At 48.2% G+C, this 57671-nt stretch carries 52 protein-coding genes, 1 pseudogene and 1 riboswitch (1 of these 54 running past the window's edge); of the genes and pseudogenes, 16 read left to right on the top strand and 37 right to left on the bottom strand.

All coding sequences use genetic code 11. The features are described 5' to 3' along the window. Positions 1–84, top strand: the 3' portion of a protein-coding gene (locus tag LKD70_RS04175) for a hypothetical protein (protein WP_227706784.1). The gene continues 165 nt to the left of window position 1, outside the view; only the last 84 of its 249 coding nucleotides appear in the window; the start codon falls outside the window, past its left edge; the stop codon is at positions 82–84. A 28-nt stretch (positions 85–112) separates the two neighbouring features. On the opposite strand, the gene LKD70_RS04170 is transcribed toward LKD70_RS04175, so the two are convergent. After that, entirely contained in the window at positions 113–712 is a 600-nt protein-coding gene (locus LKD70_RS04170; RefSeq protein ID WP_227706783.1) for a cytidylate kinase-like family protein, read from the bottom strand. A 62-nt stretch (positions 713–774) separates the two neighbouring features. Next, positions 775–2100, bottom strand: coding sequence for an MATE family efflux transporter (locus LKD70_RS04165; protein ID WP_227706782.1), 1326 nt, complete (start codon positions 2098–2100; stop codon positions 775–777). Between the two features lie 190 nt (positions 2101–2290). On the opposite strand from LKD70_RS04165, the gene LKD70_RS04160 reads away from it, so the two are divergent. The 4 genes from LKD70_RS04160 to LKD70_RS04145 all read left to right on the top strand — a co-directional run bounded on the left by LKD70_RS04160 (position 2291) and on the right by LKD70_RS04145 (position 6674). Beyond that, positions 2291–2446, top strand: a complete 156-nt coding sequence (locus LKD70_RS04160) for a hypothetical protein (protein ID WP_227706781.1) — start codon at positions 2291–2293, stop codon at positions 2444–2446. A 162-nt stretch (positions 2447–2608) separates the two neighbouring features. Beyond that, the gene (locus tag LKD70_RS04155; RefSeq protein ID WP_227706780.1) at positions 2609–3940 is read left to right on the top strand and encodes a 2-hydroxyacyl-CoA dehydratase subunit D; all 1332 of its coding nucleotides are present in this window, start codon (positions 2609–2611) and stop codon (positions 3938–3940) included. After that, positions 3934–5685, top strand: a complete 1752-nt coding sequence (locus LKD70_RS04150) for an acyl-CoA dehydratase activase (protein ID WP_227706779.1) — start codon at positions 3934–3936, stop codon at positions 5683–5685. The genes LKD70_RS04155 and LKD70_RS04150 overlap by 7 nt, the downstream gene beginning before the upstream one ends. 68 nt (positions 5686–5753) lie before the next feature. After that, positions 5754–6674 (top strand): TylF/MycF/NovP-related O-methyltransferase, encoded by a 921-nt coding sequence (locus tag LKD70_RS04145; RefSeq protein WP_227706778.1) that lies wholly within the window; start codon positions 5754–5756, stop codon positions 6672–6674. Here the strand turns inward: LKD70_RS04145 and LKD70_RS04140 are convergent. Both LKD70_RS04140 and LKD70_RS04135 read right to left on the bottom strand, forming a co-directional pair. Beyond that, complete coding sequence (locus LKD70_RS04140; RefSeq protein ID WP_227706777.1) at positions 6646–6846, bottom strand: helix-turn-helix domain-containing protein; 201 nt, start codon at positions 6844–6846, stop codon at positions 6646–6648. The two genes, LKD70_RS04145 and LKD70_RS04140, sit on opposite strands and share 29 nt — an antisense overlap. Before the next feature lie 69 nt (positions 6847–6915). Then, a complete protein-coding gene (locus LKD70_RS04135; RefSeq protein WP_227706776.1) occupies positions 6916–7479 on the bottom strand; it encodes a TetR/AcrR family transcriptional regulator in 564 nt (187 codons plus the stop codon). A gap of 196 nt (positions 7480–7675) precedes the next feature. Here LKD70_RS04135 and LKD70_RS04130 point away from each other — a divergent pair, with 196 nt between their 5' ends. After that, positions 7676–9571: a heavy metal translocating P-type ATPase gene (locus LKD70_RS04130; RefSeq protein ID WP_227706775.1), complete on the top strand. Its 1896-nt coding sequence runs from the start codon at positions 7676–7678 to the stop codon at positions 9569–9571. A 34-nt stretch (positions 9572–9605) separates the two neighbouring features. On the opposite strand, the gene LKD70_RS04125 is transcribed toward LKD70_RS04130, so the two are convergent. From LKD70_RS04125 to ytvI, 6 genes and pseudogenes are all read right to left on the bottom strand, one after another. Beyond that, complete coding sequence (locus LKD70_RS04125) at positions 9606–10235, bottom strand: TetR family transcriptional regulator (RefSeq protein ID WP_227706774.1); 630 nt, start codon at positions 10233–10235, stop codon at positions 9606–9608. Positions 10236–10242: 7 nt separating this feature from the next. After that, positions 10243–10710: a flavodoxin gene (locus tag LKD70_RS04120; RefSeq protein WP_227706773.1), complete on the bottom strand. Its 468-nt coding sequence runs from the start codon at positions 10708–10710 to the stop codon at positions 10243–10245. Further along, positions 10707–11522 (bottom strand): annotated as a pseudogene (locus tag LKD70_RS04115) (iron-containing alcohol dehydrogenase); the annotation flags it as partial. The gene LKD70_RS04120 and the pseudogene LKD70_RS04115, both read right to left, overlap by 4 nt. Next, positions 11459–11614: a hypothetical protein gene (locus LKD70_RS18715; protein WP_407690903.1), complete on the bottom strand. Its 156-nt coding sequence runs from the start codon at positions 11612–11614 to the stop codon at positions 11459–11461. The pseudogene LKD70_RS04115 and the gene LKD70_RS18715, both read right to left, overlap by 64 nt. Before the next feature lie 233 nt (positions 11615–11847). Further along, the gene (locus LKD70_RS04110) at positions 11848–12291 is read right to left on the bottom strand and encodes an Rrf2 family transcriptional regulator (protein WP_227706772.1); all 444 of its coding nucleotides are present in this window, start codon (positions 12289–12291) and stop codon (positions 11848–11850) included. A gap of 107 nt (positions 12292–12398) precedes the next feature. Then, positions 12399–13484 carry a sporulation integral membrane protein YtvI gene (gene ytvI, locus LKD70_RS04105; RefSeq protein WP_227706771.1) on the bottom strand — a complete coding sequence of 362 codons (1086 nt, stop codon included), beginning with the start codon at positions 13482–13484 and terminating at the stop codon, positions 12399–12401. A gap of 232 nt (positions 13485–13716) precedes the next feature. Here ytvI and LKD70_RS04100 point away from each other — a divergent pair, with 232 nt between their 5' ends. From LKD70_RS04100 to LKD70_RS04090, 3 genes are all read left to right on the top strand, one after another. Beyond that, on the top strand, positions 13717–14334 hold the full coding sequence (locus LKD70_RS04100; RefSeq protein WP_227706770.1) for a TetR/AcrR family transcriptional regulator: 618 nt from the start codon (positions 13717–13719) through the stop codon (positions 14332–14334). Positions 14335–14412: 78 nt separating this feature from the next. Further along, positions 14413–16194 carry an ABC transporter ATP-binding protein gene (locus LKD70_RS04095; protein ID WP_456115008.1) on the top strand — a complete coding sequence of 594 codons (1782 nt, stop codon included), beginning with the start codon at positions 14413–14415 and terminating at the stop codon, positions 16192–16194. Next, a complete protein-coding gene (locus tag LKD70_RS04090) occupies positions 16191–17939 on the top strand; it encodes an ABC transporter ATP-binding protein (protein ID WP_227706768.1) in 1749 nt (582 codons plus the stop codon). Before LKD70_RS04095 ends, LKD70_RS04090 begins: the two co-directional genes overlap by 4 nt. 9 nt (positions 17940–17948) lie before the next feature. Here LKD70_RS04090 and LKD70_RS04085 read toward each other — a convergent pair whose 3' ends face one another. Beyond that, positions 17949–19313 (bottom strand): MATE family efflux transporter, encoded by a 1365-nt coding sequence (locus LKD70_RS04085; RefSeq protein ID WP_407690902.1) that lies wholly within the window; start codon positions 19311–19313, stop codon positions 17949–17951. Positions 19314–19499: 186 nt separating this feature from the next. Here LKD70_RS04085 and LKD70_RS04080 point away from each other — a divergent pair, with 186 nt between their 5' ends. After that, complete coding sequence (locus tag LKD70_RS04080) at positions 19500–19880, top strand: GNAT family N-acetyltransferase (RefSeq protein ID WP_407690901.1); 381 nt, start codon at positions 19500–19502, stop codon at positions 19878–19880. A gap of 141 nt (positions 19881–20021) precedes the next feature. Here the strand turns inward: LKD70_RS04080 and LKD70_RS04075 are convergent, their stop codons facing one another. The 3 genes from LKD70_RS04075 to LKD70_RS04065 all read right to left on the bottom strand — a co-directional run bounded on the left by LKD70_RS04075 (position 20022) and on the right by LKD70_RS04065 (position 23959). Beyond that, on the bottom strand, positions 20022–21578 hold the full coding sequence (locus LKD70_RS04075; RefSeq protein ID WP_227706767.1) for an ABC-F family ATP-binding cassette domain-containing protein: 1557 nt from the start codon (positions 21576–21578) through the stop codon (positions 20022–20024). A 29-nt stretch (positions 21579–21607) separates the two neighbouring features. Beyond that, complete coding sequence (locus tag LKD70_RS04070) at positions 21608–22909, bottom strand: O-acetylhomoserine aminocarboxypropyltransferase/cysteine synthase family protein (protein ID WP_227706766.1); 1302 nt, start codon at positions 22907–22909, stop codon at positions 21608–21610. Positions 22910–23041: 132 nt separating this feature from the next. Then, positions 23042–23959, bottom strand: coding sequence for a LysR family transcriptional regulator (locus LKD70_RS04065; protein WP_227706765.1), 918 nt, complete (start codon positions 23957–23959; stop codon positions 23042–23044). Between the two features lie 377 nt (positions 23960–24336). Between LKD70_RS04065 and LKD70_RS04060 the strand changes: the two genes are divergently transcribed. Together LKD70_RS04060 and dapA are read left to right on the top strand one after the other, a co-directional pair. Further along, positions 24337–25323 carry a reverse transcriptase family protein gene (locus tag LKD70_RS04060; protein ID WP_227706764.1) on the top strand — a complete coding sequence of 329 codons (987 nt, stop codon included), beginning with the start codon at positions 24337–24339 and terminating at the stop codon, positions 25321–25323. A 41-nt stretch (positions 25324–25364) separates the two neighbouring features. Next, a riboswitch (Lysine riboswitch) is annotated at positions 25365–25536 on the top strand. 83 nt (positions 25537–25619) lie between these two features. Continuing rightward, entirely contained in the window at positions 25620–26504 is an 885-nt protein-coding gene (gene dapA, locus LKD70_RS04055) for a 4-hydroxy-tetrahydrodipicolinate synthase (RefSeq protein ID WP_227706763.1), read from the top strand. A 49-nt stretch (positions 26505–26553) separates the two neighbouring features. Here the strand turns inward: dapA and LKD70_RS04050 are convergent, their stop codons facing one another. Beyond that, on the bottom strand, positions 26554–26844 hold the full coding sequence (locus tag LKD70_RS04050) for a hypothetical protein (RefSeq protein ID WP_227706762.1): 291 nt from the start codon (positions 26842–26844) through the stop codon (positions 26554–26556). 79 nt (positions 26845–26923) lie between these two features. After that, positions 26924–27793 carry a DegV family protein gene (locus LKD70_RS04045; protein ID WP_227706761.1) on the bottom strand — a complete coding sequence of 290 codons (870 nt, stop codon included), beginning with the start codon at positions 27791–27793 and terminating at the stop codon, positions 26924–26926. A gap of 302 nt (positions 27794–28095) precedes the next feature. Here LKD70_RS04045 and LKD70_RS04040 point away from each other — a divergent pair, with 302 nt between their 5' ends. Both LKD70_RS04040 and LKD70_RS04035 read left to right on the top strand, forming a co-directional pair. Then, positions 28096–28974 (top strand): NAD(P)-binding domain-containing protein, encoded by an 879-nt coding sequence (locus LKD70_RS04040; protein ID WP_227706760.1) that lies wholly within the window; start codon positions 28096–28098, stop codon positions 28972–28974. A 50-nt stretch (positions 28975–29024) separates the two neighbouring features. Beyond that, entirely contained in the window at positions 29025–30449 is a 1425-nt protein-coding gene (locus LKD70_RS04035) for a four-carbon acid sugar kinase family protein (protein WP_227706759.1), read from the top strand. Positions 30450–30502: 53 nt separating this feature from the next. On the opposite strand, the gene LKD70_RS04030 is transcribed toward LKD70_RS04035, so the two are convergent. From LKD70_RS04030 to LKD70_RS04015, 4 genes are all read right to left on the bottom strand, one after another. Beyond that, positions 30503–31894: an APC family permease gene (locus tag LKD70_RS04030; protein ID WP_227706758.1), complete on the bottom strand. Its 1392-nt coding sequence runs from the start codon at positions 31892–31894 to the stop codon at positions 30503–30505. Positions 31895–31918: 24 nt separating this feature from the next. Next, entirely contained in the window at positions 31919–33316 is a 1398-nt protein-coding gene (locus LKD70_RS04025) for a C69 family dipeptidase (protein ID WP_227706757.1), read from the bottom strand. A 122-nt stretch (positions 33317–33438) separates the two neighbouring features. Further along, entirely contained in the window at positions 33439–34869 is a 1431-nt protein-coding gene (locus LKD70_RS04020; RefSeq protein WP_227706756.1) for a sodium:solute symporter family protein, read from the bottom strand. A gap of 14 nt (positions 34870–34883) precedes the next feature. Then, entirely contained in the window at positions 34884–36491 is a 1608-nt protein-coding gene (locus tag LKD70_RS04015) for an amidohydrolase (protein WP_227706755.1), read from the bottom strand. Between the two features lie 304 nt (positions 36492–36795). Here LKD70_RS04015 and LKD70_RS04010 point away from each other — a divergent pair, with 304 nt between their 5' ends. After that, positions 36796–37473 (top strand): GntR family transcriptional regulator, encoded by a 678-nt coding sequence (locus LKD70_RS04010; protein ID WP_227706754.1) that lies wholly within the window; start codon positions 36796–36798, stop codon positions 37471–37473. A gap of 93 nt (positions 37474–37566) precedes the next feature. Here LKD70_RS04010 and LKD70_RS04005 read toward each other — a convergent pair whose 3' ends face one another. The 10 genes from LKD70_RS04005 to LKD70_RS03960 form a co-directional block, all read right to left on the bottom strand. Continuing rightward, positions 37567–38496 carry an AEC family transporter gene (locus LKD70_RS04005; RefSeq protein ID WP_227706753.1) on the bottom strand — a complete coding sequence of 310 codons (930 nt, stop codon included), beginning with the start codon at positions 38494–38496 and terminating at the stop codon, positions 37567–37569. Between the two features lie 7 nt (positions 38497–38503). Continuing rightward, the gene (locus LKD70_RS04000; protein ID WP_227706752.1) at positions 38504–38869 is read right to left on the bottom strand and encodes a DUF1667 domain-containing protein; all 366 of its coding nucleotides are present in this window, start codon (positions 38867–38869) and stop codon (positions 38504–38506) included. After that, positions 38859–40097, bottom strand: a complete 1239-nt coding sequence (locus LKD70_RS03995; protein WP_227706751.1) for an NAD(P)/FAD-dependent oxidoreductase — start codon at positions 40095–40097, stop codon at positions 38859–38861. The genes LKD70_RS04000 and LKD70_RS03995 overlap by 11 nt, the downstream gene beginning before the upstream one ends. Positions 40098–40099: 2 nt before the next feature. Next, positions 40100–41635, bottom strand: a complete 1536-nt coding sequence (locus LKD70_RS03990) for an NAD(P)/FAD-dependent oxidoreductase (protein WP_227706750.1) — start codon at positions 41633–41635, stop codon at positions 40100–40102. A 27-nt stretch (positions 41636–41662) separates the two neighbouring features. Continuing rightward, positions 41663–42919, bottom strand: a complete 1257-nt coding sequence (locus LKD70_RS03985; RefSeq protein WP_227706749.1) for a lactate racemase domain-containing protein — start codon at positions 42917–42919, stop codon at positions 41663–41665. A gap of 1 nt (position 42920) precedes the next feature. Then, on the bottom strand, positions 42921–44027 hold the full coding sequence (locus tag LKD70_RS03980; protein WP_227706748.1) for a Gfo/Idh/MocA family protein: 1107 nt from the start codon (positions 44025–44027) through the stop codon (positions 42921–42923). Between the two features lie 23 nt (positions 44028–44050). After that, a complete protein-coding gene (locus LKD70_RS03975) occupies positions 44051–44875 on the bottom strand; it encodes a carbohydrate ABC transporter permease (protein ID WP_227706747.1) in 825 nt (274 codons plus the stop codon). Beyond that, a complete protein-coding gene (locus tag LKD70_RS03970) occupies positions 44865–45737 on the bottom strand; it encodes a carbohydrate ABC transporter permease (RefSeq protein ID WP_227706746.1) in 873 nt (290 codons plus the stop codon). The genes LKD70_RS03975 and LKD70_RS03970 overlap by 11 nt, the downstream gene beginning before the upstream one ends. A 75-nt stretch (positions 45738–45812) precedes the next feature. Continuing rightward, positions 45813–47147, bottom strand: coding sequence for an extracellular solute-binding protein (locus LKD70_RS03965; protein WP_227706745.1), 1335 nt, complete (start codon positions 47145–47147; stop codon positions 45813–45815). A 91-nt stretch (positions 47148–47238) separates the two neighbouring features. After that, on the bottom strand, positions 47239–48156 hold the full coding sequence (locus LKD70_RS03960) for a dihydrodipicolinate synthase family protein (protein ID WP_227706744.1): 918 nt from the start codon (positions 48154–48156) through the stop codon (positions 47239–47241). Between the two features lie 419 nt (positions 48157–48575). Here LKD70_RS03960 and LKD70_RS03955 point away from each other — a divergent pair, with 419 nt between their 5' ends. Then, complete coding sequence (locus LKD70_RS03955) at positions 48576–49352, top strand: IclR family transcriptional regulator (protein WP_227706743.1); 777 nt, start codon at positions 48576–48578, stop codon at positions 49350–49352. A 137-nt stretch (positions 49353–49489) separates the two neighbouring features. Here LKD70_RS03955 and LKD70_RS03950 read toward each other — a convergent pair whose 3' ends face one another. The 7 genes from LKD70_RS03950 to LKD70_RS03920 all read right to left on the bottom strand — a co-directional run bounded on the left by LKD70_RS03950 (position 49490) and on the right by LKD70_RS03920 (position 57508). Then, positions 49490–50077 (bottom strand): HipA domain-containing protein, encoded by a 588-nt coding sequence (locus LKD70_RS03950; protein WP_227706742.1) that lies wholly within the window; start codon positions 50075–50077, stop codon positions 49490–49492. Between the two features lie 397 nt (positions 50078–50474). Continuing rightward, complete coding sequence (locus LKD70_RS03945; RefSeq protein WP_227706741.1) at positions 50475–51104, bottom strand: precorrin-8X methylmutase; 630 nt, start codon at positions 51102–51104, stop codon at positions 50475–50477. Between the two features lie 53 nt (positions 51105–51157). Beyond that, positions 51158–52210: a bifunctional adenosylcobinamide kinase/adenosylcobinamide-phosphate guanylyltransferase gene (locus LKD70_RS03940; protein WP_227706740.1), complete on the bottom strand. Its 1053-nt coding sequence runs from the start codon at positions 52208–52210 to the stop codon at positions 51158–51160. A gap of 38 nt (positions 52211–52248) precedes the next feature. Further along, positions 52249–53916, bottom strand: coding sequence for a peptide ABC transporter substrate-binding protein (locus tag LKD70_RS03935; protein WP_227706739.1), 1668 nt, complete (start codon positions 53914–53916; stop codon positions 52249–52251). A 24-nt stretch (positions 53917–53940) separates the two neighbouring features. Further along, the gene (locus tag LKD70_RS03930) at positions 53941–55722 is read right to left on the bottom strand and encodes a dipeptide ABC transporter ATP-binding protein (protein ID WP_227706738.1); all 1782 of its coding nucleotides are present in this window, start codon (positions 55720–55722) and stop codon (positions 53941–53943) included. Further along, a complete protein-coding gene (locus tag LKD70_RS03925; RefSeq protein ID WP_320442582.1) occupies positions 55719–56558 on the bottom strand; it encodes an ABC transporter permease in 840 nt (279 codons plus the stop codon). The genes LKD70_RS03930 and LKD70_RS03925 overlap by 4 nt, the downstream gene beginning before the upstream one ends. Positions 56559–56584: 26 nt before the next feature. Next, complete coding sequence (locus LKD70_RS03920; RefSeq protein ID WP_227706737.1) at positions 56585–57508, bottom strand: ABC transporter permease; 924 nt, start codon at positions 57506–57508, stop codon at positions 56585–56587. Positions 57509–57671: the final 163 nt, after the last annotated feature.

Here is a 57671-nt window from a genome sequence, read left to right as displayed (position 1 = left end):
GAGCGTCTGATCGACGAGGTTGGAAGTTCGGAAAAAGAAGGACAGATTCTGCGGGTAAGAATACCCGTATCAAACCTGCCCTGATTGTTCCTTATGATTTGTCCGCGGCTTTTCAGAAGAGCTTTGACATCACCGGCACGATCTCTTTGATCTTCGTGCGCGACGTGTTGATGCACAGATCAAAGTTAAGCCGGTCGCCCCATTTGTGCCCGGTGTAAAATTCATAATACTTTGCGCGCTTCCTGTCGATCCCGAGGATATGCTGCTTCAGCTCTTTGTCCGTCATCTTCTCCTCTTCCGGGGCTTTTTCACGGCATCGTTTCATCCTGCTCTCCAGATCCGCATAGATGAAAACGCGGAACGGCTCGTATTCTTTTAAAATGTAATCCGCGCACCGTCCTACAATCACGCAGTCTGACTTCTGTGCCATCTCGGTGATGATCCGGGACTGTTCCTGATACACTGTCATGCTCTGGTCAAAGACCGGCATGGCTGTCGGATAGAAACTCCTCCCTACATGAATGGGGAAGGAGATCTGCGGCTTGTGCTCCACGATAGACCGCACATACTGTTCGGACATCTCTGTCCTCTTCGCGATCTCACTTATGATCTCCTGATCGTAATAGGCAATCCCCAGCGTCTCAGAGAGCCGTCTGCCAAACTCACGTCCCCCGCTTCCGAACTCACGCCCGATTGTGATGATCCTGTTCATGCTCATCCCTTCCTTTCTTCGCTAATGCATTCTTATTAAATGTATTCTTATCAGTTTACAAATCAATTCATAAGCTGATTTGTACACTTTTTCATATTATAAGCAACATAAACAGCAACAACCACTTCTGTGATCGGAACTGCAAACCAGATCATATTTCCTCCCAGTACGGCCGGAAGCAGATAGATCAGAATACCGCTGATCACAAGCCCTCTCGCAACGGATGCGACAAAGGATATCCTCGGCTTCATCAGCGCCTGGAAGTAATAGGTCGAAAATACGTTAAACGGCAGGAACAGAAAGGCGATGGCATACGACCGGATGATCGCCGGCGCAATGCTCAATACTTCCTCCGTAGGCGCCATAAAGACCCGGATAAACCCGTTCGGAACCAGCATGGCGGCTGCTGTCCACACAATGCTGAAAAACGCTGCTGTCCCAAGCGCATATTTCAGCGTCTCGCGGATACGTCCGCCCTTGCCTGCGCCGAAATTCGTGGAGATAATCGGCTGTGACGCCTGCCCCACACTGTACGCGCAGCACTGGACAAATGTACTGATATTTACAATAACTCCGTAGACGGCCAGTTCGTTCGTCCCGAGATAAATCACAATCTGACGGTTGAAAAGAATCGTCAGAATTCCCATTGCCACATCAATGAAAAAGGTAGAGAATCCGGTCACCGTAATCTCTTTTAACTTGCCCGGCAGGTTTTCCGGCTTTACAAGTCTCAGCGTGTTCTTCTTCATGAAGAAATGAGACAGCATCACCAGGAAACTTAAAGCGGAGCCGATCGCCGTCGCAAGTCCCGCGCCGAACGCTCCCATATCACATGTAAATACGAAGAAATAATCCCCGAATATGTTGAATATTCCGCCCGTCAGCACGGCTCCTGTGGCCAGCGCCGGATTTCCGTCATTTCTCAGATATGCGGCAAGCATCTGATTGAAAAGGAAACACGGGATCGCGGCCTTGATCGGACGTACATACTCTCTCGCCAGTGTCAGCGTATTATCCTGCGCTCCGAACACAAGAAGAAGCTGTCTGTCGAAAAAGATAATGACCAGCCAGATGACCAGCGCCAGAATAATCGCCCCGATCACGGACGATGTAAAATATTCGTTTGACTTTTTGATATCCCCGTCCGCCTTTCCGCGGATTGTGCTGAACAAAACAGAGCCTCCAATTCCCATCAGAAGCCCGAGGCTGTATATGATGTTCCAGACCGGCGCCACCACCGCCAGGGCTGCCGAGCCTTCGGGCCCGTGGTACTGACCTACCATCGCAATATCCACGATGGAATAGATCGAAGTAATCAGGGCACTGCCGAATGCCGCTGAAAGGTATTTGAAGTAGATTGTTTTGATTTTGCCATTCAGAAAATCCATGCTCTCATCCTCCGATACTTTTTGCCGGAACTATTCCCGGCTGTTTCTGTGATAACACAGCACTGAATAGTATACTCTGTATAGTAAGGGGACAGTCAAGAGAAAAAGCATATTTTTTACTGACATCTGCCGTATGCGTATGCTATAATGCGTACAAAGCATTGCATATATCCAAGCGGAGGCGAAGGAAATGAGTATTTTTGAATATAATCAGGAGCGTCATATGATGCAGGAGCGCGCAGTCGCATTAAAAATGATCCGCCAGGGGTATACCGACGAACAGATTATTGCTTTATGCGAGATCAGTCCGGAAGAAATCACCGAATACAGAAAATCCATCCTGTAAAGGCAGGACACTGCCTGACAGCAGAATCAAAGGATACAGGCAGTACGGGAAGCCGCAGCGCCAAAAGGCAGCGGCTTCCCGTATTTTTTTCACAAAACCTTGACTTCTTCTCTCATCGCGGTAAAATAAATTCCATGTGCAGATTTAAGGAGGCAGCAGTACATGTGGATTGCAGACAAATATATCGATTACGTGAAAAAACAGACTGTGGAGAACCCCGGTGAAACCTGGAATCAGATCCTTCTCGGCTTCAAGGCAAACAAGTTCCGCATGAAGCTGATCCCGGGCAAAGGACTCTCAAAAGGATATCAGAAGCTTGAGTCCATGATGATGTCTTTTGTGGCTGACTCACTGGCGCGCCCGGACAGTTATGTCTGGGGAAATATTTTCTCGCCCTGTGAACTCATCGGATGCTTCGGGCTTAACACGCTCTCCATCGAATGTCTTTCCTGCTATTTCAGCGGATATCATCTGGAAGATTTTTTCATAGACTATGCGCAGAATGAGGGAATTGCTCCCACCTTATGCTCCTACCACAAGACATTTGTCGGAGCGATCGACAGCGGCGCCGTGCCCGTCCCCCGTTATGCGGTCACAACGTCTCTCTCCTGCGACGGAAACCTCAATACGTTCCGCTATCTGGAGAAGAAAAAAGGAGTTCCCTTTACTTTTCTCGACGTCCCATACCGGGATGATGACGCCTCGGTCGATTACCTGGCAGATCAGTTAAAAGCGTTTGCCCGGGAGCTTGAGAGCCGCTTCGGCGTGCCCTTCGACGAGGAAAGGCTGAGGGAATCTATCCGGATTGAAAATGAGACGCGGAAGGAACTGATGCATTTTTTCCGTCTGCAGAGTGAACGGTACTACCCCGGCGAACTCATCAGCCACCTTTATATGATGATGGGAATGCATCTGCTCATCGGAACCCGGGAGTTTTTAGACCTGATCCGCTTCATGGTAAAGGACATTCAGACATACCCGAAATTCGAGGGAAAGAAAATCCTCTGGATTCACCTGCTTCCCTTTTACCAGGAGACGCTTAAGAGCTATTTTAACTCAAATGAGAACTATCAGATCATAGCAAGCGACATCATCATCGACTCCATGGAGAAGCTGGACGAGTCAAGACCCTTCCACGCCCTTGCAGGGAAGATTATCCGCAACCTGTACAACGGTTCCTACTCCCACAAGGCGGAGATGGTCAGCCACCTTGCAAAGACGCTTCACCCGGACGCGGTCATCCAGTTCTGCCACTGGGGCTGCAAGCAGTCTTCCGGCGGCAGTGTACTGCTGAAAGAAAAGCTCACAGAACTGGATATTCCCATGCTGATCCTGGACGGGGACGGCATCGACCGGCGCAACAGCCACGACGGACAGATCAAGACCCGTCTGGAAGCATTTCTTGAGATGCTTAAAAACGGGGAAGCAGGCGGGCTTACCGAATACGCGGCGGAAAATGATACTTCAGAGAGGAAAGAGAAAAAGGCATGCTAGGATATATATGCAAATACGCGCCTGTGGAAGTGTTTGAATCCATGGGTACAGAAATGAAACGGATCGAGCCGGACGTGACGAATTTTAACCAGGCGGAAATCCGGATGCACCCGAACATGTGCAGTTTTGCCAAAGGGGTGCTGGAAGAAATGATGAGCAGAGACTACGAAGGCATCATCCTGACGACATGCTGCGACAGCATCCGCCGGGTGTATGACGTTCTCAGAGAAGAATTTCCCGACCGGTTCATCTATATGCTGGATACGCCCCGCATCACAAAGGAAGCCGGAGTGATACTCTACGCACAGCGGATCCGCGATATGATCCGCGAGTACGAACACTGGAGAGAAGACGCACGTTCCGCCTCAGGCCAGACCGAAGATCTCCCTTCCGGTCAGAACAGCGGCTCTCTTACTTTCAGCGGGGAGACTTTTACCCGGTTCAATGAAAAGACTTTTGCCCGGTATCTCCGCAAGAAAGATGCCGAAGATCCTTGCTCCGTAAAGAGCGGAGCACTCAACATCGGAATCATCGGCGCGCGGGCAAACGACAGCATCAAGGCCATCCTGAAAGAAAACGGAGCAAACGCCGCCTTTGACCTGACCTGCACGGGCGTCGGAAGAAAGCTTCTCCTTGATGAAAAGGACGTTATGGGCGGATATGTGAGAGGGCTTTTAAGCCAGTTTCCCTGTATGCGGATGGAGCAGGCTTCCAACCGTGACGAGCTCATCCGGCGTTTCGCAGACAGTGTGGATGGGGTCATCTACCACACGGTGCAGTTCTGCGACAACTATTCCTATGAATACGCATGGGTGAAAGAATGGCTTCAAAAGCCCATGCTTCTGCTTGAAACCGACTACACCCGGCAGAGCGGCGGACAGGTAAGAACAAGGATCGAGGCCTTTCTCGAATCACTCTCCGCACAGACACGCCGGCCGAAAATACAGAAAAAAGGAGACAGTACAATGTATGTGATGGGAATCGACAGCGGATCCACATCGACCAATGCGGTCATTATGGACCAGGACAGAAAGATACGCGCTTTCTCCGTCGTCCGCACGGGCGCAAAGTCCGGAGTCAGCGCGGATAAAGTGCTCTCGGACGTGCTTGAGAAAGCAGGACTTAAAAGAGAGGATATCTCCTGGATCGTCTCCACCGGCTACGGCCGTGTGAGCATTGATTTTGCCGACGAAAACGTCACCGAGATCAGCTGCCACGGCAAGGGAGCCCACTATTTCAATCCGAAGATCCGCACAATTCTTGACATCGGCGGCCAGGACAGCAAGGCGATCCGCTTAAATGAAAACGGCGAGGTAAAGGACTTCGTCATGAACGACAAATGCGCCGCAGGCACCGGGCGCTTCCTTGAGATGATCGCCCGCACGCTGGAAGTGTCCCTTGACGATCTGGGCGCCATTGCCCTGACGTCTCAGGAAAAGATCGAGATCACAAGCATGTGCTCCGTCTTCGCCGAGTCCGAGGTGATCTCCCTTATCGCGAACAACAAGGAGAAGGCCGACATCGCAGACGGCGTATGCCACGCCATTGCGTCAAAGGCGTCCGGCCTTCTCAAAAGAGTCGGAATGGAACCGGAGTTTATGATGACCGGAGGCGTTGCGAAAAATCCGGGTGTTGTCCGTGCTGTTGAGGAAAAGATCGGCTCGAAACTGTATATATGCGAGGAACCCGAGATCGTGGGCGCGGCGGGAGCCGCCCTTTACGCCCTGGAAAAATGTGCAATGTAGGAAATGTGAAACGCAGGAAATGTTTTATGGATAACAGAAATAATTTTATAGATATAGGAAACAAATTAATGAATATCAAAAATAATTTTTCAGATAACAGGATTGATTCCGCGGACAACAGAGAAGGGCTTGCCATTCTCGGAGCCGGGCAGTTCGGTGAAGCCTGTCTCAATCTGATTAACCAGTCATGTACAAAAGTGCTTGCATTCGGAGACAACAGCCCCTCTCTCCAGGGAACGGCCATCCGAAACATCCCTGTTCTTTCTGTGGAGCAGGCCGTGGCAAAAAATCCCTGTATAATCCTCATCGCAGTAAAAGGGACTGACCGTGCGCAGTCATTAAAAAAGCAGGCGGCAGAGGCGGGATTCCACGGAAGTTTTCTCCTGCTTGATGATCTTATGAACCGGTTTGATATCCGCAAAGCCTCGGTTATACGCATGGCGGAAAGAATAAAAGAGCTGGACATTCCCGGCGACATTGCGGAGCTTGGCGTCTTCCGCGGAGAACTCTCCCGTGAGCTTAACGCTCTTTTTCCGAACCGAACTCTGCATCTGTTTGATACCTTCGAGGGATTTGACTCCCGGGACATAGACAGAGAAAAGGCCGGAGGTTTCTCTATGGCCCGGGAAAACGACTTCTCCGACACAAGTATGGAAGCAGTGGAGAAAAGGATGCCCTTTCCTGAAACTGTCAGATTTCATAAAGGATACTTTCCTGAGACGGCAGAGGGCCTTGAGAATTGTCGCTTTTCCCTTGTCAGCCTGGACGCGGATCTGTATGCCCCCACTCTGGCCGGAATTGAATTTTTCTATCCACGGCTTTTAAGCGGCGGCATGATCGTACTGCACGACTACAACAGCAGGAGATTTCGTGGCGCAAAAAGGGCTGTGGAAGCCTATGAAGCCGCACACGGCCCGCTGCTTCTTGTGCCGTTAAGCGATCTCCACGGTTCAGCGGTGATTATCCGGACAGATTCCCGGATCTTGTAAAACAAATGTCCGGCCGGACCAGCCCGTTCTTTTTCATCTTCGCCAGCTCTCTTGCAACCGTCACCCTGTGTACGCCTGAGAGCATGGCGATTTTCTCCCGGGATATTTTCACGCAGATACGCGTCATCCCGTTTTCTTTCTCGCCGTAAACCGCAGCCATCTCAATAAGCACATTGCAGATCTTCGCCGATACTTCCCTGATCCCGGACAGATATTCCTGTCATAATCCCGCTTCGGGAAGCTATATAATCGGTTCGATGACAGCGCGGAAATACCGGTCTAATTCTTCCGGCGTTTTTTTCATATGCCCCTTTATCCACCACAATACCATTTCGACAAAGCTGCCCGAGATATGATTCACTAAAAAATCCTGTGGTATATCCATATTGATTTTTCTGTTTTGATTTACAAACTGGCTTCGAATCAGCTCATTTAAACTATCTTTAAAGTACCGAAGAAAAAGCCCGCTGCTTTCACAGGACAGCAATTCGAGGATATTATTTTCGTCTTCCTGCAGATGCTGAAGCAAATGACAGAATACAGACTCCGGCGCATTTTTGTCAGAATATAATCCGTGAGTGTGGGCGCTGTCCTTTGCGCTGCTGATAATATGGCCGAAAAGTTCTTCGCATAGGGCCTTCAACAGATCATCTTTTGTTTCAAAGTGAGCATAGAATGTTGTCCGTCCGACATTTGCCTTATCAATGATATCCTGTACCGTAATTTTGCTATAACTTTTTTCTGCCAAAAGCGTACTAAACGCATTAAAAATAGCCGCCCTTGTTTTCCGCTGTCTTCTGTCCATAATAACTCCTTCCGTACAATTTCTAAAAAGTGTTCCGTAAAGAACACGGGACCGATATTATCCGTTGAATAATAATTCTCCGCTGACTACAATAAAAGAGAACAAAATGTTTGTTATCAAACTCATTGTATGGCACGCTCAGACGAGTGTCAAGAATGAAGCCGTTTGAAATGCCTTGCAGATTGGAGGAACCATTATGTTAAAGAAACTTGAGTGTTTTCTGGCCGGACTTCCCATGACGATCGTGGCCGGTGTATTCCTTCTGCTTGATCTAGTCCCGCATCTGATGGAAGAATTTAGCGGTACACCGGTGCAGCTTTCCTTTCTGCCATTTGACCCGGCATGGGTAACTGTCGTGATCAGCGGTATTCCTCTTTTGTATCTGGCGATATGGCGGATAATCCACAATACGGGTATCAGCAAAATATCTTCGGCCCTCCTGATCTGTATTGCCATGTTTGCCGCTATTGCGATCGGAGATTTGTTTGCGGCGGGAGAAGTCGTGTTTATCATGGCGATCGGCGCGCTTTTAGAGGAAGCTACGACAAACCGGGCGAAAAAGGGCCTCAAAAATCTGATCAGCCTCGCGCCGTCAAAGGGACGCAGACTAAAGGACGGAAAAGAAGAAATGATACCGGCAGAGGAAATCCGGCAGGGAGATATCCTGCGCATCCTTCCCGGTGAAACAATCCCGGTTGACGGAACAATCATCAGCGGTGAAACCTCGGTTGACCAGTCGATTATGACAGGAGAATCTCTGCCGGTTGACAAGGGCGTGGGGGAAGATGTGTTCTGCGGAACTATCAACCGCTTTGGTTCGATTGATATTTCGGCGACAAAGGTAGGAGAAAACAGTTCTCTGCAAAAGCTGATCCGCATGGTGCAGGACGCAGAGAACAAACAGGCACCTATGCAGAGAATCGCCGACAGGGTGGCAAGCTGGCTGGTTCCTGCCGCTCTTCTTATCGCAGTTTCAGCCTATGTATTCAGCGGAAATATCGTCACCGCTGTAACTGTATTGGTTGTGTTCTGCCCATGTGCCCTTGTATTGGCAACGCCTACCGCTATTATGGCGGCAATCGGCCAGGCCACAAAGCACGGCGTGATCATCAAGTCCGGCGAAGCCCTTGAAAAAATGGGAAAAGTGGATATGATTGCTTTTGACAAAACCGGCACTTTGACCTATGGCCGTTTAGATGTCAGCGATACGATTTCTTTTGATGAAACAATCAGTGAAACGGACCTGCTCTCTCTGGCCGCTTCTGCTGAAGCTAAGAGCGAACACCCGCTGGGGAAGGCGATTGCAGCGTATGCAAAGGAAAAAGAAGTACCGGTGATGGAAACAACTGCTTTCAGAATGACAACCGGAAAAGGCGTTTTTGCGGAGACTGACAATCGCAGCCTGCTTTGCGGCAATGAAAAATTCCTCATTGAAAACGGAGTTTCGATTAACAGCACGGTCAGATCCGCATTGGAGCGGCTTCGCACACAGGGGAAAGCATCCATTCTTGTAGCGGAGAGCCAGAAATGTATCGGTGTTATTGCGCTTTCTGATGTGCTCCGCCCCGAAGTAAAAGACATGGTATCCCGCCTTTCAGATATGCACACCCGTACTGTTTTACTTACCGGCGACCATAATAAAACAGCCGCTTATTTTGCGCAGCAGGCTGGTATCTCCGAAATCCGGGCAGAATTGCTGCCGGAAGAAAAAGTGCGGAGCATTGAGAAACTGCAGGCAGAAAATCACACGGTCTGCATGATTGGCGACGGCGTCAACGACGCTCCGGCGCTGAAAACGGCTGATGTAAGCGTAGCCATGGGAAGCATGGGAAGCGACATTGCCGTTGATGCCGCAGAGATTGCGCTTATGAGCGATGATATTTCAAAAATTCCGTATTTGAAGCGCCTGTCTGACGCAGCAGTCAGGACAATCAAAACAAGCATTACTCTGTCCATGTGTATTAACTTTGCAGCGATCGTGCTGTCACTCATGGAAATATTGACACCCACTACCGGGGCACTGGTGCATAATGCAGGCTCCTGTTTCGTTGTGCCGATTGCTGCGCTGCTTTATGACAGGAAATTTGAATAATTTTGGTTTCGGCACGGGACCGATCCCGCTGGCGCTATAAAAAGGATTTCAGCAGTCTGAGCAGGAAGGGCTTTGTCAGTTCATAAATGGTGCAGTCACCCCCCTTTACGCCCGCCTGTCTCATCGCTTCCAACTGCTTTTCCGTATGGGAAGTATACGGATGTACCCCAAACAAAAAGGGGAAAAAGGCGTAAAGGAACTCCTTTCTGTCTTCCTCTGTCATGGAAGGGAAAAACTTTTCCAGACACTTATCCAACGTCTCAGAGGCTTCTGCATAAGATTTCTTAAAATCCACCAGGTTTTCTATCCGGCTGTTTACTTCCATGTCGTAAATGTTCATGGACATCAGTTTCAGCATACAGCTGCGCTTCTCCAGAATCCGGGCCAAAACCTCCGCAAATGCCTCCGCTTCCATGGCAGTATTCTGATGTATCATTTCATCCATGTCTGCAATCCACGCATCATGTTCCTGTTTCAGAAGCGACAGAAAGATTTCTTCCTTTGTCTGAAAATAGTTATAGATCGATGTCCTGGTAAAAGAAGTCTTTTCCCCGATATCCCGGAGGGTGATATCCTTAAAACTCATGGTTTCATAGAGAGCGGCGCAGGCATTTACGATTTCTTCTTTTCTCGCGTTCGTTAATTCTTCAGAACCCTTTGGCATAACCGCCTCACACTCCCAGGACAGACTTTGCCCATGCTCCTGCCCCGCTGTTTACTAATTTCCCCTGCTTCCAGTCTGCCTTCGGGCAGTGTTCACGCATACTTTTCTCCGCTCCGCCGATACCGCTTCCCCCGGACGTTGCAAAGGGGATCACAGTCTTGCCGGAGAAATCATAGCTTTCCAGGAAGGTATCCACAATTCTCGGCTCTACATACCACCAGATGGGGAAACCGATCAGAACAGTATCATACTGCTCCATATTTTCTACTGCTCCCGCAATCTCCGGACGGCAGGCAGGATCATTCATTTCCGCTGTACTGCGGCTCTTCTTGTCTGTCCAGTCCAGATCCGCAGCCGTATAGGGCTGTGCCGGAAGGATCTCATATAAATCAGCTCCCGCCGCCTCTGCAATCTCTTTTGCCGTATGTGCCGTTGTCCCACTGGCAGAAAAATAAGCCACTAATGTCTTTTTCATTTCAAACTCTCCTTTAAAATCTTAACAATTTCATCGTGTTCCAGAACTTTATACCCTCCGGGCAGGATAATCGTACCGTCTGCTATGCCTTCCAGCATATCCTCTGTAGCTCCCAGGTCAGAAATGTTCATTACCAGCCCCAGTTCCTTCATCCATGCTTCCATGGCATTCAGTCCTTCCCCGGCAATCTGCTCATCGGTTTTGCCCTCCGGATCTACATCCCACACATTCACGGCAAACCGTTTAAACTTCTGCACACCGTAAGGAAGGATATAACGGTAGTAGGGGAGTGAGACAGCCGCCAGCGTCATGCCGTGTGTTGCGTTGGTATATGCTCCTACTGACTGGCCGATCATGTGTACCATCCAATCCGTAGATTTTCCACGGGAAACCAAGGTGTTCAGAGCCCAGGTTGCCGCCCACATCAGATTGCTCCTTGCCTCATAATCCTGAGAATCTTTGTTGGCGATCCGGCTGGCATGAATGACAGAACGCATCAGACCTTCGCTGATATAGTCGCTGGTATTGTCATCCTCACCGGAGAAATACTGCTCGCAGATGTGGTTAAAAATGTCATAGATTCCTGATACCATCTGGTAATGGGGCAGAGTCAGCGTATACTTCGGATTTAAGACGGCAAATTTCGGCATGATCTTTTCGTCCGCAAATACATGACCGATTTTCTGATGGGTGTGGGGATTCGTTATCACTGCTCCGGCGTTCATCTCCGATCCGGTTCCGGCCATGGTCAGGACACAGCCCACCGGAATTGTCTCGCAGGAAGGCTCCTCAAAGCGCAGATAATATTTTTCCCGTATTTGGGAAGTTCCGTGTTCAGATAGTTCAGAGATTCATCGCCAAAATACAGTTTCGTAGGGTTGCAGAATGAAAAACTGCCTAACATAATAAAAACCTCCTTTTTTTGATTCGTATTGTTTTTCGGTTTCAAATCTGTATTCAAGTTCCTGCTGACACAGTGTCAGCACATTTAATATAACGCTATTCTGACACTGTGTCAATATATTTTTCCTGTTCGCCATGTAAAATGTTATGTCAACCGTATTGTCTCCTTGTACACTGAATTCGAAATCAGAGAAGGCATCCCGGATATCATATACCGGAATGCCTTCTCTGATTTTATGACTCTTCCTTACGGATACATTCTGTCACATCGCTCATCACATCCTCAAGTGTGATGGCTTTCAGTTCTCTCTCCATGGCTTCCTGTACGCGGTACAGCTTGTCGTCCAGGGCATGGTGAATATTCCTTCCAACCGGGCACGCCGGGTTCGGATTCTCGTGAAAATGAAACAGCGAGTTTCCCCCGATGCACTCCACTGCACGGTACACATCGAGAAGAGGAATCTCTCCCGGTGACTTTTTAAGAGCCGCCCCGCCGGTCCCACGCTTCACTTCGATCAGTCCGGCGTCCTTTAGCTGAGAGAGAATCCTCCGGATAATAACCGGATTTACATTGATACTGGACGCCAGGAATTCGCTCGTTATTTTATACTCATCTTTAAACACTTCCATACATGTCATCATATGTATGGCAATGGTGAATCTGCTTGAAATCTGCACGGTCCCATCCTCCTTTGGGTTTCATTTTACCCGAACGGAGTTGTAATGTCAACCGTTACATTCCCGTTTTCCTGTCAGCTCTCCGGACGGATTATGCAGTTCTTTCTTTACACTTGTTCTTCCCTGTTTCCGAAGATATGTATCGCCCCGTTTTTCTCCATATTCACAAAGATTACGACGGCCATCGGGAACAGGATCAGTCCGGGCAGTCCGAACAGGCTCACCCCGGTAAACATGGCGATCAGAGTGATCAGCGGATGAAGGCCGATCTGTTTTCCCACGATCTTCGGCTCCACAGAATTTCTCACCACCGTGATGACAATATACAGAATCAGGATTCCCGCTGCCAGAGGATAATTTCCTATGAGCGCCAGAATAACAGCCCACGGCAGAAGGATTCCCCCTGTTCCAAGAACCGGCAGGATATCAAACACGGCAATCCCCAGGGCCAGCGGCACCGGATATGGGATCTGCAGTATAAAAAATCCGATCGTCAGCTCTGTAAATGTCAGAAGGAACAGAAGCGAATAGGACTTTATATAGACTTTCAGCATGTTCAGCCCGTATTTCTTAATATCGCTGCACGTCTTCTTCACCTTTACCGGGAGATGTTTCCATACTGTTTCCATGATTCTGTCATAGTCAGAAGCAATATAGAAGGAAGTGACAACCGTAATCACAATCCGGATCAGCATCGCCGGAATTCCGGCAATATATTCTGACACGGCACTCAAAAGATTTACTGACAGCGTGGAAACCATCTGCCCGATATTCTGAACAAACTGATGCAGGCTGTCCTCGATCTGTCCAGCCACAAACGGGTCTGTTCCGGAAAGCATATCGCTGATCTCTTCAAGAACATAGTTCAGGAAAGGAGCGATATCCAACTGGTACATTCTCGGAAGACTGATGACAAAATTTCTTACCATGGAAAACGTCTTCCCGCCTCCCAGAAATACCCCGCCGAAAACCACCGCATAAACAAGAATAAGCAGCAGAACGGACATATACCTCTTCGGAAGGCGGATCAGCTTCGACAGTTTTACCGCCGGCTTCTGAAGCAGAAACGCCAGAATAAATGCTATGATAAACGGCATCACTACCGGGAGCAGATATTTTCCTGCAAGGAACAGCAGGATAATAAAAAATCCGTAGTAGCCGATGTTAATTAAAAATGCTCTTTTTTTCTCCATAACCCCTCCGCCGGGACAATATCTGATATTTACCTTTTCAGGCATCTAGTATATTATAGCGCCCTGCGGCAAAATCTTCTATCATTATTTGAAGATTAAGCACTTTTTTTATACAGGGGCATCCCTCATTCTGCTTTTTGACTCGGATTTTTATAAGCACACACCTATTGACAAATGTCATTCCGCACCATATAATAACATTGTTATATGACACTGTTATATGGAGGATACTATGGAGGAAAAATCATCTGTCACATTGGAAAATATTTTACATGCTGCCATGGAAGAATTTTCTGACAAGGGCTTTCTCGGTGCTTCCCTTCGTCAGATCGTAAAAAAGGCCGGCGTGACAACCGGCGCCTTTTATGGCTATTTTTCCAGTAAAGAGGCTCTATTTAACGCTATTGTGGAGCCTCATGCCGCTGCCCTCATGGGGAAGTTTATGGCGGCCCAGACCTCCTTTGCCGAGCTCCCTGAAGAACAGCAGCCGGACCACATGGGGGTGGAATCCGCGGACTGCGTCCACTGGATGGTGGAATACATCTGTCAGCACCGGGAACCGGTAAAACTGCTGCTGTGCCGGTCAGAGGGCACCAGCTATGAGCATTTTGTTCACAACATGGTCGAGGTGGAGGTAGAATACACGATGAAATATATGGAAGTTCTCCGCCGCCTTGGACATGATATTCCGGACCTGGATGAGCAGATGTGTCATATCATTGCCAGCGGGATGTTTAACGGGGTATTTGAAATCGTAGTACACGATATGCCAAGGAACAGGGCCCTGCGCTATGTGGATCAGCTGCGGGATTTTTACACAGCCGGATGGCTGAAATTAATGGGGCAATAACCCCCATCTTTTTTGCGTGATAGTTAGTTTCATCTAACTTCATGATAAATTTCTTAAGCAAAAGGAGGTATTCTTTTGATGCAAAAAAAGCAAAGCAGCCTGTCCCGCATTCTAAGTTATGCAGGCGGGCACAAAAATCTCACTCTGCTGGGCTGCATCCTCTCCGCCCTGTCTGCGGTACTGGGGCTGGTTCCTTATGTGTGCGTCTGGCTGGCGGCAAGAAATGTACTGGAAGCCTGGCCCGGTCTTGACGGGGGCTCCGGTCTGGCACACTGGGGCTGGACGGCGGTATGGACCGCCATCGGCAGTATCGCCCTGTATTTCGCGGCGCTCATGTCTACTCATATCGCTGCTTTCCGTACCGCCCGGAACATCCGGCATACTGCCATGGCCCACGTACAGAAACTGCCTCTGGGATTCTTTACGGGGAATCAGACAGGACGGCTAAGGAAACTTATTGATGACAACGCCGGACTTACGGAAGATCTGCTGGCTCACAAGCTTCCTGACCTGGCGGGGACCGTGGTCACGCCGGTTGCTGCCATCGTGATGCTTTTTCTCTTTGACTGGAAAATGGGGCTTCTATGCCTGCTCACCATGGTTCTTGCGCTTCTCTCCATGTGCCTGATGATGGGAGGAAAGAATGCGGGTTTTTTCCATCGGTACCAGAAGGAAATCGAGCGCATGAGCGGTGAGGCGGTGGAATATGTCCGGGGCATCCCCGTTGTAAAGATGTTCCAGCAGACCGTCTACTCCTTCAAGGCTTTTTATAACGCCATCAAAGATTACAGCGATCTGGCCAGCCAGTATGCCATGAGCTGCCGCGTGGGGCAGACCTGTTTCCTGACTTTTATCAACGGAGCCTTTGCCCTGCTGATTCCGGCGGCACTGCTGCTGTCCTCCGGCGGGAATATACGCACAGTGCTTGTCAACTTTATTTTCTACGCCCTGTTTGCTCCCGCCTGCGGCCAGATGATCAACCGGATCATGTATATGAGCGAAGCTGTCATGGAAGCGGACGAAGCCGTAGGGCGTCTGGATGAAATCCTCGGCCAGAAGCCCATGGAAGAACCAGAAGTACAGAAACATCCGGTAAATGCCTCCGTATCCTTTAACCATGTGACCTTTACTTATCCAGGCTCGGACCGGCCTGCTCTGTCCGATGTGTCATTTTCTGTCCGCCCTGGCCGGATAACGGCGCTGGTGGGCCCGTCCGGAGGCGGCAAAACTACAGCCGCCAGCCTGATTCCCCGCTTCTGGGATACAGACAGCGGAACCGTCGCAATCGGCGGAATCAATGTCCGGGAAATGAATACAGAAAATCTTATGAGACAGGTAGCCTTTGTCTTTCAGGATACCCGTCTGTTTAAGGAGAGCCTTCTTGAAAATATCCGGGCCGCCAGACCGGAGGCTTCCAGAGATGAGGTTCTGTCTGCCGCCCGCGCTGCACAGTGTGATGACATTCTCGAAAAACTGCCGCAGGGTCTGGATACCGTGGTTGGGACGAAAGGCATTTATCTCTCCGGCGGTGAACAGCAGCGGATTGCTCTGGCGCGTGCCATCCTGAAAGACGCCCCCATCGTAGTGCTGGATGAGGCAACCGCTTTTGCCGACCCGGAAAATGAACATCAGATTCAGAAAGCATTTGAAGCGCTGATAAAGGACAAAACCGTATTGATGATTGCCCACAGGCTGTCTACCGTACAGAACGCGGATTCTATCATTGTCCTGAGCGGCGGGAAGGTCATCGAACAGGGCAGTCACGAAAGCCTGCTTGCACTGCACGGTGTTTATGCCTCCATGTGGGAGGATTACCAGCGCAGCGCCCAGTGGAAGGTTGGAAAGGAGGAAGATGTATGACAAAAAAATTACAGCACTTATTTGCGCTCAGTGAAAAAGGAGCAAAAGATCTGATAAAAGCAGTGTTATGGTGCTTTGTGTGCAATTTAAGCCTGATGCTTCCGGTGGGAGCCGTCCTGTTTACAGCGCAGCATCTTTTGGATTCCATGGAAAACGGGAACGATCCTGTGGATGGTTTCTGGATTTATGCAGGCTTTGGCGCGGCTGTCCTGATCCTGCTGTTCATTCTTCACTGGTTCCAGTACGCTTCGCTCTATCTGGCAACTTATAAGGAGAGCGCCAACCGCCGGGTAAGCCTCGCAGAAACTCTGCGCCGGCTGCCATTGAGTTTTTTCGGAAACCGGGATCTGAGCGACCTGACCTCCACCATGATTGCGGACTGTTCCAGCCTGGATCAGATGTTTTCCCACTATGTACCACAGTTGTTCGCATCCATTTTCTCCACTCTTGTGATTGGCATCGTCATGTTCTTTTGCGACTGGCGGATGGCGCTGTCCGTACTGTGGGTAGTGCCGGTGGCGGTTCTGCTCACGGCAGGGAGCAAAAAAATTCAGGATTCCTTCGGTACAAAAAATATTTTAAACAAGCGCGCGGTAGCCGACTGCATCCAGGAGGGACTGGAAACCATACGGGATATCAAGGCATGCGGCCGGCAGGAAACATACATGGAAAAACTGGATGAAAAGCTGGCTGCCATGGAGAAGGGCTCCATCCGCTCAGAACTGGCAACCGGCGTGTTTGTATGCTCCGCACAGGCCTTCCTTCGCCTTGGTCTGGCCACTACTGTTCTGACCGGAGGAGCGCTTCTGGCAGCCGGAGAACTTTCTTTCCTTTATTTTCTGGGATTCCTCTTTGCCGCCGCAAGACTTTATGACCCCCTGGGGCTGGTACTGCAGAATATTGCCGCCACCTTTAATACGAAACTGCAGATCGAACGGATGCGTTCCATTTTGGAACAGCCAATACAGGAGGGCACAAAAGAGTTTACACCTGATAACTACAACATCGCCTTTGATCATGTGTCCTTCGCCTACAGGGAAGGGGACGGTGTACTGGAGGATGTAAGCTTTACCGCCAGACAGGGAGAAGTGACCGCCCTCATCGGCCCCTCCGGAGGCGGAAAATCCACTGCGTGTAAATTAGCTGCCCGTTTTTGGGATGTTACCGGGGGAAAAGTGACCCTTGGAGGCGCAGATGTGTCCGGTGTAGAACCGGAGACACTGTTAAAATACTATTCCATGGTTTTCCAGGATGTGGTTCTGTTCCGGGATACGGTAATGGAAAATATCCGTCTTGGACGCCGGGAAGCTGCGGATGAGGAAGTCATCGCTGCAGCTAAAGCCGCCCGGTGTGATGAATTTATCAGAAAGCTCCCGCAGGGCTATCAGACCGTGATCGGAGAAAACGGCTCCACCCTCTCCGGCGGTGAACGCCAGCGGATTTCCATCGCCCGTGCCCTGCTGAAAGACGCACCTGTGATCCTCCTGGATGAAGCAACCGCCAGCCTGGATGTGGAGAACGAAAGTGCTGTTCAGGAAGCTCTCTCCCGCCTGCTTCAAGGCAAGACAGTGCTGGTTATCGCTCACAGAATGCGTACTGTAGCCGGTGCCGACCATATCGTGGTACTGCAGGACGGCCATGTGGTCCAGCAGGGTACTCCGGAAGAACTGATGGAACAAGGCGGTCTTTACCGGCGTATGGTTGAACTTCAAAGCGAAACATCACAGTGGAAGCTGGAGATGTAACAGCAATTCTCACGCTGCCTTCACCTTCAGATTCTGCTGGCACTTCTTTCTCACAAAATAAAAGCACACTGCCTGCATAATAATTGTAATGATCCACGATCCCGGATAGGAGATAAAGAGGAAATACAGTGACCTGTGATGCGGAAATATTCCGTAGATCCACACGATTCTTGTCCCTACTGTGCCGATCACCGACAGGATCATCGGAACCGCGGAATGTCCCATTCCGCGGAGCGCTCCGGGCAGAAGATCCATAATGCCGCACAGGAAATACGGCACCGTCGTGATCGACAGAATCTCAAGACCGCACTGAATCACGCTGGCATCCGACGTATAGATCGTCAGAAGCCGGGAACCGAACACATAGGCGCCGACTCCGAGCACAACCGCCGCTCCGGAAGAAAGAAGGATACAGTCCAGAAGCACCCTGTCCATGCGCTTCGCCTTCCCCACGCTGTAGTTCTGGCTTGTAAAGCTCATACACGCCTGGGTGACAGCGTTGACTGACACGTAGAGGAATCCCATGATGTTGTTCGCCGCCGTATAACCCGCCATCGCCGTCGAGCCGAACGAGTTCACGGATGACTGGAGCAGCGCATTGGAAAAGTTGATTACCGTGCTCTGGATTCCCGCCGGGATACCAACCTGGAAAATCCGCTTCAGATACACCCATTTAATCGAAAGTCTGGAAAATCTGAGCTGGTAGCTTCCCTCTGTCCTGTGAAGGCACCAGATTACAAGAACCGAGGAGACCATCTGGGATGCCACTGTTCCGATTGCAACGCCCGCAACTCCGAGGGGAATCACGATGACAAGCAGAAGATCAAGGCCCACATTGGCCAGTCCCGCTGCCGCAAGGAACAGAAGCGGTCTCTTTGTATCTCCCACTGCTCTTAAGACTGCCGCTCCGTAATTATAGAGCATGAAAAACGGCATTCCGCAGAAATAAATCCTCATATATACCGTTGACAGGCCGATCACATCTGACGGCGTATCCATAAGTTCCAGCGCAGTCCGCGACATTCCCACTCCGACAAACGCCATAATGATGCCGCTTATAATTGCCAGCGTAATCGCCGTATGTACCGATTCCGACATTTCCTTTTCCTGCCCCGCCGCGTAATACCGCGCAGCCAGAACGTTGGCCCCAAGGGAAATGCCGATAAAAAGATTAGTGAAAATATTGATCAGTGCCGTCGTCGATCCGACCGCCGCCAGCGCTTCACTTCCGCTGAACCTTCCCACAACAATGATGTCAACCGCATTGAACATAAGCTGAAGGATGCTCGAGAGCATCAGGGGAAGGGAAAAAGAGATCAGCTTGTCCATAATTGACCCATTGCACATATCTATTTCATATTTACTGCTTTTCAATTTCTTTCGCCTCCGCAGAAATTCTTTTATGCGCACCGACGATATATTAGCTCTTTCCTGTCATTTCGTCAAGAGTGCGGATCTCCTGGTTTTCAAAAAGAACAAACCGCAAAAAACGCCTCAGACATTGACACCGCACTTTCCGTCCAATACAATGGACAAAAACGGAAACCGGAGGTCAGATCGATGAACGAAAACAGGAACGCAGAAGAACACATGAACAGACACATTAATAAGCTTAATATGATTGATAAGATTAATATAAGAAACGAGCGGGAGTCCGACTATGAAACCGTGGAAACGATCACCCGGAAGGCATTTTACAACGTCTATATCCCGGGCTGCATGGAGCACTATCTCGTTCACATCATGCGAAACCATGAAGATTTTGTGCCGGAACTGGACTTTGTTCTGGAGCTGGACGGCGAAGTGATCGGGAATATCATGTATACAAAATCAAAACTGGTAAGTGAAAACGGGACAGAGAAAGAAATTCTCACATTCGGCCCCGTCTCCATTCTGCCGGAATACCAGAGAGCCGGGTACGGAAAAATGGATCTACTCTGAAAGCCCGGCCATGGCGGTCAGCGAAGAGAACGCCCGGAAATTTGACGACACGCTTGAAAAGATGGAAAAGAAACACCTCCCGAGTCAGGAGGCGTTCTATATCATGAGCAATTCTTTTGTTGAATAAGTTTTGCTGAATCGTCAGACCACTTTGGTCGTCCACTTTGAGCAGTCCCATACCGCCTGCACCACATCCTGATAAAACTCCGGCTCATGGCAGATCAGAAGCACGGTGCCGCGGTATTCGATGAGCGCTTTTTTCAGCGACTCCTTTGCGTCGGCGTCCAGGTGGTTTGTCGGCTCGTCGAGCATCAGCACGTTTGTCTCTCTGTTCAGAATTTTGCAGAGGCGCACCTTCGCCTGCTCTCCTCCGCTTAAAACGCGCACCTGGCTCTCGATATGCTTTGTCGTCAGGCCGCATTTTGCCAGGGCGGAGCGCACTTCATACTGGGTAAAAGACGGGAATTCCTTCCAGATTTCTTCGATGCATGTCGTCTGGTTCTTCCCGTCGCCCTCCTGCTCGAAATAGCCGACCGCAATATTCTCCCCGAGCCTGCAGCTTCCTTTCAGCGGCTTTACAAGTCCCATGATGCTGCGGATCAGCGTCGTCTTCCCGATGCCGTTCGCCCCGGTGAGCGCGATCTTCTGGCCCCTCTCAAGGGTGAGATTAAGCGGCTTTGAGAGGGGTTCGTCATATCCGATCACAAAGTCTTCTGTCTCGAAAATATATTTTCCGGGAGTACGCCCCATCTTAAAGTGGAGCTCCGGCTTCGGCCGCTCTGCGGCAAGCTCGATGACGTCCATCTTGTCCAGCTTCTTCTGGCGGGACATGGCCATGTTCCTTGTGGACACTCTCGCCTTGTTGCGGGCGACAAATTCCTTAAGCTGGCTGATCTCCTGCTGCTGCCTTTTGTACGCGGCTTCCAGCTGCGCCTTCTTCACCTGATAGACTCTCTGGAAGTCGTCATAGTTTCCGACGTATCTGTCGAGATTTTTGTTTTCCATATGATAGACAATGTTTACGACTTCATTCAGAAACGGAATGTCGTGGGAGATCAGGATAAACGCGCTTTCATATTCGGTCAGATACCGCTTCAGCCAGCTGATGTGCGCCTCATCCAGGTAGTTCGTGGGCTCATCCAGAAGAAGGATGTCCGGTTTTTCCAGCAGAAGCTTCGCCAGAAGGATTCTCGTCCTCTGTCCCCCACTCAGATCGGTGACGTCTCTGTCCAGTCCCAGATCCGAAAGTCCCAGCGCCGCAGCGACCTCCTCCACTTTGGCGTCGATCACATAAAAGTCATGGAGCGTCAGCGTATCCTGGATGGTCCCAAGCTCTTCCATCATCTGTTCCATCTCTTCCGGATCAGCGCTTCCGAGCCCGTCACAGATCTCATTCATCCGCTCTTCCAGCTCAAAGAGACCGGAAAACGCTGATTTCAGCACATCCCGGACTGTCATTCCTTTTTCAAGTACGGTGTGCTGATCCAGATATCCGACGCGGACATTTTTCGCCCACTCAATCTTCCCCTCGTCCGGCTGCATCTTTCCCGTAACAATGTTAAAGAACGTCGATTTCCCCTCTCCGTTGGCGCCCACCAGGCCGATATGCTCCCCGCGCAGAAGGCGGAAAGACACATCCTCAAAAATCGCCCGGTCGCCGAATCCGTGGGACAAGTGTTCCACATTTAAAATACTCATTCTTTTTTACTCCTTTTTTCATACCACACTCAGACTTCCTGAAACGCCGAATCCAGCGCGGCGATCAGATCCTCCGCCTTCTCGATCCCCACGGAAAGACGGATCGTATTCGGTCTGATTCCCTGCTCTTTCAGCTCCTCTTCCGTGCACTGGCTGTGCGTCGTAGTAGCCGGGTGGATCACGAGTGATTTCACGTCCGCCACATTTGCAAGCAGGGAAAAGATCGGCAGGTTATCGATGAACTTCCTCGCCTGTTCCGCGCCGCCCCGGATCTCAAATGTAAAGATCGAGCCGCCCCCTTCCGGGAAATACTTCCGGTACAGCTCATGCGTCGGCTCACTTTCCAAAGACGGATGGTGCACTGCCTCCACCTTCGGATGGGCTGCCAGATATTTTACGATTTTCAGCGCATTCTCGACATGCCGCTCCACCCGCAGGGAAAGTGTCTCCAGCCCCTGAAGGAGGAGAAATGCATGGAAGGGTGAAAGGGTGGCTCCCGTATCTCTTAAAAGCACGGCCCGGATATAGGAGGCAAATGCCGTTTCCTTTGCCGCATCCGCAAAGGAAACTCCGTGATAACTCGGATTCGGCTCTGAGATCCAGGGGTATTTTCCCGATGCCTTCCAGTCAAATGTCCCGCCGTCCACAATCACTCCGCCGAGCGCAGTTCCGTGCCCGCCGATGAATTTCGTCGCCGAATGTACGACAATGTCCGCGCCGTGCTCAATGGGACGGACCAGATACGGCGTTGCAAAGGTGGAATCCACCACGAGCGGTATCCCGTGCCTGTGCGCAATTTCTGAAAGTGCTTCCAGATCTGCCACATTGGAGTTCGGATTTCCAAGTGTCTCTGTGAAAACCGCCTTTGTATTTTCCTGAATGGCCGCCTCAAACGCCCCTTCTTCCTCCGGATCCACGAACGTGGCCGTGATCCCGCTCGTCAGCGGAAGCGTGTGGGCCAGCAGATTATACGTTCCCCCGTAGATTCTTTTGGAGGCGACAATGTGCTCTCCCGCCTTCGCCAGCGCCTGGAAGACATAGGTGATGGCCGCAGCCCCCGATGCGGTCGCCAGTGCAGCCGTGCCGCCCTCCAGCGCGGCGATCCGCTTTTCAAACACTTCCTCCGTGGGATTGGTAAGTCTTCCATATATATTTCCCGAGTCTCTGAGTGCGAAAAGATCCTCTGCATGGCGGCAGTCATCGAACACAAACGATGCGGACGCATATATGGGCACAGCTCTTGCCCCGGTCGCCGGGTCCGCCTTTTCCTGTCCGATGTGAATCTGTTTTGTCTCAAAGCTCCAGTTCTGTGTATTTCTGATGTCTGACATGATGTTTTCCTCCGTTTTGTCTCTGCAGCGCGGATTGTTTTGATCCGCTTTTACTTCTGTGTCCCGTCTATCCTATCATGTCTTTCTTCCGTCAGCCAATACACAAAAAAGATATCCGGTTATAGGATGAATCTATAACTCAAGGCACCGTTCCAGCTCCCGCACATACAGCTCGCCCATCTCGCTTAAAAATGTATTCTCCCTCACAACATATCCGATCTCCATGACGCTGTTTCGGTTCTCCTCATCATCCTGAAACGGTACCGCCGCAAATTCATTTCCATTGAGCTCCTCGCAGATAATTCCGGAGCACAGCGTATATCCGTTCAGCCCCTTCATCAGATTGAGCATGGTCGCCCTGTCGTTTGTACGGATGACCTGCGGATATTCTTTGTCTGATAAAATTTCCTCCGCCAGATAAAATGAGCTGTCATCTCCCTGTTCAAACATCAGGCACGGATAGTCCGCCAGCTGTTCAAAGCAGACATAAGGCTCTCCCGCAAGGGGATGCCCTTTCCACAGATACACATAGGCCCGGCAGTCAGCCAGATGATGAAACACAAGTCCTGACAGGCGTATCATCCTCTCCAGCCCTTTTCTGTTAAAGTCGCACAGATACAGGACTCCGATCTCACTTCTCAGCGTTCCGACATCACGAATCACCTCCGCTGTCCTCGTCTCCCGGAGGGCAAACTCATATTTGGACATGTCAAACTTCTTCGCCATCTCCACAAACGCCTTCACCGCAAAAGAATAGTGCTGGGTCGACACGCCGAATTTTTTCTTTCTCGATCCGTCTTTTCCGTACCGCTCCAGAATACTCTCGTACTGGCCGAAGAGCTGTCTTGCATAGGGCAGAAAATCCGCCCCCTCTCCCGTCAGCGTCACCCCTCTGCTGCTTCGCTGAAACAGCGTGATTCCAAGCTCCTTTTCCAGCTCCTGAACCGCGCCTGTCAGAGACGGCTGGGATATGTACAGCTGCTCCGCCGCTTTGTTGATGGAGCCGGTACGGGCAATCGTGATAATATATTTAAGCTGCGTCAGTGTCATTTCTCTTCTCCTTCTCCGAACGGATGTATTCCACATGATACCATGTTTTCCCCTTTTTGACCAGCCGGTTAAAATATTCCATTTTCCTTCCTCTTCTTTTATGCTATATTTGATACAGACCGGGGACAGCGAAGCGCGGATACTGAGCGACGCCAGTACAGAACGCGCAGGGGAAGCGAGTCGCTTTCCCTTCTGACATTTACCCGGGTGATCATGGCTCTGCCATCCCTGCACCCGCTTCTGTGTACTGCTGCACACTTTCATGTGCCTGGCCGTGCCTGCGGCACTGGTACACATACGCGGGTTCCGGTATCACCATATCGTGTCCCCGGTTCCATTTTTGAATCCTTCATCAGCGAACAGGAGGACGATTTGTCATGAGCGGTGACCTCTGGAAATACAGCACAAAAGAACACTGGGTCAGGTTTCTGTTAAGCCTCGGCCTGACAGAGCCTCTGCAGCTTTCAGAGAGCGGAGCGCTCCCGCTTCTCTATGAGCTTTCCAACCATCCGGAAGCCCACTACACACTGCACCGCATCCCGAAGCGAAGCGGCGGCGTCCGTCTCCTCCACGAGCCGGACACACTGCTTAAGACAGTTCAGCGGCAAATCCTGAAAAACGTCCTGAAACCGCAGTCTGTCTCAGACTGTGCCCGCGCGTACAGAGACGGCGTCTCTCTTAAGGACAACGCCTCTGCACATACGGGGAAAGCGCTCATCTTAAAGCTGGATATCCACGACTTCTTCGGAAGCATTTCCTATCTGAACGTCTTTCAGCACGCGTTTCCCGGAACACTGTTTCCGCCCGCCGTGCGCACTATGCTCACTGCTCTGTGCTGCTGTGACGACGCGCTTCCCCAGGGAGCTCCCACGTCACCGTATATCTCGAACCTGGTGATGAAGCCTTTTGACAATTATACGGATATCTGGTGCAGACAGCGCGGGATTTCCTACACGAGATACTGCGACGACCTGACATTTTCCGGCGATTTTGATCCCCGTGAAGTGCAGTGCAAAACAGAAATGTTTCTGCTCCGGCTCGGCTTTGAGCTGAACCGGAAAAAGACAAAAGTCATCCGCAGCTCTTCCCGTCAGGAAGTGACCGGGCTTACCGTAAATGAAAAAGTCAGCGTACCGAAAGAATACCGGCGAAAACTCCGGCAGGAATGGCATTATATAGAAAAGTTCGGACTGGAAGAACATCTGAAAAGGACTGCCGGGCCGGATACTGCATCGCCGGAGCTGACTAAAAAGTATCTTCTGAGCCTTTCCGGACGGATCGGGCATGTGCTTCAGGCAGATCCTGAGAGCGCATATTTCAGGGAAATGGCATCGAATGTAAAGACATTGCTCCAAAACGGTTGACATCCCCCGCATGCCGGTGTTATGATTGCTTTAAATACAGAAACGGAGATAGAGGTCGCATTTTTCATGAGTAGGATGACGGATGTTTCAGGAACAGATGAACTTGTCCAAAAGGGGAAAATGCCGAAAGGATGAGGTTCCTGAGGCCTCATACTTGGGCATGACGTGAAGAACGGCATGACTGTCATCGCAGGATGGAGAGCTATCTGATATACGAAGGAGTATATTTCGAGACGGCGCATCTTGCCGTTTCTTTTATTTTACAACCACATTTCATAAAAGAGGAGGAAAAAACAATGGCAATTTTCAAAGGCGCAGGCGTAGCGATCATCACTCCCATGAAGGAGAATCTTGAGATCAATTACGATAAGCTTGATGAGATACTGGAAGAGCAGATTGCCGGCGGCACAGATGCTATTATCATCTGCGGCACGACCGGAGAATCCGCCACAATGACCGAGGAGGAACACAGCGAGGCGATCCGCTTCACTGTGGAAAGAGTAAAACACAGAATCCCGGTTATCGCAGGAACAGGCTCCAACTCCACACGGACAGCCATCGACCTGTCGAAAGAGGCGGAAAAGGACGGCGCTGACGGACTGCTGCTCGTCACACCGTACTACAACAAGGCAACGCAGAACGGCCTGATCGCACACTACACTCAGATCTGTAATGAAGTCAGCATCCCGGCAATCCTGTACAACGTACCGAGCCGTACCGGATGCGCGATCCAGCCGCAGACACTCGCAACACTGGTTAAAACAGTAGACAACATCGTCGGTGTAAAGGAAGCGTCCGGAAACATCGGCAGCATCGCAGAGATCATGCACCTGTGCGACGGAAACATTGACCTGTATTCCGGAAACGACGACCAGGTCGTACCGCTTCTCTCACTGGGCGGAATCGGCGTGATCTCCGTACTTTCCAACGTGGCTCCGAAATACGTGCACGATATGGTATACAAATATTTCGAGGGCGACACCGCAGGCAGCGCAAAGATGCAGCTCGACGCAATTCCGCTTTGCAGCGCTCTGTTCTGCGAGGTAAACCCGATCCCGGTAAAGGCAGCCATGAACATGATGGGCAAAAATGTCGGATCGCTCCGCGCTCCGCTGACTGAGATCGAAGACGGACACAGAGAAGTTCTGAGAAAGGCAATGGCAGACTTCGGACTGCTGTAAATTGTGAAAAAAGTGTGAAAGGTGATCACCTTTCACACTTTTTTCACATTTATTTCCCTTCCGGACACGCAAGACTGTTCGCCGCATTGATTGCGCTCTCCTTGTCTGCATACCCCAATCCGTACCTGTCACTGAATGTCTTAATTGCTCCCGAAAAATCAATTCCTGCCGGAACCGTTCCATAATGCAGATGATAAATCTTGCAATTCTGACATTCCTGCTTATTAGGCGAATATTCCCTGCCCAGCGAACACACTCCCGTTCCGTCTCCGCTGGCAGCAATGTTTTCACTCATTCTGAGTGACATTATTTTCATCTCCGGTCTCATAAATTTTTTCATACACTCTTCTCCCTTAAATCCTTCACAGAATTCTTACATCTGCTCAGTGCTTTTCAAAGCTTCCGTCTGCTTCTTTATTCTACCGCCGTTTTCCATAGAATACAAGTCCTACAACCCCCGGCCCGGCGTGAGTTCCGATACTAGGACTTACATCGTTGATAATCACATTTGTAAATCCCAGATTTCTCACCATGTCCGCCACGCTTTCTGCCTCTTTCAGACAGTCCCCATGGATAACAGCCACCAGACGCTCCTTGCCATACAATTCAAGGTCAAGCGATGACTCCATGCGTGTCACAAGCGTCTTCAGTGACTTTTTGCGTCCCCTGACTGTTCCGTCTGATTTCAGCTCTCCGGACGCTGTCACCGTCAGAATCGGTTTGATATTTACAAGGCTTCCGACTACTGCCGTCGTCTTTGAAACACGCCCTCCTCGCTGAAGATGATAGAGGTCGTTTACTGTGAAGGACACATTGACGTGATCTCTTTCCTCCATTAATATATTGTACACTTCCTCCATGCTTTTGCCCTCTTTCCAGAGCTCCACTGCACGGTACACGGAAACGCCCTCGCCCAAAGATGCATTGAGCGAGTCAAACACTGTGATCTTCCTCTCCGGATACTTCTCCATCAGTTCATTCGCCGTCATAACCACATTGCTGCAGCTTCCGCTTAACGCGCTGGAAAACGCGATGTGAAGGATGTCCTTCCCTTCTTTTAAAATGTTTTCGAAGCGCTCTCTTATAACCTCCGGGTTATTTGCCATCGACTTCGGAAGCTCGCCGTTTCTCATCGTCTCGTAAAATTCATGCGGTTCCATATTGAGTTCGTCCCCGTACACTGTATCGCCAAAGGCGTAATACTGGGGAATAATCGTGAGATTGTTCTCCTTTATAAACCCGGGAAGCACATCTGAATTGGAATCTGTCGTAATCATATAGTCAGCCATAATAATCCTCCTGAAATATTTCCATACTTTCTGCAATTATAAAGCGGGCGCTCCTTTCTCCGGTATCGTTTTATGAATAGGAAACATCAGGAGTACCCGTTTTTCATTCCATCCGGCGGCGATCCGCCAAACATAACTATTGTAGCATCAGTAGGGTATATTTTACAAGTATAAAGGTGTTTCATATGCAGATTTAGTATCTTTACAAATCAATTTCAAAAGCAAAATTTTTATTGATCGGTATACCGGTATACTGTATAATATTAATAGAATATTTCTAAATTTAAAAGGAGGTAGCAAAATTGAAAAACATAGGATTTATCGGACTTGGTATCATGGGAAAGCCAATGGCATTTAATCTTCTTAAAGCAGGTTATACGCTTTATGTGAATGATCTGGATAAGGAAGCTGTAAAAAAAGTGTCTGCCATGGGCGGCATACCCGCAACGTATCAGGAAATCAGCGAACAGTGCAATGTAATTATTACCATGCTCCCAAATGGCTCTGTCGTAAAAAAAGTTTTGTTTGATGCCTCTGGTATCGCCAAGTATTCTTCCCCCGGCACAATCATATGTGATATGTCCAGTGTTACTGTTTCGGAAAGCAAAGAATGCTTTGAACGGCTTAAAAAAATGAATATCCGTTTTATGGATGCACCGGTATCCGGCGGGGAAGAAGGAGCCGTAAACGGTACTCTCGCAATTATGTGCGGGGGAGATCAGAAAACATTCGACGATCTAAAATTCTGCTTTAACATACTTGGCAATTCTGCCGTATTAGTAGGTCCAAACGGAAGTGGAAGTACAGCCAAACTTGTAAATCAGATTATTGTAAATCTGAATATCGCAGCAGTTTCTGAAGCATTTGTACTTGGAGCAAAATCAGGTGCTGATCCCGAAAAAATCTATCAGGCAATCCGCGGAGGTCTTGCCGGCAGCGCTGTACTTGACGCAAAAGTTTCCAGAATGTGCAGCCGCAATTTTGCTCCGGGCGGGAAAATAAGTATTAACCATAAGGATATTAAAAACGCTTTAGAAACTGCCCATTTTCTTGACGTACCGGTACCATTTACCGCACAGTTGTTTGAAATTCAGCAGGCGCTGAAAGTTTCCGGCCATTCAGAAGAGGATCACAGTGCTTATGTGAAATATTTCGAGCAACTCGCAAATATCACTGTATAATTTATTTTATTGACGGTGCCGGCATATGCCGGTGCTGAAGGAGGTGCAAAATGAACACTTTAACTGTCGACATTCTGAATCATTTTCCACATATAGACGAAAGTCAGATCGACTCTGAACTGCATGAAGCTATCAGAAATGATCCTCACAAAATCGTCGTGCTTGATGACGATCCCACTGGTGTCCAAACCGTACATGACATTTCTGTATATACGAACTGGTCAGTCGAAAGCATACGTCAGGGTTTTCTGGAAAAAAGCAAAGTATTTTACATACTCACAAATTCTCGCAGTATGACCCGAGAAGAAACGATCAAAATTCATCGTGAAATAGCGGCCGGACTTTCACAGGTTTCTGTTGAAACCGGCATCCCATATCTTATTATTTCCCGCAGTGATTCTACACTCAGAGGGCATTATCCCATTGAAACTATGGTTCTGCGGGAAGAAACAGAAAAAAACTTCATTACTGTAGATGGAGAAATATTATGTCCATTTTTCAAAGAAGGGGGTAGATTTACAATCGGGAATGTTCATTATGTAAAAAATCAAAATTTCCTGATCCCTGCTGCAAAAACAGAGTTTGCCCAGGATAAGACTTTTGGCTACAGCCATTCGTCTATTCCCGAATATATTGAAGAAAAGACAAATGGACGCTTTAAAGCTGACTCTGTGACCTGCATTTCTCTTGAATCTCTAAGGGCTGTTGATCTCCCGAGGATTGAAGCGCAGCTGATGAATGTAAGACACTTCAACAAAGTTTGTGTTAACGCCATTGATTACTGCGACCTGAAAGTGTTTACCATTGCTCTTTACCGGGCAATCGCAAAAGGGAAGAAATTTCTCTTTCGGACAGCAGCCGGGCTTGTAAAGGTCATGGGAGGGATTTCGGATATTCCACTCCTGTCAAAACAAGATCTGCTCGGAAATTCCGCGCATGGTAGCGGCATTGTCATTGTAGGAAGCCATACGGGTAAAACAACTGAACAGCTGAACAGGCTTCTGCAGTTGGATTACACCGTACCAATTGAATTTAATTCTGATAAAGTACTGGAAGGCGATATAGAATTTTATACGGAAGTCAACCGTTGTATAGACATGGAAGAAAAGATTCTTCTGTCCGGAAAAACGGCGGTATGCTATACATGCAGAAAGCTTTTATCGTTGGAAAGCGATACAAGCGAAAGCGCACTCTTAAGAAGCGTAAAAATCAGTGACGGCGTTCAAAATCTGATAGCAAGACTTAAAGTCCGCCCCGCCTATATAATCGCGAAAGGTGGGATCACATCAAGCGACATCGGGACAAAAGCACTTGCTGTAAAAAAGGCCCGTGTAATGGGACAGATCCAACCAGGAATTCCGGTATGGCAAACCGGACCAGAAAGCCGTTTTCCATATTTGCCTTACATTATTTTTCCCGGAAATACCGGCGAAGAAGACACGCTAAAAGACATTGTGAAAGAGCTGTACAACTAAAGATCTTCTGCTACACAAAAAGGGTGCACCGTATCTGATGCACCCTTTCTAATTTATCTTATTCGATTTGATATTTTATAAAATATAATCCCCAGAGCCATCCATACGGCAAAAGCTGTCAGTCCACCGATTCCCATATACCCGGGCATTCCCGGAATAATGCAGTTAAGAAGCATCAGCACACAGAATACAAATGCAAATTTGGGAATAACAGTCCCTCCCGGAATTTTGTATGGTCTCTCCAAATCAGGTTCGGTTTTTCTCAGGCGAATAAGCGCCAGGCATGCAATTCCCCATCCGATCACAAATCCGGAAGATGAAAGTACACTAAGTATATCAAGGACTCCCGCCCCAAGAAACGGACCTATAAACATAGTTACAGCAACAAACAGATTTGCTATGTACGGGGTTTTATATTTCGGATGTTCTTTTGCAAAAATCTGAGGCAGCACCCCTGCCTTCGCCATACCGTAGAGGACACGGGAGCCTGCCATGTAAAATCCATTCCATGTACCAAACAGCCCTGCGAGAGTCGCAACAATGCAAATATACCATAAAACTGTTCCTAAAATGCCCGGATAAATCTCTGCAAACAAATTCGAAAGAACCGGCCTGTTCATATTAATTGTATCCAGCCATGGATATGCCGCTCCTGCTGAGAGAAAAATTGCCACGTAAAATACTCCCGCTGAAATCAGTGCGATCACAATCACTTTTCCCAATTTCTTTTTATTCACGTCAGACGCTGATTCAACGCTCTGCGGAATCGTATCAAACCCGGAAAAATATGATGGCGCCAATCCGAACATTGTAAAAATCCCGGCCCATATTGTAGTATGGCTTTTTCCTTCTACCTGGGAATAAACGGGCAGAAGATTTGAAAGATCCGCATGTGCAAGCGCAAAAATCACACAGATCACACTGCCTGCAAGAAGGCTGAACGTCATTGTGCTTTGAAATGCCGCGCCTTTTTCTATTCCCCGCCAGTTTATGACAATCACGACAAGCGACAATGCAATCCCCACTATAATCGTACTCCCGTAAATATTTTCTCCAACAAGCGAATGCATCGGACTCCCACCCTTGATTGACGGAAATATATAACCTATTATGTCGTTAATAGCAATAGATTCCCACAGAACAATACTTATGTAGGCCATTGCCATAAACCAGCCGGCAATGAAAGTTACAGGTTTACTAAAAACCCTTCTGGCGTAGGCAACCACACCTCCGGAAACCGGTATGGCAGGTGCAAGCTCTGCGAAACAAAGTGCAACCGGTATGAATACCGCCGCCGCAAATGCAAAACCAAGCGTTGCCGGTATTGGGCCGCCTCCATTTTTCATCAGATTGTTGAGAGTCGCTGACCACCCAACTCCCACCATTGCCCCGAATCCCAGGGAAAATAAATCAAAAAATGAAAGTCCTTGTTTTTTTCTTTTCATATAATACCGCCCCCTGCGAGCCATTCAGTCAGGATATTTCACTTTTTTTCTATATGAAGACAGATAAGAGGCCCGGTATATCTCTCCAGAATATTGTTTCATATCCTCCTCTATTTTTTTTGTAAGCTTATTTACCAGATCTGTCACTTCATCCAGACATTTATCTGTAAGACCGTTTAACAGCCCGCACGCCTCATCATTCCTTCCTGCCCGAAGCAGATCCTCCGCCTCTTTCTCGGCTTCTGCCGCCATCTCTCTGAATCTGCGTTCAACCGAAGGACGTACTTCATCAAGCATCAAATGATAACGTTCATAATTTGATTCAATATCAGACACCATACGATTAATCTTCCACCAAAGAGAATCTTCTTCATAATAGTTTTTCCCTCTGCCCACAATCTCCGGTATATATCCAGTATTATAAAATGGGATGATAAAGCTGCAGCATGGCGGACAAAGCGATCCCCAGTAAGTAAACAGCAGTTCTTTGTATGGTGTTCTGTGATATTCAACCACCATACTCGCAGCTGTCTGCGTAAAGGTAGGCGCACTGCCATGCATGCAGACACAAGGGACACATCCCCCGACAGCGCTCCAGTTATTTTCAATAAACGTTCCTTCATAATGTCCCCTTAAAATATCCAATACATTTTCCGCATCTAAGCTTCCTTTCTTTTCCCTAAGCATTTTACCGGCCCACCGGGTTCTATAAAATCCGCCCATAAAGTGATAGTTCAAAAGCATGAAGCTCTTTGCGAAATCAAATGTCTGGTCTGGATTTTGGAGTCCTTTTGACTGTGCGAACATTTCAATATCCTTAGACAGTCCGTCATAATCTCTTCCTATCGTATATATATTGGATACAGCTGCAACGTCATCTATTTTCTTATATACCCAGTGCTCTCTCACTGTTTCAAGAAGGTATATCTCTTCCGGATCCGCAATTACAAATGTATTATGATAAGAAGATTCCGAACGTGACGTGCCATATTTACAGGAGCCTCCCTGCCCATATGTCTCCAACAGATCCGTGATCACTTTCAGGGCTTCGAAAGCTGTTCTTGAACGCTGCAGGCCAAGGCGCACCAGGTCCATTCCCAAAAGCGCATCCTCATCTTTCACCTGCACATTTGCCCATTCCGCTTCATTTCCAATTGATACTCCCCATTCATTTATTCCCATTTCAAATCCCCATATCCACCATGGCTTTGAGCCGATAACAGCATAAGTATGAGGAACCTGTTTAATTTTTATATATGTGCACTGCTCTTTTTCATCTTCTCTATGATCTCCAGCCGGAATAAATACCAGCTGCTGAGATTCTGTGACCTCTCTGTCGCTGTTCTTTGCAAGTATATTATTTCCTGACAAAGTATATTCTCCCGGTATTGCCAGTGTATCGCAAGATGGACTATAATTCATACGACTTACCTCCTGTTTTTGCTTTCTTAATAACTGTATTTCTGAGACATCTGTATTAAAATCACTGGCGAACAGAATAAATTCTGTCCGCCAGATAGCAGCCTGTTTGATACAGTGTACTTTTATCCTTCCGGATGTGCCTTTTCCCATTCTTCATCAAAATAGAGGTCATAGCACTTCGGATCCGGTGCCGGTGTTAAAGCTGAAACTACTATCATTGCAACGGCACTTGCCGGAAGAGACACAAACAGAGGCGGCCAGCTGACAGTCAAGCTCAAAATCAGGTAAGAGATACCGCCTACCAACATTGCCGCAAGACATCCTGCCGATGTAGCACGTTTTGAGAAATAGCAGGCGAAAAACGGAACCAGAAGTCCTCCAACTCCTAATGCATATCCCATTGTAATCAAACTGATAATATCCTGGTTTACCATTGTAATCAAAAGAACGCCCAGACCAATCACTGCCATTGAAATTCTGCTTACTCTTAATACTTCTTTATCCGTTGCATCCTTTTTAATAAATTCTCTGTAAATATTTGTAAAACATGTTGCACTGCAAAGAAGGCACGTGTCAGATGTAGACATTGTCGCCGCAATACATGCAGCAAACAGAACTCCTACCAGTCCCTGCGGGAGCAGGCTCAGAATCATAGTCGGAAGCGCATCATTGCTTGATGCGAGATCTGGATAAAGTACAACAGCACACATGCCGATAATAACAACTGCCATAGCAGGGAAAATGTAAAGGAATCCCGCCTGTACACTTGACTTCCACGCCGCTTTTTCATCTCTGCAAGATGCAAGGTAACCATAAAACGCCTGCATCGTAACCGTATTCAAAACTGTTGGTACGACAATAACACCGATAATCGTAAACCATCCCATAGCCCCGATATCCATAAAAGAGGCTGGAAGAGATGAAATCAGTGCGTCAACTCCACCCACTTCGGATACAGACTTTGGTAAAAGAATAAAAATCATACCTAAAAACAGTACAAAAAGCTGCATGTAATCTGTATAAACAACGGCTTTCAATCCTCCCGTACATGTATAGAGAATTACAACTACCGTCGTAATAACCATCGCAAGATTCAAATCCCATCCAAGAAGCGCATGGCAGATCGTACCTGTAGCAACAACCTGAGAAGCAACAAATCCCATATACGCAAACAAATTCAGTAGATTTGCAATCAGATTTGCCGGACGTCCAAACCGATATCCAAGATATTCGCCGATAGATATGAATTTTCCTCTCTGCATTGCTTTCCATATTCTTTTACAGAAGGGAGCTGCCAGCAGGCTGGTTACCAGATTTGAAAGCCCATACCACATACCGCTCAATCCGAACGTATAACCATATCCGGTTCCACCAACTGACGTCGAACCTCCCGCCAGATTCGCAGCCTTTCCGACCGCTGCTGTAAAACTCTTGAAACTTCTTCCTGCTACAACCGCATCTTCATTTGTTTTTACACCTCGTCCGGCAAAATATCCTATCAAAACCAGAACAACAAGATAAACAACGACAATAACTGTATCAAGAACTGACATATTATCCCTCCTATTTAATCGTTTACACTTTCATAAACAATTACTCCACCCTTTATGGTTTTTTCCACTTTAATTTTATGAATTTCCTTTTTCGGAATAGTAAATATATCCTTGCTAAGCACAATGAAATCCGCCAATTTTCCCGGGGTAATCGTTCCTCTCACCTTTTCCTGATCTGTACAGAAAGCTGCATTTTTTGTAAACATGGATACAGCCTGGAAAACGCTGATACATTCTTTTGGAACAAGTGCTTTTCCACTCTCTTCTCCCGGTACCGTCCGTGTAACGGCACACTCAATTCCTAGCAGAGGATTTATGTCCTCCACCGGTGCATCAGACCCTCCTGTCACAACCATTCCAGCATCCATGTACGATTTAAGCGGCATAAAATGCTGCATTCTCTCTTTTCCAATACGTTCCTCGCAAAGATCAACCCAGTTTCTGAGAAAAATCGGCTGTACATCTAATATTACCGGAAGTTTTTTCATTCTCTCAATATGTCCCGCTGCCGGAAGCATGGCATGGATAATACGAAAATGTTTTTTAACACCGCAAACTTTCACCGCATTTTCCGCCGCTGTAATCACCATTTCCATAGCCCTGTCTCCAATTGCATGAACAGATACTTCCATACCATACTGATAAGCTTCCAGAACTTCTTTATTCATCTCCTTTTGATCATGAACAAGAACCCCGTACGTCTCAGGTTCGTCGCTGTATCCTTCAAATAAAGCTGCCGATCTCGAATTCAGCGAACCGTCTGAAAAAAGCTTTTTTGCTCCAATCATAATATTTTCATTTCCGATTCCAGTTACAGCTCCTATTGATTTTGCCAGCGGCGCTGACGAATTTAAAATGATTCTAACAGGCAGGCGTCCTTCATCTTCCAGTTCTTTATACTGATATAGATACTCTAGAGGATCGCCCGAATAAGACGTATATGTGGATGCACATACAATCCCGTTTTTTACGCATTCTTTCAGTTCTCCATAGAGTGCTTCCTTTTTTATATCATATGTTGGAAGGATCGGTCCCATAGCCGGCAAAATGCAGTCATTATAAATTCCTTCTCTTACAATACCTGTTGGTTCTCCATCATCGTCAAAATCTACCAGGCCGTCGATATGCCATTTAAAACCTTTTCCTATGCCGGCTTTTTCAAGCGCCTTGCTGTTCAGCATAAAAATATGTCCGCAATAACTCTGAACCAGAATAGGAACATCCTTCGCTATCTTATCCAGATCATGTCTGTCAGGAAATCGCTGTTCCTTTATATGCTCAATATGCAGTCCTGTTCCCTGTACCCATCGGCCATGTGGAATGTTTTCAGCCTTTTCTTTCATTAGCTTCAAGACTTCACCGATTGAACATGCTCCTTTTAAATCGGCTCTCTGCCTTGCTTCGCAGTCCATTACCAGATGTATATGAGTATCAGTAAAAGCCGGAAGTACAGGAGCGCCCTGCAGATCGATAATTTCTCCCTTTGCCAGCTCCACAGCTTCTTCTGTTGTTCCGACAAAGATAAATTTTCCATCCTTTACAGCTACAGCTTCGGCATATTTACCCTCGCTTTCCATTGTGTAAAACTTTCCATTAATAAACACTTTATCCGCAAAATACATTTACCTCCTCCTCTCTTCAAATATTTTAAAAATAATCGATTCGCACATCACTTCGGATCCACTGTGATGATTATATTATTGCAGAATACCGGTATACCGGTCAAGAGATAAATTTTCTAAATTTTATATTATTTTTTTATGCATAATATATAATTACATGATAATTCAGCATAAAATACATATCTGATAACTCTTTTATTATTTTTTCAGAAATTAAGATTGATAAAACTCATTTGGAATGCTAGGATTATTGTATACAAAGGTAATAATATCCAATTTCACCAATAAAGGAGTACACAATAACATGTATACACACCGGCCATTGCAGGAAAAGGCATATCACCATTTAAAAAAACTTATCACGGAATGTAAACTTGAACCTAATGTTATTTATTCGGAAACAAAAATGTGCAGTGAACTCGGAATTTCAAGAACCCCTTTTAAAGATGCACTCGTACGCTTAAGTCAGGACAAATACATAGATATTATCCCAAGTAAGGGATTTTGTCTGCACCAGATGTCTTATAACGACGTACACAGTACATATCAGGTCCGTGTTGCGATCGAAACATTTTGCGCTATAAATCTTTCTGGCAATATCAATAATTCAGAAAGCCAAAAATGTATCAAAAAAATGTATGGAATACTCGCATCTATGAAAGAAGCGCTGAAAGAGACCGAAGATATAGCTGTATTTTCTGAGTTTGATTTTGAATTTCACAGATCATTGGTTAATTCTGCAAAAAATGATGAATTCGATGACCTCTTTGCTTCTTATCAGTATCGGATTTCATCATTAACCACAAAGAATCTGATCATTCCGGGCAGCCTCTCTGAGGCTTGCAATGAACATGAACAGATCCTTAAGGCAATATCCACAGGGGGAAATGTGGGCCAACTTTATGGACTGATAGAAACTCATCTGGAACAGCAGAGGAATATTGTTCTTTCTTATCTCTCATCAGTCTCATCCGACTTATAGCCGCATACATGTTTCTGTTTTATATCATGAAATTTTTATCTTGAAAAAATCCCTTTTTACAGAATGTATATTTCCTGCAAAAAGGGATTTTCTTTAAAAAAGAACCCGGCAAAGAAGCGGAATCGTAACCGCTGACAAAAGCGTTGTGACAAAAATCGCCGATGAGGCAAGCTGCTGGTCGTTTCCATACCTGGCACAGAACATTGTTGTGCTGGCGGCCGTCGGCATAGCCGCGATAACAGTCACCACTCCGTTTATCATAAGCGGAACGCCGAGCGCCTGAAGGATATAGAAGCACAGCACAGGGAACAGAATCATCCGCAGCGCAATCGCCAGGTGCACTCTCCACGCACTGAGCACTTTCTTCGCCGGTATTCTTGCAAGAGAACACCCGACACAGAGAAGGCTTAACGGACTCGTCACCGGGTCGATGAACCCGAGCGTTTCCGTTATGACCGCCGGGAGCTGAAGGTTCAGGAGATACATGATATAAGCGAACACAGAACTTATCATTACAGGAGTCAGTATCATTTTTATATTAAATCTGTTCTTATTCTCCCTGCTCTCCTCCCCGGAGATCAGCACAATTCCGTAAGTATAGGACAGAATCATGGAAACCATATTATAAACAGCCGCATAAAATACGGAATCCGGGCCGAATACCGCTTTGAGCACCGGAAATCCGATAAAGGCAGAATTTGAGAAGATCATCATATAGCGGCATAAATTTCTCTGTGTCAGGGGCACTTTTAAAACAACGACCATAGCCTTCGAGAACACAATCATCGCAAGCGCAACAGCGATCCCCAGAAATGTCAGGGATACAACCTGAAGATTGTCAAGAAGACGGTCACTGTTTACAACAGAATATAGAATCGAGCAGGGCAGCGTGACAGAGATCACCAGATCCGAGAGAGCATCGTTTGTCTTTTCATCCATCACATGGAATCTCGTCGCCGCTGCCCCGACTGCAATTACTATCAGAAGAAGCAGCATCTTCTGAAAGATCTCGAAAAAGTCCACGCGCTACTCATACCCTTTCCATGTTCTTCGTGACAATCACGTCACTGCCGAGCCCGCATACATCCTGTATCACAACATCTCCCGCGCTCACCGGCGCTTTCAGATGAACTTTATTAATTTCCTCCATCACCCGGAAGATCTCTTTCTTCGGTACGGGTTTTGTAAGCCGGACACTGCACAGAGGGAGAAATGAACCCTCGATCAGCACTGACGAGGAGATCGTCCTTCTCGGGTCAGTCAGCTCCTGGACGACGTATTCCTCTCCTTTTTTACACTTGTTTCCCGAAATGGCCTGTATTTTCCCGTCCTCCACAGACGCCTCGATCTCGCAGCTGTTCGGACAGATGATACACACAAACTTTCTACTGTTCATTTACCAACACCTCGATTTTCTCTCCGGAATTTATCTTGTCTGACGGAACCTTAAACTGGATCATTTCTGCCGGAATCGCTTTGGGGACGACCTTTGACACAACAGTATTCTCTCCCTGCCTGAGCGTAATCCTGCATCTTCCCATAGGTCTTCTCACGCGCATGGACACCTGGAAATCGCGTTTTCCGCTGACTCTCTGGGGGATGACATGGCCGATATTTCTGTCCGGGACAACCTCAATCTCACAGTCTTTCTGAGCCTCTCCGTTTAAGTATCTCACGACTCCGTCAGCCAGGGCCTCCGCCTCCAGAGATACAAAGTCGACAAGGTCATGAACATGGAGCACATTCCCCGCGGCAAAAATTCCTTCCGTGCTCGTCTGATAATTTTCATCCACAAACGCGCCCTTTGTTCTTCCATCCAATTCCACACCTGCGGCAATGGATAGCTCGTTTTCCGGTATAAGCCCGACAGAGAGCACAAGCGTATCACACGAAAATTCTTTTTCTGTCCCGGGTACAGGCTTCATATTCTCATCTACCTGTACTACTGTAACGCCCTCTATGCGCTCCTCGCCTTTGATATCGACTACAGAGTGGCTCAAATAGAGCGGGATATTGTAGTCATTTAAGCACTGTTCGATATTTCTCGGAAGCCCGCTCGGATAGGGAAGCACCTCAAAAACGCCTTTCACGTGGGCGCCCTCAAGCGTGAACCTTCGCGCCATGATAAGCCCGATGTCTCCGGACCCCATAATAAGGATCTCACGCCCTACCATTGTATTGAACAGATTCATATAGCTCTGTGCCACCCCGGCATTATAAATTCCCGACGGGCGTGTTCCCGGTATGGCAAGTGCTCCCCGTGTTCTCTCCCGGCATCCCATCGTAAGGATCACCGCTTTTGCCTGAATCTGTACAAGTCCTTCTCTTGAGTCATAAGTCACAACTCGGTCGCTGCTTAAGTCGATCACCGTAGCGTTGCAGATCATTTCCACATGATACTGCGCGGCCTGGTCGATAAACCGCTGGGCATACTCCGGGCCGCTTAAGGTCTCTCCGAACCGTGTCAGCCCGAACCCGTCATGGATGCACTGCCTTAAAATCCCGCCCGGCTGCTTCTCCCTCTCGATAATCAGGATATCCTCTATCCCCTTTTTCTTAAGCTCCACAGCCGCGGCAAGTCCTGCCGGGCCTCCTCCGATAATTACTACGTCCCTCTTTTCCAACTTTACTTCACCTCCCCCGTAAACATCCAGGCGCCGTTCTTGTTCAGAAGCACCTCTTCTCTTTTCTTTCCAAGTTCCTCCTGAATGGACGCCGTAAGACGTGTCTCACAGTATCCGCCCTGGCAGCGCCCCATCGTCGCTCTTGTCCGGTACTTGATTCCACTCACTGTAGAGACGCCGAGCGGATTATGGATCGCCTGTTTTATCTCCGCCTTTGTGACGCACTCGCATCTGCAGTAGATTTCCCCGTAATCAGGATCTTCCTTAATGAGCTGCCTCTGCGTCTCGATATCCTGCTCCGCGAAACGGACAATGCCCTTTCTTGTCGGATCAAACGAACCATTTTCAGCCAGTTCTTCCTTCTGCCGTATCTTCCGGACCACTCTTCTCGCAAGCGGCAGGGCGCTTGTAAGACCCGGGGATGTAATACAGGTTAAGCTCACCGCGTTCGGGACCTGATCGTCCGCGTCGATCTGGAAGTCGATCTCTTCGCCTGTCTCTGGATCCTCGATCGTCGGGAATACGCCCACATAGTTGCGGATAAAAAATTCCCTCTTCACATAACCGAATACCTTAGAGCCGTTCTCTGTCAGGTGATCGATCATCTTCTGCGTCACCGAATAATCCACGTTGTTTCCGATCTTTTCAATGGACGGCCCTACAAGCACATTGCCGTCCACCGTCGGCGTCACATGGATATCGAACGCGCCGTATTCATTCGGCGTAGGATAAATCGGAAGGGAAAGAAACGCCCCCGCCTTCTTGTCCAGAATCTCATACTCTCCTTTGACGCGGTTCGGATAATACGGGCCGAACCCGAGCATTTCCGCGATTTTATAAGAATAGAGCCCTGCGCAGTTTATCACCCATCTGGCATAATATGTGCCGCTTTTTGTCTCAACCCGCCATCTGCCCTCTTCCTCTTTTTCACCTTTTTCCCTTGTAATCCCGATTACCTCAGAGTCAAAATGATATTCCACTCCGTTTTTCACCGCGTTTTCCGCAAGGGCTATCGTGTATGTAAACGGACATAAGATGCCGGCAGACGGAACGTAAATCGCGAAATCCCCGTCCGCATTCGGCTCAAGCCGTTTGATTTCATCGTGATCAATGATCCGGATACCCGGCACATTGTTTTCGAGTCCCCGCTGATACAGTTTCTCAAGTCTTTTTCTCTCCTCGTCTCCGAAGCCCACAATCAGTTTTCCGCAGCGTTTAAAAGGTACGTCAAGCTCTTCTGCCACCTGCTCAAACTCAGCGTTTCCCTCCATGCTGCACTCGGTCCTGAGCATATTTTTCTCATACAGAATTCCCGAATGGAGAAGTCCGGTATTTCTTCCGCTCACTCCGTTGCACACGTCGAGTTCTTTCTCCAGAACACATATTTTCAGCTGATACCGGGACAATTCCCGGGCTGTCGCGCTGCCGATGACACCTCCACCGATCACGGCCACATCATACAGCGACGCAGAATTATTTCTGTCTTCATGTTCCGTACCGAAGTCCTGCCCGGCACCATTTACTGTCTTTACACTCATAGCTTCTCTCCTTTGCCTTCTGCTGCGTTATTGGTCAAGCCTTCCGATTGATACCGCTCCCATCGGATAGATGGCCACAACGGGCTTTCTTCCCTCATACTTTTTCTCAAGCTTTTCAAGCACTTCTTCCCAGGAAGGGTACACCGGCGGCGTTTCTCCCGTGTAAAACTGACGGATGTCCGTCTGCTTTACTCCGTCGGAGAGAATATAAAGTTCCTTGTCTTTCAGCTCCAGCGGCGGCATGTTGTCGTCATGGGGTGAGAAAAGACTCATCCCGGGCCCGAACAGGGCGTGGAACCCCGCCCCCTCACTGGCCGCTGTCATGGCCACAAGCGTCCCGTCTTTCGCCACGCACTGCTCTTTATAATGCCCCAGTACAGCGAAGCATGTCGCTATCTGGGAATATTCCGTATCTTTCGGATATGCGGATGTAACCGTAATATCCGCGTTTTTCACCAGCTTTGTCCCGAGACGGTCCATCGCCCGGACGCACGCTGCCCTGTGCGCTTTCACAAAATGTCCCGTGAACACTTCAGCCACCTTCATCCTGGAATTCAGGACTACATTTACAATAAAATCCAGCCCGACTTTTCCGACGATCTCTTCCATGTTTTTCCTCATCGCATTGTCGGGATCACATGTGCTTGTCTTAAACGACATACTCTTGCTCTTGTCCGCGAACACAAGCGTGTGGTTGCTGCGAAGCGTCTCTATCCCGCCGATTCCGGGGATGACGGCCTTCGCCCCGCCGGAAAATCCCGCGAGAGTATGGGGGACGATACAGCCCACCGCTATTTTCAGGTCAGCCTCTACATAGTTGCGGTTGATCCGGATCACCTGGTCTTTATCCGGGATCGTCACAAGATCCGGAGAAAACGCAAAATGATTGATCACCTGTACATGGTCAAGCACCCAGGCCCCGACTTTAATCTTCATCTCCTGACGCGTCATCGGCCGGTGTCCGCCGAGAGCCACAAGCACTTTGATATTCTCATAGGCGAGTCCTGCCGACACAAGCTTCCTGATCACAATGGGGAGGAGCCTGTCCCCCGGCGTGGGCCTGGAGATGTCGTCAATGATAATGCAAGCGCTTTTCTTCCCCTCCGCAAGCTTTTCAAGTTTCTCTGTCCCGATCGGACTGTCAATCGCTTTTATAATCCCCTCATCGGAGATTTCTTCACAATATTCCGGCTCGCAGAAGTGAACCTCCCACTCGTCGGGAAACGTAAGAGTCCGGTAAGACTGTTCGTACCACTGCCCCCAGGGCACTTTAAATTCCTGCATTTTATTTTCCCCTTTCCAGATAAACCGGTCTTTTCTCTCTTGCCGACCGGTAAATTGCTTCTATAATCTCTGCAGTGACAAGCGCCTGCGGCGCATATGGATCTTCCGTTTTCCCGTCAAACAGCAGATTCATATAATACCTGTGTTCTCTCTGAGACGGACTAATCCCCTCTTCCTCCGGAGTAAGAGACCGCTTTGTTTTCTGCAGATCATTCCCGGTAATGCACATCCGCCCGCCCATCTCATGAACCAGCGTGACAGATTCTTCTTCTCTTAGCTGCGCTCCCGCGTCTGCCCCGAACAGATCCACGCTCGCCTCCTGCTCTTTCACCGTATTCAGCGCGTAACTCGCATCCACGGTAAGAGTCATTCCGTTTTTCATGACGATAAAACCAAGCGCGCAGTCTTCCACTTCCATCTTATTCGGATCCCACGGCCCCCAGTAATTCGCCATGCTGCCCTTTTCCGCAATCTTGTCATATGTCATTCCCGATACATAGGACGGTTCAAAATTGTCTGCAAGCCAGAGAGCAAGGTCAATTGCATGGGAACCGATATCAATCAGCGGTCCTCCGCCCTGGTATTTTCTGTTTGTTGTCACACCCCAGGTCGGCACCGCCCTTCTGCGCACCGCGTATGCTTTCGCGTAATAGATATCGCCGAAAAAGCCCTCTTCTGCCAGACGTTTTGTATACAGTGCCTGATTTGTAAAACGGTTCTGATACGAAATATGGAGAAGCTTTCCGGAATCTGACGCTGCTTTGAGCATCTTCCGGGCTCCCTCTGAATCCAGCGCCATCGGCTTCTCACAGATCACATGCTTTCCGCTCTTAAGCGCCCGTATGCTCTGTTCGGCGTGGAAACAGTTGGGCGTTGATACAAAAACGACGTCAACATCTTTTCTTTCGTATATTTCCGTTATATCCTCAGCTGTCTCTGTATCCGCATCCCCATAGGTTTCCCGGCACTTTTCCGCTGTCTGCCGGGCCGTATCGTACAGAAGACGTATGCGCAGGCGCGGATCCTGCGCGCAGAGAGGAAGATGCTTTTTCTGCGCGATCGCCCCGCAGCCGATAAACGCCGCGTTCATCACGGAATTTTTGTCCATCTCTTTTTATCCCTTTCTGTTTACTATCCCTTCACAGCCCCGGCTGTCACTCCCTGTATGATATATTTCTGGAAGAATGTAAAGATCACAACCGGCGGAATAATGCCGATCAGGGAAGCCGCGCCGACGATGTGCCACCGGATCGTCGTATCACTTAACAGACTGTACACCGTCAGTGTCAGCGGATATTTGTCCGAGTCCGAGAGCAGGAACAGCGGAATCACAAACTCATTGTATGAGTTTACGAATACGAAGATCGCCCCTACCGCGATTCCCGGCCCGCTGATCGGAAGGATAATCCGGGTGAGAAGCTGAGCATAATTGCAGCCGTCCAGTGCGGCAGCTTCTTCCAGGGACTGCGGCAGAGTGGAGAAATACCCCTGATGGATCGTAACAACAAGCGCCAGGTTGACACCCGTATATACAATCACCACTGTCAGAGAAGAATCCAGAAGCCCGAGCTCATTGAACATCTGATACAGTGTAGGCAGGATAACGATTCCCGCGATCATCTGTGAAAGGAGAAGAACGAACGATACCGCCGTGCGTCCCCTGAACGGATATCTGGCAAGTGCATAAGCTGCCGGCACAGAGATCAAAGTGGTAAGAACCGTCGCTGCTGCGGCATACAGAAAACTGTTGAAAATATTGTGGGCAATCAGGCCGAACGCATCCAAAAAGTTCGAAAACTCATGGTAATGCGGCCAGAGCTGAGCCTCCAGCATGTTTGCATACGGAGTCAGAGCTATAATAACCGCCATGTAAATCGGTATAATCGCAAACAGGCAGAAGATCACACTTAAAACAGTCCTTACAATCCTGCCCGGCAGTGTTCCTTTACTCGACATAGTCATCCTCCTTACTGTTCATCAGTTTCCAGTACAGAATCGTAATCAGAGTGAGAATGAAGATCGCGATCAGAGACCATGCGGAAGCCGTCCCTGTATTCTTCATACTGAACATTTCTCTGTAGATTCTCATGGAGATTGTCATCGTTGCGTCAATTGGACCGCCTCCGGTCATACCGAAAATAATGTCGAATACAAGGAATGTCCACACAGTAAGTACAATAATCGTACTGGATGTTGTGGCCCTTAAGTTCGGCAGCGTGATATACCGGAATCTCTGGAACGGTCCCGCGCCGTCAATGCTTGCCTGTTCGTACTGTTCCTGGGGAATCGTTGTCAGCGCGGAATAATAATTCATAAAAGCAAACGGAATCGCTCTCCAGATACGGGCGACAATCACCGCAATCAGCGCAGTATCAAAACTTAAGAAACTGATCGGCTCGTCGATAAGCCCGATTTTCTCCAGAAAGACATTGATCAGGCCAAAATCGGAATTATAGACAAACCTCCAGCAGGACGCCACGATAATAAGCGGAATCGCGTACGGAAGAAGGTTGATCGCCACAACCACTTTCTTTCCTTTAAAGCTTCTGTTGCATATCATGGCAATGACAAGCCCGAACACCATAGCCGGCAGCACAGAGCCGAACGTCCAGATCAGCGTTGTTGTAACTGTCTGCGGTATGTCCTCGCTGATTGTCATAAAATTTTCAAGACCTACAAACTGTCCGTCAGAACTGCCTCCAAACCCTCTGAACGCGCTGATACAGACGCTGGCAAGCGGGTATCCGTATACGAAGCAGAGGATAATGGCAAGAGGAAGCAAAGACAGAACGATTCTTTTTCTTTTACTTGCAGTCAAACACGGCACCTCCTTTAATCCCCGGTTATTTAAGAATGCCTCCGGCAGTCACGCCGGAGGCTTAAGCATCTGCAATCAACTGTTTCGTGCGGTCACTCCTCTTGCCGCTTCAGCCGCTCCTTCCAGAGCAGTCTGCGCGTCAATCTGTCCGAGGATCAGCTGCTGCCACACTTCCTCCATCGCCGTATAGTACGCGGAAGGCGTCGGGCTGTTCTTTCCGATCATTCCATAGAGTGTAAAGTTCTGAGTATCATCGTAGAATACTTTCCAATAGTCATACTGGAATGCCGGATTTTCAAACTCGGACTCCAGAAGCGGAGCAGAACCATATGCAATGTGATGCGATTCCAGAATCTCCGGGCTCATCAGCCAGTCAATCAGCTTCGCGGAAGCCTCGGCTGTCTCTTCCCTTGTCGCTACCCAGCCGTTTGTGCCTGCCCAGGTGATCTGTTTTCCATTCGGAGCGAGAGGTATGGATGTAATACCGATAATGCTCTCATCCAGATTCTCCCCGAACGCCTCCGTAAATGTCGGAACCGCCCACGGAGCGTCAATCAGCATACCGATCTGTCCGTCACGGAGAAGCGGGCGAAGCTCTCCACGGCCATACTCTGTCGGAGATGCCTGCATGTACGGAACAAGAGATTCCACAAACTCAACCGCTTCCATTCCCTCATCCGTCTCAAAGAGCGGCTCGCTGTTTTCATCGAGAATCGGCGCATCCGTTGCCTGGTTGATAAACATGCCCACAAACTCTTCCAGCACTTCCGATCCCGTAATTGCCGGAACTCCAATTCCTGCCGCATCCGTATTCTCCGTAATCGCCTTTGCTGCCTCATAGAACTCATCCCATGTTGTCGGCGGTGATTCAGGATCGAGTCCTGCCGCTTCAAATACATCTTTATTGTAATAGAGAACCATTGTATCTACTGAACTGGGGATGTAATATAGTTCTTCATCACCGGTGTCCACAAGACTCCACACGCTTTCCGGGATCTGGGAAACCGTTTCCTCGCTCAGAAGATCCGTAAGATCAACAAAGTGTTCTCTCGCCGAGGAATCAAACATCTTGTTGTCCCACCAGAAGATTACATCCGGCTGCGTGTCAGCCTCAAAGTATGTAGGATAAGTCTGAATCCATCCGGTCCATGACTCATACTTGATCTCTACCTCGATGTCCGGATTGTCTTCCATGAACTGCTCTACCGCAGGCTCAAGAAACGCCTGCACCTTTTCCTGGTCACCGGGGCGGATCACTGTGATTTTCGTCTTCCCGTCACTGGAAGTGCCGGAAGAACCCGTCTCCTCTCCGGAACCTTCACCGCCGTCAGATGATGAAGAACAGCCCATCACTAATGTACCTGCCATAGCCACACACAGAATCAAACTTAAAATCCTTTTCTTTTTCATCCTTTCACCCTCTTTCTCCTTGTCATTTATCTGTCGGAAATAAACATTTCCTCTCAGATATCCATCGCACCACACTGCATAAAAATTAATCTCAGTTCAGATATCCGTACTCTTTGAGAACTGCTTTCAGGCTGTCCATAACATCTGTCGGAAGCTCAGAGATAACCGGTTTGCGGCAGTATCCTGCGTCAACGCCGCGAAGCTTGAGTCCTTCTTTAATGATCTGAAGCCACGGAGTCGGAAGTCCGTCTTTTGTCGGTTTTGTAAACAGAGGCAGATACGGACGAATCTTTTCAAAGTGAGCTTTCATCGCTTCTTCCATCTTTCTTTCCTTTGCCAGATGGAACACTTCTGAATTCTCCTTCGGGAAAAGGTTTCCTGTTCCGCATACCCAGCCGTCAGCCCAGCATGCGCAGCTCTCAACCGGGCATACATCGTAGCCGTAGAAGATTGCGAATCCGTCGTCTGTTAAGTATCTGAGATCCTGCTGTCTGTAAACATCTGCCTGGCGCTCTTTCACTGCGTCGATAAATCCTTCATTGTAAAGCTTTGCCATAAACTCGTCTGTCATAAGGCAGGTTGAGTAGTACGGATTGTGATATACCATGATCGGAATATCGATTGCCTTGCGGATTGTCTCATAATGTTTTAAAAGTTCGTTCTCATTGGGAGCCATATACCACGGTGTAACTGCCATTACGCCGTCAGCGCCTGCTGCCTGAGCTGCAATAGACATTTCAACAACATCCTTTGTACGGTATGCGCCTGTGGAGCACACAACTTTGATGCGTCCGTCAGCGGCCTTTACAGTTGCCTCGTTTACAGCCATCTGCTCTTCCGGAGTCAGCGCGATCATTTCACCTGTGCTTCCTGCGGGAATTACACCTGTAACGCCGTTGTCTGCCAGAAAGTCCGTACACTCTTTGATACCGTTAAAATTAATACTCTCATCCGCATTGAACGGAGTTACCATAGGAATATAGATACCATTCAGTTTTTCTTTTTTCATTTTCAGTCTTCTCCTCCTTGACCCAATCAGTTCATCGCATTTCTGAAATAGCTATTTCAATAGCATAATACCCCTCCCCGTAAAATTTGTCAATAATTTATTCGATAATATTTTTATTATCATATATTTTTGTTATTTTGTACAAATTTTTAGTATTTTCTTCGCTTCACAGCTTATTTTCCAGCCTTATTATTCGTCTATTTTTCATGGTTTTCCTTTTTATCCACTTGTTTTTTCATTTCTGGAATACCTATTCCATTCGATTTTTCGGCATTTTCCCGTTGACACCGGCTTGTTCAAATGATATTTTATACTTATAGAAATATACAGACATTTTAATATATTGTTTTTACAATTATCGAAATGCTCATTTCACCTATTTTATAACTAATATTTTATCTACAGAGAGGGGGATTCACTTGGGTAAAGAAGCACCGGAAACCATCAAAATGATTGAACACGCACTGAAAGTTCTGGATATTCTCCGCGAACGCAATCAGAAACTGGGCGCGAATGAACTTGCCAAAATATGCGAAATCAACCCTTCTACAGCCTTCCGCATACTGAAAACTCTTGAGGCGGACGGATGGGTTTATCAATGCAGCGACAAAAGCTACATCATTGGAGAAAAAATAAGTTTTGCACTGGAAAAGGATAATTTCTATCTGGCTGCGAAAGAAATATCCGCTTTTACAATGCAGAAATATACAGAAAAATACAACCACGCGATGAATCTGATCGTAAGAGACGGCAGCAGCTGCTATATTATCCAGCAGTCCAGGACAAGAAACCTGATTGACTATGTGCCCCCGATGTATTCAGAACTTCCGTTCTATGCGTGCGCGGGAGGGAAAATCCTGCTTGCGCAGCTTCCTATTCACCTGATCGACCTGATCATCAACTCTGTGGAAATGGTGCCGTTCACGCAGCACACAATCACAGATCCCGATGAGTTCTGGAAGCAGCTTCGCACAGTAGCGGCTCAGGGATATGCCTTCGACGATAAAGAATCTTCCGTAAACGGAAGCTGTATCGCAGTACCGGTTTATGACCATTCCGGCAATACCATTGCCGCGCTTTCTTTCAGTGGATTTATAAGCGTGGAAAATCCAGAAGACCTGCTGGTCTATCTTCCTCCGCTCAAAGAAGCTTCCGCAGAAATTACGGATAATCTGTTCAAATGCTGGAAAAAATAACCCGGCAGAGAACCTTGTCTGTTCCCGCCGGGCCGGCTTAACAGTAAACGTTCGCTTCCCGCTCACCGCGAAAACCTGAAGCAGTGTTTTCTCGGTGACCGGGAAGCGAACGTTTACATTGCGATATTTCCGACAGCTTACAGTAATAACTGTCTCTGCCTTTCTATAACCGCGTCCCGCAATGTCATTTCTGTTTCTGTTGTCTGGGACATCACGTTATCATAAGACGAAAATGCGTGGTCGTGATCAAACAGCGGGCAGAACCCGATTATCTTCCCCGTACTGTTTTCCATCAGGAACCCCCAGTTCTGTTCGTGCCTGTCAGTATTGTTCAGCAGATAATCCGCAATCTGCATTTTCAGATAAAAGGTATGGTCAATCGCCCTGGCTTCCTCATAAGGATTCATTCCATAATAAGAACAGAATATCTGAAACTCTTCGAAAGTAACAAGCGATGTTTCTTCTGACGTAAAAAGTTCCGAATGAACTACAGCCTCCCCGACTCCTTCAATCCACTGATATCTTTCCGGCGTCAGATAAGACTCAATTTCTTCTTTTTCCGAAACAGAATAATGAATATGCGGAATATCAAACAGCGTAAGAATCTGGTCCGCCGGGATTTCGTATTTTCCTATTTTGTGAAGATATATTCTGTCCCCGCGCCTGATCCATCCTTTCGCGCTTGCTCCAAGCGTAGTAAGTTCCGGCGTATGAATATTTCTCATCGCCGTCCTGCCTGATCCAGTAAGAGTCCTCAAGACTTAAGCCGCGGCATGCTTTACACACTGCGTATCTGTTTGTCTGAGACAGCCTGAACGAATTTAAAATTTCTTTCGCATAACTGCGTCCGATGGAAAGAGTCCTGTTCGATGCCCATTCAATAAAATCGACAAATTGTACATTTTCCCTCCGAAGTGCGAACGGCAGCCTGTCCAGATCAAGCACTTTGCATGTTCCATTTTCCCGTATCTCCAATACCGGCCGGTTTTTCAACAACAACTGCATACCCGTCTTTCCTTTCCAACATCTGTTTGTATCTGACATGCTTATCTTACAGCAGTTTTCAGCTTCCTGCAATTTGTTTTGATCTGGGGTTTTAAATTTTAATTATGCCGCCTTGCATTACAGCATATACAGAAGGGCATTGCATATACATGCGGCAATATTGCTCCCACCTTTTCTCCCTTTTGCCACAATAAAAGGAATATTCTCAAGCTTTAGAATCAGTTCCTTTGACGGTTCCACATTGACAAACCCAACGGGTACACCAATAATCAGTTTCGGAGCAACCTTTCCTTCCTTAATCAGTTCATAAAGACGCGCCAGAGCAGTCGGAGCATTTCCGACTGCAAAAATAAGGTTTCCATGCAATTCTGCCGCTTTATCCATACATGCAGCAGCCCTTGTAATTTTCTTCTCACATGCAGCCTCTGCGACATCGCCATCCGGCATAAAACAGTACACTTCACCGCCAAATTGTGCCAGTTTCTTCTTATTAATTCCGGCTTTTGCCATCTGAGTATCCGTAACGATCGATGCCCCGCCTTGAATCGCACACAGAGCCTTCTCCACCACATTGTCAGAAAAAACCAGATTTTCTGCATAGTCAAAGTCCGCACTGGTGTGGATGCAGCGTTTTATAATCGTCTCTGTTCCCGGAATAAATTTTCTTTTTCCCAGCTCTTCTGTTATAATCTCAAAACTTCTTTTCTCAATCTGAGCAGGCAGCACCTGTTCAAGTTCTGTATTCATTTCCCTTTCCTTCCTTTTCACAATAAGCTTGTTGTTTTCTGGATAGTCTCGTTCTATTTTATTCTCATCCCGATACCGCAGACCACCCGGTCTACCCGCTCTGCCTGGCCCGCAAGCGAGCACATAATCCTTCCCACACTTTCCCGGTATTTCCTTTCAAAAGTATCCACCGGCACAAGGCCGCACCCCACCTCATCACACACGAGAATCAGGTTCCCGTTCTTTTCCAATATGAGGTCTGCCAGTTCTTTCCATCCTTTTCCCTGTTCAAGCCAGCGTTTTATAAATTCGTGAAAGTGGTTCATTGCGCAGCACGACTGTACCTCTTCCAGTCTGCAGGTTTTTCCATCTGTCCATTTTTCTCCGGGATACATCTGCTTTGCAAAAGAGAGTTTTCCCTGTAATGTTCCACCCGTTATAATTCTCAAGCCTCTCCCACCTTTTTTCTCATCTGCCGGACATTTATATTCCCTGCCGTCCACTGCAGATATATTCTTGCCCTGCCTTCCGAATTTCTCGCTGCGCAGCACCGAAAGATCCTTAACCGCACACGGGATCCCGCAAACCACCTCTGTAACCCGGTCTGCCGTATCGGCCAGAGCACAGTTGATTTTTCCCAGCATTTCCTTGTACAACTGCATTTCAGAAGATGCCTCCAAAGATTCACTGAACACATCATTAGTCACAACTATCAGGTTTCTGCATCTTTCCTTCAGACTGACTATGCCTCGCAACACAACACCGGCTGCGTCCCTTTTCTTTTCTTCATACATCTCATTAGCCGTCAGATTGGAAACACATTCCAGCAAAACATCCGCATTTTCCATGGGAGGGCTTTTTTTGCTCTTGAGCTTCCCCTCCAGATCTGTATACCACTCCAATGTCTGGAATCTTCTGCCTGAACGCATGGCGCGGTGTCTCTCGATCTTTTTTTCCGTCTCTTTATCCCATGGCAGCATTGTTGCAATATAATACCGATGTACATCCGCCATACCCCTTTTTTCTTTGTCATCAACGCCGGCTGAAAAAGGATACAGCCTGCACAGCGTCTCTTCCGCATAGGCGGATTTCCCGCTGCCGCTCCCTCCTGTGACAAGCTCCATCATAAATGTCCACCTCCTTTCCCTGGCATTGCTCCGTACTTTTACCCCTGACTGATATCCGCATACCGATATTCCAGCGCTCCGCTTGCCGGGATCTGCCTAAGTCCTGTAATTTGGGGATTAACCAGGTTTACACTCTTCATGGCATAGAGCGGAATAATGTAGAACTGCTCTCCCACCGCCCTCTGCTCTGCCTGATGAAGCAGACTAAAGCGAACCTCAGGATCCTGTTCGCGGCTTGACGACTCCACAAGCGCATCATACTCCTCGTCACAAATTCCGCTGCAGTTATATGTACTGTTAGAAAGAAGCATGGAAAGATATGTATACGGATCAGCAAAGTCTGCGGTCCAGTTCATCCTGCACAGGTCAAAATCTCCTGCATAACGGCTGCTGTAGTTTGCCTGAAGTTCCTGTGCCTTCAGTTCAATATCAATGTTCAGGTTTTCCTTCAGTTGTTCTTTAATAACCTGAGCGGTGTCTGAATCCATCTCAAGAGAAGGATAGCTGTATGTCAGAACAGGAAAACCTTCACCATCCGGATATCCGGCTTCGGCAAGAAGTTCCTGTGCCCGCTCCACATTTTCCTCAAATGGCTGCCCGGCCTCGTCCACAAAACGCTCTCCCGTAGTTTTATTGACCATATATTTTGCTACCAGATTATATGTCGGTTCTGTATCCGCGCCGATAATTTGACACAGTTCTTCCCGGTCAATAGCAAGATTAAACGCTTCTCTCACTTTCACATCGTCAAAAGGCTCTACATTCAGATTGAAATAAATATACCGTGTGGCAATCTGATCCGTCACCATCAGATCCTCTTTTCCTTCATAAAGTTCCATCACCGCAGAGGAGAGTGAAACCGCCACGTCTACCTCACCTGTCTCATAAGCCGATGCCATAGCCTGTGTATCGTCAAAAAAACGGTAGATGATCCGATCCAGATGAACTTCATCTTTATTCCAATAATAGTCATTTTTCTCCAGTACAAAATACTGATCCGGCACATATTCCTTCAGCAGAAACGGCCCATTCGAAAGACTTGTCGCAGGATCTTTATCCCATCCGCTGCTCACAGAATCCGCATACTTTGCGCAGGAGGGCGTATATACCGGAAGCCTGAGCAGATCGAGGAAATACACGCATGACTCTTCCAGATAAAAAACAAGAGTATAATCATCCGGCGCAGTTACACCAAGCGTATCCATATCCGCTTCCTTGTTGTAGATTGCTTCCGCGTTTTTGATCGGGAAAAGGTAAACTGCATACCCGCTTCCCGAAGCCGGATCCAGTGCGCGGCGGATCGTGTTCAGAAAATCCTCTGCCGTAACCGGTGTTCCGTCTGACCAGAGGGCATCCTCCCGTAAATGAAATGTCCAGACTGTAGAATCCTCATTTACCTCGAAGGATTCTGCCGCCCTGTATTCAATTTCCCCGTTTTCATCGTATGTAAGCAGTTCATCTAAGGCCGTTACGGAATAAGAAAGATAGGTAAGCGCAATAGAACCTGCCGGATCCAAAGTCCCGGTCTCACTGTTGACTGCCACCGTAATCTCCTTTTCTCCGTCCGCTCTCGCAGCGTCTCCTCTGCTTTTTCCGTCTGATGCGCATCCGCAAAGTACAGTCGCACACAGTACAGCTGCCGCCAAGAGCATCACAATCATCTTTTTTCCAATCAGCCGTTTCATTATCCGTATTTTTTTCTTCATCCTTTTTCTCCTTCTTCTGAACGTTTATATCTGTGATGTCATCCTGTACCCGTCGGCACGTTTTCCGGTTTGTTCTTCTGAATAGAGGAAACAAGCCGTTTCCCTGGTGCCAAAACGAAATGTCTCCGGCCGTTTTTCGTGGCAGCATTCTAAGGCATAGCCGCAGGATCCCACAAAGGGACATGCCTTCTCCCTGTCTGCCTTCCTTTCATTTTCTTCAACAAAAACAGGAGTAATTTTCCTGGCTTTCAACGGTTCCGGAGGCAAATCCGACTGTAAAAGCATCTTTGTATATGGGTGCCAGGGATTCGTACAGACATCCTTTGTCTCTCCTGTCTCCGCCAGACTTCCTCTGCAAAGGATGCAGATTCTTCTGCTGACCTGACGGATCAGCGACAGATCATGGGAGATAAAAAGACAGGCAATCTTTCTGGTTTTCTGGATGTCCAGAAGCAGTTCCATCATCTGCTTTCTCGTAGAAACGTCAAGAGCGGAAAACGCCTCGTCACAGATCAGAAGCTCGGGTTCCATGATAAGTGCCCGTGCAATCCCGATCCGCTGCCGCTCTCCCCCTGAAAGCTCATACGGGTACCGGTCTGCATCCCTGGGAGAAAGTCCTGTCAGACAGAGCACTTCCTCCACTTTCTTCCTGCGCTCCCCTGCCGCAGCTTTTCTGCCTTTTTCCTTCATCCGCAAAGCCTCGTCAAGAGCCTGTCCCGTTGTCATGCAGGGATTCAAAGAACCATATGAATCCTGAAATACCATCTGGATCTTTCCACGCCATACGTTCTTCCCGACCTCTGTTTTCTTCCCGTTTCCCGTATACATAAGTTCTCCTCTGTACCGGATTTTCCCCTGATCCGGCGTCAGTATTCCGGTTAAGACTCTTGCCAGAGTCGTCTTCCCGCTGCCGCTTTCCCCTGCAAGGGCGTACACCTCCCCTGTACGGATTTCCAGAGAAATATCCCGTATTCCCTCTTTCGTGCCGAACATCTTTGTCACATGCTCCAGCTTAAGCAGCGGAGGTTCTTCTGCCGCATCAGCCGGGAAATAATTCGTTCCCTTTGTATCTTTTAATAACTTTTTTGTATACTCCTGAACAGGTTCATAAAAGATTTGTTCCGCTGTTCCATGTTCGATGATCCGGCCGGATTTCATCACATATACTCTGCTGCAAAGCGCAGCGATCACCCCCATATCATGGCTTACAAGAAGAAGCGAGGCTTTTGTCTCCTTCACCACCCTCTTCAAAAGGTGGAGAATCTGTACCTGAACCGCCGCATCCAGCGCAGTTGTCGGTTCGTCCGCGATAATGACACGGGGTTCACATGCAAGGGCAACAGCAATGGCGGCTCTCTGCCGCATTCCTCCCGAAAGTTCAAAAGGATACTGTCTCATCCGAAGCTTTGGATTGTGGAACCCGGTCAGATCCAGCAATTCTTCCGCCCGTTCTTTTGCCTCTTTTCCGGTACACTTTCTGTGAATACGGATTGTTTCCACCAACTGACGGCCAATTTTAACAGAAGGGTTCAGGCTGTTCAGGGAATCCTGAAAAATCACGGCGATATCCCGTCCCGGCTTCGCCGGCTTGCCGCAAACGTCAATCTTCTCTGACAGAACACACGCACTTTTTTCCAAAAGCCCCGTCACAGCAAGAACCGCCGTACTCTTTCCTGAACCGGACTCTCCTACGATACCCGCAATTTCTCCTTTTTCTACGAAAAAAGAGACCCTGTCAAGTACCTGTTTCTCCCCGTTTCCGGTATGATATTGTACGCTTAAATTCTTTACCTCCAAAATACTCATTCGCTTTTTCCTCTCCGCATCTGCTCTTCCGCTGCAGTTCCTATTGTATTGAGAGCCAGAAGCATCACACACAGCACGATAAGCGGACAGATCATCTGATTCGGGTATAAAATCATCTGGCTTCGCGCCTCCTGTATTATTGTCCCCAGACTGGCCGCAGGAGGCTTAAGCCCAACCCCCAGAAAACTTAAAAACGCTTCCGTAAAGACTGCCTGAGGGATCAGGAAAATCATATTTACAACTATCGGTCCTGCCGCGTTTGGAAGCAGATGCCTCCACAGAATCCTGATGCAGGGGATTCCTTCCATTCGGGCAGCCGCTGCAAAATCTGTCTCTTTCAGCCTCCTGATTTCTCCGCGCACAATCCGCGACGTATCAACCCAGCCTGCCACACAAAGCCCGAGGATGATGCTTCCCACTCCCGCTCCCGCTGCGAGTGTAATCAGGATTACATAGAGCATGGACGGGATAGAAGTGATAAGATCCGCGATACGCATCAGAACTATATCTGCATATCCCCCCGCATACCCCGCAAGCGAACCGTAGAGAACACCCACGCTTCCGTTGATCAAGGCGCTGACTGTCCCAACCAGAAGACTGATGCCTGCGCCGTACCACACTCTGGCAAAGATATCTCTCCCGAATTTATCCGTTCCGAACAGATGTTCCATGGATACAGCCTGATTGCAAAGCTTAACATTCTGTTCCGAATAGGACCAGGGCCAGAACAAAGGCACAAGGACTGCGAGCAGTATCCAGACCAGCAGGACAATCCACCCTGCAAGAGCCTGTCTGTTTCCTTTGACCAGCCGTATTATATCTTTTATGCCATCCACAGGCCATCCTCCTTTCTTTTTTCCTCCTATGCGCCATATCCCCGTCGCGTCCCCGGATCCATCCACGCACACACAAGATCTGTTATGAGATTTACTGTAATTACTACTGTTCCCATAAAAACCGTCAGTCCCAGAATCAGAGTATAATCTCTGTTTGTAATGGAGCTTACAAACTCGCGTCCGAGTCCCGGAATGGTAAAGATGCTCTCCGCCACAAAGCTTCCGGTAAGCAGGGATGCAGAAGCCGGCCCCACATAATTCAACACCGGAATCCATGCATTCTTCAGGGTATGGGTAAATAAGATTCTGACATTTCCCAGTCCCTTTGCTCTGGCAAACAGTACATACTGTTTTTCCATCTCTGTCGCAAGAGCGTTTCCTGTCAGGCGGGAAATAACCGCCATGGGATAAAGCATCAGGGAGATCACCGGAAGTACATAGTGCGCAGGAGTCAGAAGCCCTGCCGACGGGAACCATCCCAGCTTCACGCTAAATACAAGCAGAAGGAGGATAGCCGCGGCAAAATTAGGAATCCCCGCAAAAATCATTCCTACAGCCGCTATGCCTTCACGGATTGCCTTATACTTCGACACTGCCCGCAGGATTCCAAGCCCTGTGCCGAAAATTACCGCGGCCAGAAGAGCTGCCGCCCCCAGAGAAGCCGTGACCGGCCATGTCCTTTTGATCACCTCCGCCACAGATGTTCCCGGCTCCTGATACGAGACGCCCAGATCTCCCCGGATGAGATTTCCCATATAGGTAATATACTGGTCTAAAAGCGGTTCGTTCAGTCCATACTCCTCCTCCACCGCCTCTACAACCTGTGACGACACCCCTCCGTTCTGGAAGGGGCTTCCCGGTATAAGCCGTACCAGAAAAAAAGTTGCTGTGGCAAGGACAAACAGGGAGACTATCCCTGCCGCCAGCCGTTTTAACGTATATGCAGCCATCCCCTGTCCTCCTTTTGTCAATTTATATCTTTTAAACCTGAATTATTCACGGCAATGTAATCACTCATGAATGAATCGAAGAAATTGCCGCAGTAGTTACAATAACCACATTTGCTCTTTCTGCCTATCGGTAAAGACTTAAAAAAGGGCAGACTTCACCTGT

This window comes from Ruminococcus turbiniformis, assembly GCF_020687545.1.
GTDB classification, from domain to species: domain Bacteria; phylum Bacillota; class Clostridia; order Lachnospirales; family Lachnospiraceae; genus Mediterraneibacter; species Mediterraneibacter turbiniformis.
This window is presented reverse-complemented; position numbering and strand designations above follow the sequence as displayed.

Excerpts from the sequence above, each read along its gene's own strand:
- LKD70_RS04030 (WP_227706758.1), bottom strand. The coding sequence starts at position 31,894 with ATGAAAAGAAAAAAACAAGGACTTTCATTTTTTGATTTATTTTCCCTG.
- LKD70_RS04125 (WP_227706774.1), bottom strand. The coding sequence starts at position 10,235 with ATGCCAAAGGGTTCTGAAGAATTAACGAACGCGAGAAAAGAAGAAATC.
- LKD70_RS04170 (WP_227706783.1), bottom strand. The coding sequence starts at position 712 with ATGAACAGGATCATCACAATCGGGCGTGAGTTCGGAAGCGGGGGACGT.
- LKD70_RS04155 (WP_227706780.1), top strand. The coding sequence starts at position 2,609 with ATGTGGATTGCAGACAAATATATCGATTACGTGAAAAAACAGACTGTG.
- LKD70_RS04050 (WP_227706762.1), bottom strand. The coding sequence starts at position 26,844 with ATGAAAAAATTTATGAGACCGGAGATGAAAATAATGTCACTCAGAATG.
- LKD70_RS04070 (WP_227706766.1), bottom strand. The coding sequence starts at position 22,909 with ATGTCAGACATCAGAAATACACAGAACTGGAGCTTTGAGACAAAACAG.
- LKD70_RS04145 (WP_227706778.1), top strand. The coding sequence starts at position 5,754 with ATGAATATCAAAAATAATTTTTCAGATAACAGGATTGATTCCGCGGAC.
- LKD70_RS04060 (WP_227706764.1), top strand. The coding sequence starts at position 24,337 with ATGAGCGGTGACCTCTGGAAATACAGCACAAAAGAACACTGGGTCAGG.
- LKD70_RS04100 (WP_227706770.1), top strand. The coding sequence starts at position 13,717 with ATGGAGGAAAAATCATCTGTCACATTGGAAAATATTTTACATGCTGCC.
- LKD70_RS04165 (WP_227706782.1), bottom strand. The coding sequence starts at position 2,100 with ATGGATTTTCTGAATGGCAAAATCAAAACAATCTACTTCAAATACCTT.
- LKD70_RS03965 (WP_227706745.1), bottom strand. The coding sequence starts at position 47,147 with ATGAAAAAGAAAAGGATTTTAAGTTTGATTCTGTGTGTGGCTATGGCA.
- LKD70_RS04090 (WP_227706768.1), top strand. The coding sequence starts at position 16,191 with ATGACAAAAAAATTACAGCACTTATTTGCGCTCAGTGAAAAAGGAGCA.
- LKD70_RS04010 (WP_227706754.1), top strand. The coding sequence starts at position 36,796 with ATGTATACACACCGGCCATTGCAGGAAAAGGCATATCACCATTTAAAA.
- LKD70_RS18715 (WP_407690903.1), bottom strand. The coding sequence starts at position 11,614 with ATGTTAGGCAGTTTTTCATTCTGCAACCCTACGAAACTGTATTTTGGC.
- LKD70_RS03940 (WP_227706740.1), bottom strand. The coding sequence starts at position 52,210 with ATGATGGAGCTTGTCACAGGAGGGAGCGGCAGCGGGAAATCCGCCTAT.
- LKD70_RS04120 (WP_227706773.1), bottom strand. The coding sequence starts at position 10,710 with ATGAAAAAGACATTAGTGGCTTATTTTTCTGCCAGTGGGACAACGGCA.
- LKD70_RS04075 (WP_227706767.1), bottom strand. The coding sequence starts at position 21,578 with ATGAGTATTTTAAATGTGGAACACTTGTCCCACGGATTCGGCGACCGG.
- LKD70_RS04095 (WP_456115008.1), top strand. The coding sequence starts at position 14,413 with ATGCAAAAAAAGCAAAGCAGCCTGTCCCGCATTCTAAGTTATGCAGGC.
- LKD70_RS04160 (WP_227706781.1), top strand. The coding sequence starts at position 2,291 with ATGAGTATTTTTGAATATAATCAGGAGCGTCATATGATGCAGGAGCGC.
- LKD70_RS04035 (WP_227706759.1), top strand. The coding sequence starts at position 29,025 with ATGAACACTTTAACTGTCGACATTCTGAATCATTTTCCACATATAGAC.
- LKD70_RS03980 (WP_227706748.1), bottom strand. The coding sequence starts at position 44,027 with ATGGACAAAAATTCCGTGATGAACGCGGCGTTTATCGGCTGCGGGGCG.
- ytvI (WP_227706771.1), bottom strand. The coding sequence starts at position 13,484 with ATGGAGAAAAAAAGAGCATTTTTAATTAACATCGGCTACTACGGATTT.
- LKD70_RS03975 (WP_227706747.1), bottom strand. The coding sequence starts at position 44,875 with ATGTCGAGTAAAGGAACACTGCCGGGCAGGATTGTAAGGACTGTTTTA.
- LKD70_RS03920 (WP_227706737.1), bottom strand. The coding sequence starts at position 57,508 with ATGGCTGCATATACGTTAAAACGGCTGGCGGCAGGGATAGTCTCCCTG.
- LKD70_RS04020 (WP_227706756.1), bottom strand. The coding sequence starts at position 34,869 with ATGTCAGTTCTTGATACAGTTATTGTCGTTGTTTATCTTGTTGTTCTG.
- LKD70_RS04025 (WP_227706757.1), bottom strand. The coding sequence starts at position 33,316 with ATGAATTATAGTCCATCTTGCGATACACTGGCAATACCGGGAGAATAT.
- LKD70_RS04135 (WP_227706776.1), bottom strand. The coding sequence starts at position 7,479 with ATGGACAGAAGACAGCGGAAAACAAGGGCGGCTATTTTTAATGCGTTT.
- LKD70_RS03990 (WP_227706750.1), bottom strand. The coding sequence starts at position 41,635 with ATGAGTGTAAAGACAGTAAATGGTGCCGGGCAGGACTTCGGTACGGAA.
- LKD70_RS03935 (WP_227706739.1), bottom strand. The coding sequence starts at position 53,916 with ATGAAGAAAAAAATACGGATAATGAAACGGCTGATTGGAAAAAAGATG.
- LKD70_RS03930 (WP_227706738.1), bottom strand. The coding sequence starts at position 55,722 with ATGAGTATTTTGGAGGTAAAGAATTTAAGCGTACAATATCATACCGGA.
- LKD70_RS04130 (WP_227706775.1), top strand. The coding sequence starts at position 7,676 with ATGTTAAAGAAACTTGAGTGTTTTCTGGCCGGACTTCCCATGACGATC.
- LKD70_RS04080 (WP_407690901.1), top strand. The coding sequence starts at position 19,500 with ATGAACGAAAACAGGAACGCAGAAGAACACATGAACAGACACATTAAT.
- LKD70_RS04045 (WP_227706761.1), bottom strand. The coding sequence starts at position 27,793 with ATGGCTGACTATATGATTACGACAGATTCCAATTCAGATGTGCTTCCC.
- LKD70_RS03950 (WP_227706742.1), bottom strand. The coding sequence starts at position 50,077 with ATGAGAAATATTCATACGCCGGAACTTACTACGCTTGGAGCAAGCGCG.
- LKD70_RS03985 (WP_227706749.1), bottom strand. The coding sequence starts at position 42,919 with ATGCAGGAATTTAAAGTGCCCTGGGGGCAGTGGTACGAACAGTCTTAC.
- LKD70_RS03960 (WP_227706744.1), bottom strand. The coding sequence starts at position 48,156 with ATGAAAAAAGAAAAACTGAATGGTATCTATATTCCTATGGTAACTCCG.
- LKD70_RS04065 (WP_227706765.1), bottom strand. The coding sequence starts at position 23,959 with ATGACACTGACGCAGCTTAAATATATTATCACGATTGCCCGTACCGGC.
- dapA (WP_227706763.1), top strand. The coding sequence starts at position 25,620 with ATGGCAATTTTCAAAGGCGCAGGCGTAGCGATCATCACTCCCATGAAG.
- LKD70_RS04150 (WP_227706779.1), top strand. The coding sequence starts at position 3,934 with ATGCTAGGATATATATGCAAATACGCGCCTGTGGAAGTGTTTGAATCC.
- LKD70_RS04000 (WP_227706752.1), bottom strand. The coding sequence starts at position 38,869 with ATGAACAGTAGAAAGTTTGTGTGTATCATCTGTCCGAACAGCTGCGAG.
- LKD70_RS03945 (WP_227706741.1), bottom strand. The coding sequence starts at position 51,104 with ATGAATACAGAACTTGAACAGGTGCTGCCTGCTCAGATTGAGAAAAGA.
- LKD70_RS04015 (WP_227706755.1), bottom strand. The coding sequence starts at position 36,491 with ATGTATTTTGCGGATAAAGTGTTTATTAATGGAAAGTTTTACACAATG.